We start from the raw sequence: 56,364 nt of genomic DNA, 5'->3' as shown, positions 1-56,364 counted from the left end.
ATTCGCGCCCTGGAGCAGGAGCTGGGGTTCGATCTGTTCAAGCGCCACCCCAAGGGCGTGGACCTGACGGCCGGCGGCCGGGTGTTCCTTGAAGAAGCCCAAGCCATTCTGGCCCGCGTCGAGCATGGCGCAGTCAAGGCCTCCCGCGTGGCCCAGGGCATCGAGGGCACCCTGGCCATCGGGTTCACCAGTTCGGCCGCCGCTCACGCGCTGATCCCACGCATCATCCGCGCCTACCGCGAGCGCTACCCGGCCGTAGAGCTTTCAATCAATGAAGGCAGCGCCCGGGAATTGACCGAAGACGCCATCGAAAAACGCATCGACGTCGGCATCCTGCGTGCCCCGGTCAGCACCCATCAAAGCCTGAGCTTCCACCGCCTGCTCAACGAAGAAATGCTGCTGGTCCTGCCCACCGGCCATCCGTTGCTGGACGCCGCCGGCAGCGCCATCCCACTCATTGCCCTCAAGGACGAACGTTTTATCCTGGTACGCCGCCCCGGCGCACCGGGCATGTACGCCAACCTGATCACCGCCTGCCAGAACGCCGGCTTCGAACCCAGGATCGCCTTTGAGGTGGAACGCATGCTGACCAACGTCAGCCTGGTGGCGGCCGGTGAAGGCATCTCCGTGGTGCCGGCGTCGATGCGCGATGTGCACCGTGACAGCGTGGTGTATTGCCGAATCAAAGACGCCAGGCCCAAGCTGTTGGCGCCGATTACCCTGGTGCGGCGCACGTTTAATCCGTCGGCGCCGTTGCAGAATTTTATTGGGCTGGCACGCGAGTTGGGGGCGGTGTATCGCAAAGGCTGAGACCCTTCACCCTCGGTTGCGTCATCAAATGAAACCCCTCGCTGAGCAATTCGACCGTGGCACGGATGCTTTCGGTCTGGCGCGGCACCGCGAACAACCCGTAGTTGACGCTCAATGTGGCGTTGCCAGCGGGCGCCAGCGCAATCACGCGCATGGTGTGCGGGTTGATATTGTCGGCGGGCAACAGCGCAACGCCCAGACCGTTTTCGACAGCCGCGCTGATTACGCCGACGTTCGGGCTGGTGACTGTCACACGAAAGTCGCGACCCGCCGCCAGTAATGCGTCGAACATCAAGCGCCGCCATGCGCAAGGCTCGGCGTACACAATCACGTCCAGAGGCAGCGCCGGATCGACTTCATCGTCAATCGCGCACACCCAATAAAGCGGCACATTCCAGGTGCGCACCGGGTCGGCGGCGAATACCGAGCTGACGCCGATGGCCACATCCAGCAGGCCGTCGTGCCAGCGCTGCGCTAAAGCATCGCCGTGATCCACGGTGATATCCATGTGCATATGCGGGCAGGTGCGGCGCAAACGGCCCAACGCCGCCGGCAAGGTAGTGACCGCCACGTCTTCGGACAAGCCCACGCGCACAGTGCCGATCACCGTACGCTCCTTCAGGCGTGTGGCGACCGTTTCACCCAGGGCCAGGATGCGTGTGGCGTAGCTGAGCAACAACTCGCCCTCAGTGGTTGGCACCACGCCACGCCCCGTTCGGCGCAGCAGGCGTTGCCCAAGCACCTCCTCCAGACGGCGAATCTGCGCACTCAGGGCCGATTGCGCCCTGCCCGCTTGCTGGGCGGCGCCACTGAGGCTGCCGTGGTGGCACACCGCGACGAAAGTGCGCAGCAAATACGGTTCGAAGGCATCGGATATCATGTTTGGCATAACTCTGAATCAACTGCTATGAGCCTACCTTGATAGCTTGCCGATGGCTACGCTGCTCAGCCTGTTCAATCAGTGAGTGATACGCCATGAACCCCACCGATAACACACGCATCGTTTTGGCCGCACGCCCCGACGGGCGCCCGAAAACCAGCGACTTCCACCTGGAACACTCACCGGTCCCCGAGCCCGCCGACGGCGAAGTGTTGCTGGAAAATCTCTACCTGTCCCTCGACCCCTATATGCGCTGGCGCATGAGCGCGGCCAAATCCTATGCCGAGCCGGTGGGCATTGGCGAGGTGATGGTGGGTGGCACCGTCGCGCGCATCAAAGAGTCGCGTCACAGCGATTGGCATGAAGGCGATACAGTGCTGGCCTACGCCGGTTGGCAGCGTTTTGCCTTATCCAATGGCCAGGATTTGCGCCGCCTCGACCCCAGCATCGCCCATCCCACCACTGCTCTGGGTGTACTCGGCATGCCGGGGTTTACCGCCTACGCCGGGCTGCTGAATATCGGAAAGCCAAAGCCGGGCGATACCGTCGTGGTGGCAGCGGCCAGTGGCGCAGTCGGCTCGGTGGTCGGCCAGATCGCTCGGCTGCAGGGTGCCCGCGCCGTGGGGATTGCCGGCGGCGCCGACAAGTGTGCTTTCGTGAAGGATGAACTCGGCTTTGATGCGGTCATCGACCACCACGCCCCGGACTTTGCCGAGCAACTGGCCAAGGCCTGCCCGGACGGCATTGATGTGTACTTCGAAAACGTCGCCGGGCCGGTGTGGGACGCGGTGCGCCCACTGCTCAATAACTTCGCGCGGATTCCGGTGTGCGGGCTGATCGCCCACTACAACGACGGCGCGATCCAGCACGCACAGGCCGACCGGCTGCCGGCGACGATGCATGACATCCTCGCCAAGAGCCTGACGGTGCGCGGGTTTATCCAGACCGAATTTGTCGACCAACAACAAGACAGGTTCTTGCAGGAAGCTGCGCAGTGGATCGCCGAGGGCAAACTGAAATATCGCGAGGACATCATCGACGGCTTGGCCCAGGCACCTGAAGCGTTTATCGGGCTGCTGGAGGGACGCAATTTCGGCAAGCTGATCGTGCGCCTCAATCCACAATAAACAGCTTCGCGCCACTGTGGGTGGATGAGCGATGGCCTTCCATGTCATTGCCCACCTGGTAACTCATCCCGGCCGTCAGCGTGAACTGGCGGCCGTCTTCCAATTCGGTGCGCAATTCCCCTTCCAGGCACAGCAGAATATGCCCGCGCCAACACCAGTGATCGGCCAGGTAACCGGGGGTGTACTCGACCATGCGCACGCGGGTGGTGCCGAAGTGGCAGGTACGCCACAGGGCACTGCCGGTAACGCCTGGGTGAAGTTCGGGTTCGACAGTGGACCAGTCGGTGGTGCCAAACGGGACAGCGGTCAGTTCCATGGTGGGCTCGGTCGTCAGTTAACGTGGCACGACACTATCCGCCTGGCACCCTCAGCGACAGACACAGATCGCCAGATTTTATGAGATACAGGCGCCCACGCTTGTTATCCTGCCCACCCTGCCCTCATGGACGTGTGCTTATGCAGATCGACCCCGCTTTTATCCTTCATGAAACCGAGCACTGGCGGCTCAACCATCATCTGACCTCAAAGCTGCCGGGCTACCTCATGCTGGGCGCCAAAGCCCCGATCGACTCCCTGGCTGCTATGCCCGAGGCCGCGCTGGCCGAGTTGGGTGGCCTGCTCGCCAAAACCCAACGGGTGATGGAGACGCAACTGCGACCGAAGTGGCTGTATATCAGCCGCTACGGACACATGCCGGGCTTCGCGCTGCACTTTCACTTCATCCCGGTGCATGACTGGGTGGAGCAGGCGTTTTGGCGGGATGAGCGCTATCGGGTGCTGCAAGGTTTTGGCTCAAAGGAACAAGGGCTGACCGATGGGGCTGAGCTGACGCTGTTCGTATGGCGCGAACTTGGCGAGAGCCTCACGCCGCCGTCCATCCAAGGTCCCACCGTGGAACAGGTTATTCAAACACTGCGCACAGCCTTCGGCGCCGAATGAAATCAACGGTGGGAGCTGTCGAGCCCCAGCGAGGCTGCGAAGGCGGCGGCACTGGCGATACATAAGTTGCCTGACCCACCGCTTTCGCAGCCTCGCTAAAGCTCGACAGCTCCCACAGGGGATCGGCTGTGTTGGTCAGGCCTCGGTTCGCAGAGGCCATCGAGGCAAGCGCAAATTCCCCCAGCGACAACGCTCAAATGTGGGAGCTGTCGAGCCCCAGCGAGGCTGCGAAGGCGGCGGCACTGGCGAAACATAAGCTGCCTGACCCACCGCTTTCGCAGCCTCGCTAAAGCTCGACAGCTCCCACAGGGGATCGGCTGTGTTGGTTAGATCTCAGTCCGCAGGGCCATCGCGCCATACACAAATCCCCCCAGCAACAAAGATCCAATGTGGGAGCTGTCGAGCCCCAGCGAGGCTGCGAAGGCGGCGGCACTGGCGATACATAAGTTGCCTGACCCACCGCTTTCGCAGCCTCGCTAAAGCTCGACAGCTCCCACAGGGGATCGGCTGTGTTGGTTAGATCTCAGTCCGCAGGGCCATCGCGCCATACACAAATCCCCCCAGCAACAAAGATCCAATGTGGGAGCTGTCGAGCCCCAGCGAGGCTGCGAAGGCGGCGGCACAGGCGAAACATAAGCTGCCTGACCCACCGCTTTCGCAGCCTCGCTAAAGCTCGACAGCTCCCACAGGGGATCGGCTGTGTTGGTCAGGCCTCGGTTCGCAGAGGCCATCGAGGCAAGCGCAAATTCCCCCAGCGACAACGCTCAAATGTGGGAGCTGTCGAGCCCCGGCGAGGCTGCGAAGGCGGCGGCACAGGCGAAACATAAGCTGCCTGACCCAACGCTTTCGCAGCCTCGCTAAAGCTCGACAGCTCCCACAGGGGATCGGCTGTGTTAGTTAGATCTCAGTCCGCAGGGCCATCGCGCCATACACAAATCCCCCCAGCAACAAAGCTCAACTGTGGGAGCTGTAGATCCCCAGCGAGGCTGCGAAGGCGGCGGCACTGGCGAAACATAAGCTGCCTAACCCACCGCTTTCGCAGCCTCGCTAAAGCTCGACAGCTCCCACAGGGGATCGGCTGTGTTGGCTAGATCTCAGTCCGCAGGGCTATCGCGGCATGCGCAAATCCCCCCAGCAACAAAGATCCAATGTGGGAGCTGTCGAGCCCCAGCGAGGCTGCGAAGGCGGCGGCACTGGCGAAACATAAGCTGCCTGACCCACCGCTTTCGCAGCCTCGCTAAAGCTCGACAGCTCCCACAGGGGATGGCTGTGTTGGCTAGATCTCAGTTCGCAGGGCTATCGCGGCATGCGCAAATCCCCCAGCAACAAAGATCCAATGTGGGAGCTGTCGAGCCCCAGCGAGGCTGCGAAGGCGGCGGCACTGGCGAAACATAAGCTGCCTGACCCACCGCTTTCGCAGCCTCGCTAAAGCTCGACAGCTCCCACAGGGGATCGGCTGTGTTGGTTAGATCTCAGTCCGCAGGGCCATCGCGACATACACAAATCCCCCAGCGACAAAGCTCAAAGGTGGCAAGGGTCAAAGCCGTTTTACCATTGGGATACACGCCAACTCCAACCCCGACGGCGAGTGATACACCGCCTGCTCCTCGCCTACATACCCGCAGGCCCGGTAGAAGCTCGCCGCATTCAACGTCGAGTCCAGCACGACCTCTTCAATCGCCAGTTGCCGCGCGAGTTTTTCCAGGTGATCAAGCATCGCCTTGCCATACCCACGCCCGGCGAACTCCGGCAGCACAAACAACGCACCCATTTCATTGTTGTCGAGGTCGAGCATTCCGGTCACAACGGGCTCACCGTTCACCCAGCCCAGGTAAAACGGCTTGTCCATCAGTGTGTCGTAACCGTCTTCAGCTTTGCCGCGTGTCCACAGTGCCATTTGCTCGGCGGTGTAGGCGCCGATGCATTGGCTGCGGATGGCCAACAGGCGAATGGCGAACGCCGCCTGGGCGTCCGCTGGGGTGGCGCGTTTTATCTCTAGCATTGCTGTCTCCGTCCATGACCTCATCGTGCCATTAGCACACTTGTGCTAATCGACCCCTTTACCCAGCGGCGCTATATTCCCCGGCACTTCCAACGTTCCCCCGGCACCGCACACCTGTTGCGCGAGGGTGCGTTGCGCGTTGGAAAAACCCTAACAACCCCAAGGAAGAAGCATCATGAACCTGCATGCCCCCGTTACCCGTCTCACCCTGCTCGGCGCCCTGATCATCGGCGTCGCCGGTTGCAGCAACGTCAAACCCAGCGAAGACCATCTCAAGACGCTGTCGGAAACCAACCTCGGTGAACCGGTCAAGCGTATTTCCAATGTACGCAGCGACTCCATGACCACCTACTACATCGCCAGCGCCGCGTCCGGTGATTACAACTGCTCCGTGCCCAGCGGTGCCAGCGGTGGCATGTTTGCCGTGGCCAGCTTTGGCCTGATGAAGCCTGCCGCCTACTGCCAGCCCAAGGGCGCGCGGGGCAATGGCTTGACGCCGTTTAACCAGTAACCCCCGATTGGCTGAGGTCACGCAGCGTGCCGCGCAGCTCTGCAGGCCGCACCGGTTTGGAGAGAATCGCGATCTGGCGGTCGTGCAAGGCCGCCTGGATTTTCTCCACGTCGTGGCCGGTGAGGATCAGTGCCGGCACCGCCCAGCCGCGTTGCTGGCGCAGGGCGTCGATGCATTCGATGCCGGTGGCGTGGTTGCCCAGGTCGTAGTCGGCGACGATGATGTCGCAGTCGCTGGCCAGGCCCTGCCCGCTGGACTCGGCCTGCACCTCGCAGCCCCAACGCTCCAGCAAGGCCTGGGTGGCCAGCAGCACGTTGTGGTCATCTTCCACCAGGCAGACTTTCAAACCCGTCAGCAGGCCGGCCTGGCGCGCGTCGTCGCGCGCAGCCGGTTGGCGTGGCGCTGTCGCCAATGCCAGGCCATGCAGGCTCACGGAGGTGCCATGGCCCACCCGTGATCGCAGGCTCACCTGCACCCCCATCAATTGCCCCAGGCGCTTGACGATGGACAGCCCCAGGCCCACGCCTTCGACGTCCTTGTCGCGCAGTTGGCGGACCCGATAAAACTCTTCAAAGACCTTCACCTGATGCTCCTCGGCAATACCGCGCCCCTGGTCATGCACCTCCACCGACAAGCCGCCGTCGCGCACGCGCACGCCGATCAGCACGGGCCGCTGTGCGCCGTATTTAAAGCAATTGGAGAGCAGGTTCTGCACCATCGTCGCCAGCATCGCGGGGTCGACCTGCACCCAATGCGCACACGGGCGCAGGCGCAGTTCCACCCCGGCCCAATGCGCCGCCTCGGCGTGTTGGCGCACCAGGTCGGCGAGGAATTCGCCCAAGTGAACCACCTGGTACTTGGGCAACAGCCTGCCGTTGTCGAGGGTGTAAAGGTCAAGAATCGAACGGAACAGCTGCGACACGTTGAGCAGCGAGCGGTCGATATTGTCCACCAAACGCTGCTCAGCCTCGCCCAACTGCGCTTCACGCAAACAGGCGGTGAACAGGCCGATGGAGTGAATTGGCTGGCGCAGGTCGTGGCTGGCCTGAGCCAGGAAGCGCGATTTTTCCAGGTTGGCGGCGATGGCTTCTTCGGACGCCTTGCGCGTGCGCTCAAGCAAAATATGCGCGTACACCGGGATCACCGTGCTGGTGATCATCAGCATCAGCACCATAAAAGGCTGCGCCTGCCACAGTGGCGTCAGCCGGTACACGATCAGCAGTGCAAGCAAGGCCAGGCCGGTGGCAATCGCCAGGTAGCGCGAACCGTAGCGCATGCCGTTGCCCAGGTTGACCCACACCATCACCGCATACAGTGGCAACGCCGGTTCGCCGCCCACCACCAACCCGAAGGAGGTGCCGGTGTAGTCGTGGAGCATGCCGAAAATCCGCCGCACCGGGTAATGCCCGGGCCAGCGCGCGATCACCTGGCGCAACGCAATGGAGACCAGCAGGAACGCGACGATATACAGGATCACCGGCAAGTAGGTGTCGACCGACTGGCCCGGCAAAAAGCCCAGCGCGCCGATGTAGACAATGGCGATGGCGGCCACCACGATGCGCAGGTTGGCCTGGTCGAGTTCGGAATTGGTCTCATGACTCATGGGTGACGTCCTTGTGCGGCATTCGGTCTATCCTTTACGCGCCAGAGGCTAAAGTAGCATGCCAACGCACACCCATGCCCCAGGAAGGAGCACGCCATGACCGGACGAATCATCATAGCCGACGACCACCCGATGTTTCGCGAAGGCATGCTGCGCACCGTGCAGCGCCTGTTACCCGAGGCCGTGGTACATGAGGCCGGCGACCTCGACGCGGTGCAGGCGCTGATCCGCGAAGGGGGCGACATCGACACGCTGATCCTCGACCTGCGCTTCCCGGGCCTTACCTGCATGAGCCAACTGGCCGACCTGCGCCAGCAACTGCGGCGCACCACCTTGATCGTGGTGTCGATGGTCGATGACCCGGCGCTGATCGATCAGGTCATGGCCCTGGGCGCCGATGGTTTTATCGGCAAGAACATCAGCCCCGATGAAATCGGCCAGGCCCTGTTGGCGATCCGCGAAGGCGAAGTGCTGGTCAAGTTTTCTCCCTCCGGCCTGCTGCCACTGGGCACCCACACCCTCACCGCGCGCCAGCAGGAAGTGCTGCGCCTGATCGCCCAAGGCAAGACCAACAAGGAAATCGCCAAGGCCCTGGCGATCTCGCCGTTCACCGTGCGCATCCATGTGTCGTCGCTGCTGCGCAGTTTGAAAGTGCCCTCGCGCGCGGCGGCAGCGGTCAAGTATTCCGGGGAGTTCTAGGCGTTTTCATGGCGTGGGCGATGCCCTGGCGGCGCGAGTCCGGCAGTACCAGCAGATGTTGCAGGTAAGCGTGCCGGCCGTGCACCCATGAATACACAACCGGATGACCGTTTTGGCTATCGCAGCGCAAACCAGGTGGTTTTCAGCTGCGTGTACTTATCGAATGAGTGCAGCGACAGGTCACGCCCGAACCCGGATTGCTTGCCACCGCCGAACGGCACCGCCACATCCAGGGCATCGACGGTGTTGACCGAAACGGTGCCGACATTCAACGCACGGGCCACCCGATGCGCGCGATTGAGGTTATCACTCCAGACCGAGGCCGCCAGCCCGTAGAGGCTGTCATTGGCTTGCTGTATCGCTTGCTCCTCAGTGTCAAAGGCGCTGATCGCCAGCACTGGACCGAACACTTCATCGCGCGCGATGCGCATGTCACCGGTCACCTCGCCAAAAATCGTCGGCTGGATGAAGTTGGAGCAACCATTCACCATCACCTGCTCACCACCCGCCAGCAGCCTGGCGCCCTCGCCCTGGGCCTGATGGATCGCCTTCATGATGCGGGCGGTTTGCTCACTGTCGACAATGGCGCCGGCAGCGCTGCCAGGGTCGAGCGGATCCCCCGGCATCCAGGCACGCGCCTTGGCAATCACACGCTCGACAAATTCATCATGGATGGAGCGTTGCACATACAGCCGCGAGTTGGCCGAGCACACTTCACCCTGGTTGAAGAAAATCCCGAAGGCGGCTTTCTCGGCCGCCAGGTCCAGGTCCTGGCAGTCGTCAAACACCAGGTTCGCGCTCTTGCCGCCACACTCCAGCCACACCTGCTTCAAGTTGGACTGCGCCGAGTACTGCATAAAATACTTGCCGACCTGGGTGGAGCCGGTGAACACCAGGCAATCCACGTCTGGGTGCAGCCCCAGCGCCTTGCCGGCACTTTCGCCAAGGCCCGGCACCACGTTCAGAACCCCTTCCGGGATACCCGCTTCCAGGGCCAGCTGGGCCAGGCGCAGGGCCGAAAAGGGTGATTGCTCGGCGGGTTTGAGCACCACGCTGTTACCGGCCGCCAACGCTGGTGCGAGCTTCCAGGCCGCCATGTCGAGTGGGAAATTCCACGGCACCACCGCCGCAACGACGCCCAGTGCTTCACGGGTGATGGTCGCCAGTGCGTTGTGCGCGGTGGGCGCAACTTGATCGTAGAGCTTGTCCAGCGCCTCGCCGTACCAGGCGAATACATTAGCGGCGCCGGGCACATCAATGGTGTAGGCGTCCATCACCGGCTTGCCCATGTTCAGCGAATCCAGGAGGGCCAACTCTTCGCGATGGGTCATCAGCAACTCAGAGAGCCTGATCAGGATTTTCTTGCGTTCCACCGGCGGCATACGCCGCCAAGGGCCGGTGTCGAAGGCCTGGCGTGCGCTGCGCACGGCGAGGTCCACCTCTGCGTCGCCACAGGCGGCCACACGCGCCAGCAGTTGGTGGGTGGCGGGGTTGATTGCATCAAAAGTCGCCCCGCTGGCTGCGCTCACGGGCCGACCACCGATCAAAGCGGTGTCGATGAAGGTCTGGCGGGCAACGCGTTGTTGCCAGTAATGAAGGTCGAACACGGTGTACTCCCAATAAAAGTCGATGGACAGGCGAAGGTTTTATTCCGCGATCTGCAGTTCAGGCATCTTCACGCGCAAGCCGCGCGTGATGCCCAGCAAACAAATAAGGCCAACCCCCATCCAGCACAGGCCGATGGTGAAGGACAGGCTCGACAGGCTGGTCCACAGCCAGACCGTGCCAAGAAACCCCAGCGCCGGCAGCGCGGCATACAACAGGTAGTTCCGGGTGCCGCGCAGTTGCTGGTCGACCACGTAATGCTTGATCACCGCCAGGTTCACCGCCGAGAACGCGAACAACGCGCCGAAGCTGATCATGTTGGCCACCGTGTCCAGGGTGATGAACAGCGCAATCAGCGAGAACAGGCTGACCAGCACAATCGCGGTGGCCGGCACGCGTTTTTTAGTCACCAGCTTGCCCAGCACGCGAGGCAGCGCGCCGTCGCGGCCCATGGCAAACAACACCCGCGACACGCTGGCCTGGGAGACCATCGCCGAGGCGAAACAGCCGGCCACATAAGTGGCGGTAAAAGCCGTCACCAGCAGCTCGCCGCCGACACGGCGCATTACATCCACCGAGGCCGAATCCGGGTCGGCGAACGTGTTCCATTCCGGGAAGACCATTTGCGCGAAATACGACACCAGCAAAAACAGCAAGCCGCCAAACAGCGACACCACCATGATCGCCAGCGGAATGGTGCGGCGCGGGTTGGGGGTTTCCTCGGCCATGGTCGACACGGCGTCAAAGCCCAGGAACGACAAGCACAACACTGCCGCCCCGGCCATGATCAAGGGTGCGCTGAAGCCTTCATGATGGAACGGCGCCAGCAATGAAACGGGCGCCGCCTGCCCACTGAGGTTGTGCACCGACAGCGCCACGAACACCACGATGAACACCAACTGGGCCACGATCAGGATCCAGTTGACCCGTGTGATGGACTCGATGCCCACCAGGTTGAGCGCCGTGACCAGCGCAATCGAGCCCAGCACCCACACAAATGTCGGCACCGCCGGGAAGTACTCGGACATGTAGATGCCGATCAGCAAATAACTGAGCAGCGGCAAAAAGATGTAGTCGAGCAGCAAGGTCCAGCCGGCGATAAAGCCGAAATACGCACCGAACGCCTTGCGTGTATAGGAGTAGACCGAGCCGGAAAACGGATGCGCCTGGACCATGCGCCCATAGCTGTAGGCCGTCAGCAACATCGCAGCCAGGGTCAGCATATAAGCGGTCGGCAAGTGCCCCTTGGTCATCTGCGTGACCAACCCATAGGTGGTAAACACCGCCAGCGGCACCATGTAGGCCAGGCCGAACAGCACCAGCCCGACCAGCCCCAGCGGCTGGCGAAAGCGGCGCGTTGAAGCGGTTTTGGGTAACGTGTGATGGGAGGGAGTTTCGGCCACGCTTGTTATTGTATTCATGGGTGACTCCTGGAAAGAGGGATGCGGGCCATCGCGGCAGTCGATGACCTCGCTGCCGTTCAAGCCGTGTCTGATGGAGGTTGCCCGCCACCCCGCACCTGGGGTGGTGGGCAGGTCACTTCAGAGTTTTCCCGCGATCCGTGCGGTGCGGTCTACCGCAATCCGGGTCTTGTCGACCAGTTCATCCAGCTCTGCGCGCGTGGCCACCAGGGCTGGCGCCATGATCATGCGGCCCAGGGTCGAGCGGATGATCACGCCCTCTTCGAAGCCAAAAGTGCGGCACTGCCAGGCCAGGTCGTTTTCGTTGGCGAAGCGTTTGCGCGTGGCCTTGTCTTCGACCAATTGCAACGCGCCGAGCAGGCCCGTGCCCTGGATCTCGCCGACCATTGGGTGGTTGCCGAACACGTCGTGCAGCAGTTGCTGCAAGTACGGCCCGGTGTCGTGTTTGACCTGGCGCACGATGCCTTCATCGCGCAGCGCCTTGAGATTGGCCAGCGCCACTGCCGCCGCCACCGGGTGGCCGGAATAGGTGAGCCCGTGGGCGAACACACCGCCCTGCTCCACCAGTGCCTCGGCGATACGCTTGCTCAGCACCAGGCCGCCCATCGGCAGATAGCCCGAGGTCAGGCCCTTGGCGATCGACAGGGTGTCAGGCTCGAAGCCAAAGTGCTGATGGGCGAACCATTCGCCGGTACGGCCAAACCCACCAATCACCTCATCGGCGCACAGCAGCACATCGTATTGACGGCAAATGCGCTGGATCTCGGGCCAGTAGCTTTGCGGCGGGAAGATCATGCCGCCCGCGCCCTGGAACGGCTCAGCGATAAAACCGGCGACGTTCTCGGCGCCCAGCTCCAGAATCTTTTCTTCCAGTTGCAGCGCGCAACGACGGCCAAATTCGGCCGGTGTCAGCTCGCCGCCATGGGCAAACCAATACGGCTCGTCAATGTGTGCGACGTCGGGAATCATGCCGCCCATGTCGTGCATGAATTTCATGCCGCCCAGCGCCGAGGCTGCCAGGGTTGAGCCGTGATAGCCGTTCCAGCGGCCGATCATGATTTTCTTCTGCGGCTGGCCGACCACCTGCCAGTAGCGGCGCACGGTACGGATCAACACCTCATTGGCCTCGGAACCGGAGTTGGTGTAGATCACGTGGCTGTAGTGCCCCGGCAACAGGCTGAAAAGCAGCTCCGACAGCTCGATCACCGCCGGGTGGGTGGTGTGGAAGAACATGTTGTAGTACGCCAACTGGTCCATCTGCGCGGCGGCGGCGGCGGTCAGATCCCGACGGCCATAACCCAGCTGGGTACACCACAGGCCGGACATGCCGTCCAGGTAACGCTTGCCTTCGCTGTCCCACAGGTACAGGCCCTCGCCGCGCACCATCACACGTGGGCCTTCGGCATTCAGCGCCTTCTGGTCGACAAACCCATGGATGTGGTGGGCCGCATCAGACTGCTGGTAATCCTCGGTGCGGCGTTGCAATTGGGCGGGTAGATTCATGGTTTTTTCTCTCTTATTAGTCGTGACGCAAGGGCTAGCAAGGCCGCTCAGCGCAGCTTGCTCATGTAACTTTCAAGCGGGTCTTTGCTCAGCACGCCCTGGGCTGCGGCGAGCGAGTCGATAAACAGCGCAAACAGTTCCGACTGCGCGCCAATATCGAGCTTGGTGTAGATGTGTTTGCGGTGAGACTTGATGGTGTCTTCGGACACCTCCAGGCGCTCGGCCAGCGAGCGGGTGGAATGCCCGCGCAAAATGAGTTGGGCGATGCGGCATTCACGCTCGGTCAGGATCGACGAGCCGAAGTTGTTCAATGCTGCGTGAATACGTTGCTCCAGCAGGTTTTCGAAGCGCGCACCCTGGGCATCCAGGCCGACAAAATGTTTGCCCAGCACGGCCAGTACCCAAGGGGTTATGCGCTTGAATTGCGCGGTGGTGGCGGCGTCGAGCTTTTGCGTAAAGGCCAGGGACACCGCCAGGCTGGAGCCTTTGCTCGATTGCAGGAGGTAATTGAGCTCGTCTTCGAGCTGAGAGTGGCGGTAGAACGACTGGAAGTATTCGCTGAGCTCGAAGTGGTCAGGCGCAACGTCCGCCAAGGCATAACAGCCTGAACCGAGGCCTTCCACACAGGCGTCGTAAAACGGGTCCAGCAGGTAAAAACCCGACAGGTACTGGCGCACATTGCCTTGCGGCAACCACGGCCCGTCCAGCTCGAACAGCGCACTGGGCATGCCGCCGCGCGGGTAAAAATACAGCGTCGTGGCCTGTATCGGCTGCACGAACCCGAGGGCATCGAACAAGGCGGCAGCGAACCCCGATTGCCCGATGTTATCGGTCACCAGGGCCATCTGTTCAAACCATTGCGCAGAAGAAAGCCGGTCGTTGTTCACTTCGAAGCCTCGCTCAAAGAACTGCAAGGATGGTCACACACCCGCCCCGTCCTCGAAATCACCCGATAGGGTGAGCTTGCATCCGATATTTATGCTCACTCCGAAGCTTAATAATATTTTATTAAAAATCGCCCTCCCCCTAGCCTTGAAGCCATGCCCAAGCTGAATCCAACTGCATTACGCAAGGACAGACACATGACTCAAGCCATAACAAAAACAGACACGCTGGTAGTGGGAGCCGGTCAGGCCGGTGTGGCCATGAGCGAGCACCTGAGCAAGCAAGGCGTGCCGCACCTGGTGCTGGAGCGCAGCCGTATTGCCGAGCGCTGGCGCACCGGGCGCTGGGATTCGCTGGTCGCCAACGGCCCGGCCTGGCATGACCGCTTCCCTGGCCTGGAATTTAATGATGTCGCCGCCGACGGTTTTGCGCCAAAAGAACGCGTGGCCGATTACTTCGAAGCCTATGCCCGCAAATTCAACGCGCCGATCCGCACCGGCGTGGACGTGACCTCTGTGGTGCGCAACGTGGGCCGCCCAGGCTTTACCGTGCACACCAGCGAAGGCGTGATCGAAGCCAACCGTGTGGTCGCCGCCACCGGGCCGTTCCAGAAGCCGGTGATTCCGGCCATCGCGCCTAAAGACAGCGCGCTGCACCAGATCCACTCCGCCGACTATCGCAACCCCGCACAACTGCCCGCCGGCGCCGTACTGGTGGTGGGCGCCGGTTCATCCGGCGTGCAAATTGCCGATGAGCTGCAGCGTTCCGGGCGCCAGGTGTACCTGTCGGTCGGCGCCCACGACCGCCCGCCGCGTGCCTATCGCAATCGTGATTTCTGCTGGTGGCTGGGCGTGTTGGGCGAGTGGGACCAGGCGGCGATGAAGCCCGGCCGTGAGCACGTGACCATTGCCGTGAGCGGCGCCCACGGCGGCAAGACCATCGATTTTCGTGAGCTGGCTCAGCAAGGCATGACCCTGGTCGGCCTCACCCAAGCCTTCGACGGCAACGTCGCGCGCTTCCAAGCCAACCTGGTTGAAAACCTGGCCCGTGGCGACGAGAACTACCTGGCCTTGCTGGATGCGGCAGACGCCTACATCGAGCGCAACGGCCTCGACCTGCCGTTGGAACCCGAAGCGCGGCGCGTATTCCCGGATGCCGAGTGCATCAAAAACCCGATCCTGGAACTGGACCTGGCCAAGGCCGGTATCACCTCCATCATCTGGGCCACCGGTTTTGCCGTGGATTACAGCTGGCTGAAAGTCGATGCGTTTGACGCCGCCGGCAAGCCGCAGCACCAGCGCGGTGTGGCCAGCGAGTCGGGCATCTACTTCCTGGGTTTGCCGTGGCAGTCGCGCCGGGGCTCGTCGTTTATCTGGGGCGTTTGGCATGACGCCAAATACGTGGCCGACCACATCGCCATCCAGCGCCAATACCTTGAATACCGTGAGCCCGCACCGGTTGCGCACACGTCGCCTGTCATTGCCTGAGCACTTTTTTCGGAGTTTTTTGATGCCTACTCACACTCGCATCCGCATGTTCAACACCAAGGAAACCTACCCTAACCAGAGCCTGGACAACGACCTGTGCCAGGCCGTGCGTGCCGGCAACACCGTGTATGTGCGCGGCCAGGTGGGCACCGATTTCGACGGCAACCTGATTGGCCTTGGCGACCCGCGTGCCCAGGCTGAGCAAGCGATGAAAAACGTCAAGCAACTGCTCGAAGAGGCCGGTTCGGACCTGAGCCATATTGTAAAAACCACCACTTACCTGATCGACCCGCGCTACCGTGAGCCGGTGTACCAGGAAGTCGGCAAGTGGCTCAAAGGCGTGTTCCCGATCTCCACCGGGCTGGTGGTGTCGGCCCTGGGCCAGCCACAGTGGCTGATGGAAATTGATGTGATTGCCGTGATCCCCGAATAAGGAGCTGCCCATGACCTTTTCAATCGTCGCCCGATGCGCAGACACCGGCCAGCTCGGCATCGCCATCAGCTCCTCGAGCATCGCCGTGGGCGCCCGCTGCCCATGGCTGCGGCCCGGCGTGGGCGCAGTGTCGACCCAGAACATCACATTGCCGGCCCTCGGCCCCGACGTGCTCGATTTACTGGAGCAAGGCCTGGACCCTGCGGCCGCCGTCGACAAAGCCCTGACCAGCAACGGCTACAGCCAATACCGGCAACTGACGGCGATTGATCACCTGGGCCGCAGCGTGCATTTCAGCGGCAGCGAAACCCTTGGCACCCACCATGCCGTGTCGGGCGAACAATGTGTGGCGGCAGGCAATATGCTTGCCGACCGCGCGGTGATCGAAGCCATGGTGCACGCCTTCGAACACGGCGAAGGCCAACTTGCCGATCGATTGCTGGCGGCGATGCACGCCGCCATCAACGCCGGTGGCGAAGCCGGGCCGGTGCATTCCGCCGCGCTGGTGGTGGTGGGCGAACTGACTTGGCCGATCATCAACCTGCGCGTGGACTGGGCCGATGAACAGCCCATTGCCGAGCTGCAAAAGCTCTGGGACGCCTACCGCCCGCAAGTGCAGGACTACATCGACCGCGCCCTCGCCCCCGACCGCTCACCGGGCTACGGCGTGGCCGGAGACGAGCGATGAGCTGCAGCCGAGCGATGAGCCGCAGCCGCGAACTACTGCACACGCTGGTGGGGTTCGATACCACCAGTCGCGCGTCCAACTTGCAGTTGATCGAATTCGTGCGCGATTACCTCGCAGGCTTCGGCCTGGCTTGCGAGTTGGTCTATAACGAAGAACGCAGCAAGGCCAACCTGTTCGCCAGTATCGGCCCGGCGCAATTGCCGGGCATTGTGCTGTCGGGCCACACCGACGTGGTGCCGGTGGACGGCCAGCCGTGGACGGTGCCGCCGTTTGAATTGACCGAGCGCGACGGCAAGCTGTTTGGCCGCGGTACGGCGGATATGAAGGGTTATATCGCGTGTGTGCTGGCGTTGGTGCCTGCTTTAGTGAAAGCCAACTTGCGTATCCCGGTGCATATCGCCCTGTCATACGACGAAGAAGTCGGCTGCCTGGGTGTGCGCTCGCTGCTCGCGGTGCTGGAGCAGCGGCCGGTGAAACCGATGCTGTGCATTATCGGTGAGCCAACCGAGCTGAAACCGGTGCTCGGCCATAAGGGCAAGCTGGCGATGCGTTGCGATGTGCATGGCGAGGCCTGCCATTCGGCGTATGCGCCCTATGGCGTGAATGCGATTGAGCATGCCGCCGAGTTGATTGGCGAGCTGGGGCGCATTGGCCAGCGCCTGCGCGAGCAACAGGACCCGCGGTTTGATCCACCGTTCAGCACGGTGCAGACCGGCGTGATTACAGGCGGCAAGGCGTTGAATATCGTGCCGGCCGACTGCTGCTTTGATTTTGAAGTGCGCGCATTGCCGTCGATGGACCCGGGTGAAGTGGCTGAGGCGCTGCAGGCTTATGCCATGCAACAGGTGTTGCCGCGTATGCAGGCCGTGAGTAAACAGAGCGCGATTCGGTTTACCAAGCTGTCGGCGTATCCGGGGTTGGTGACGGATGAACGCAGCCAGGCGGCGGAGTTGATTGCCGCGTTCAGTGGCTCGCGGGATTTCGGTACTGTGGCGTTTGGCACCGAAGGCGGGTTGTTTGATGCGGTGGGCATTCCCACGGTGGTGTGCGGGCCGGGGAGCATGGACCAGGGGCATAAGCCGGATGAGTTTGTGAGTATTGAACAGTTGGCCGGCTGTGATGCCATGCTGGAGCGCATGCTCGATTCGATTCGCGCCTGAATCGCCTCTGCACCAAACACCACAAATCAACTGTGGGAGCGGGCTTGCCCGCGATGGCGGTGTATCAGGTGGCACATTTGCAGCTGACCCACCGCTATCGCAGGCAAGCCAGCTCCCACATTTTTTTGCCCTGTGTTCCAGTCCAAACACTGCAAAACCTGTGGGAGCCGGGCTTGCCCGCGATGGCGGTGTATCAGGTGGCACATTTGCAGCTGACCCACCGCCATCGCAGGCAAGCCAGCTCCCACATTTTTTTGCCCTGTGTTCCAGTCCAAACATTGCAAACCCTGTGGGAGCCGGGCTTGCCCGCGATGGCGGTGTATCAGGTGGCACATTTGCGGCTCACCCACCGCTATCGCAGGCAAGCCAGCTCCCACAGTTGCGTTTCGTTGCTGCGCATACTCGACGTGGTTCGCCTCCAGGCCAAACCCACTCGATCTGCTCCCACCTATTCTGCGAATGCTTAGGGGAACTCATTGGGTATTGAGCGCCACACAGGTGTCAACTTTTCGCGTTTGTACGAAACGGCCAGGCCTCGAGTAGTCAAGTACTACTCGCTCTTTACGATGAAGGTAAACCTCATGCGAGCAGAACCCGCCCATATACCTTACATCAGCTCAGGCATCAGATATGGGCTGCAGCACTTGGGAAATCCTTTCGATACCGGCGGCTTGGAGAACATGAGTCAGGCAGATGTCGCGCAACACGCCAATGTTCGCTTCAAACCGAACCATGGCGCGCCGACCTATGAGGTAGCCCAGCAGTCCAACGGTGAAATCTTCGAGGGGTGGCGTGTCAAAAACCACGCGCCTGTATCGAAGAAGTACCCATTTATCAAGTTCGTACGCACACCCGCCAAAGAAGAAGGAAAATCTGTGGGCGACAAGTTTCACATCAGCGTCGCACCAAAGGATATGCCGAAGGCCTTCGACGTCATCAGCAAACTGATCAGTTCAGAAGACAGCCCGATCAATAGCTGGAAAGCCACAGATGTTAACCGTGTCGACCCAAGAGACACACGAATATCCCAGGGCGCACAGTTCACGCTCTACGCCAAACCAGATCGCACTGATGGCACCTATAGCCCCGAGTACATGGGGAAAATACAGGCGTTGGTAAAGACCATCGAGCAGGCGCTGCAGCAAGCGGGTATCGGTAAAAGCGACAATAAACCCGACTCCGACGTATCGGTGCCACAGTGGGGGTATGTGTCCTATCGTAATGAAATCAGGAGTGACCGGCAGGGCTCCGAGAGCCAAAGTGCCTCGTTGAAGCGAGAGCCTTTTTTCAAGCTCGCAGTCGGTGTGGAGTAAACCTCACGATCCGTGCAACTCAGCCAGCAGCCACGGGCTCAGTTGCGTGTTGAACCCTAGGCATATGGCTGTGCATGCTCGGCTTGATGCGCATCTAAGCCAAACACATTCGCACGAGCCACACAGCTCCCACAGTTGATTTTCAGTGTTTATCAAATGGTATTTCAAGTTTAGCCAAGGAGTCTTGCGAGTTCTTCGCGGCAGTAATCCACAAACAACTGCACCGGCTTGGTCAACGGCGCCCGCCGTAACCAGACGGCGGATAATCCTGAACCGGTGACCGTTTCCGCCAACGGCACACACACCACTTTCTGCCCGTCGTAGGTGTACTCGGTAAACGGCTTGGTCACCAGAATCGAAAAGCCAAACCCACGCCCGACCATGCCGCGCACCATCTCGATGGACGGCGAGCTGAACACGATATTCGGCGTCAACCCGCGCTCTTCAAAGATGCTCACGAAGTACGTCCGGCTCGGCAGCACATCCAGCAAAATCATCGGCTCCAGCACCAGGTCCGCCAGCGATACCTTGGCCTGTTGCGCAAAACGATGATCGGCCGGCAGCAGCGCATACGGCTGCTGCGGCGGCATCAGCGGCGTGGTTTCGATGGTGCCGCCCAGGTCGTGCTCAAACAGCATCGCCACATCAATGCTGCCCGCCGTCAGCGCCTGCACCAGCTCTTGCTGCTCGCCGTCGCGAATGCGGATTTCCACCCCCGGCCACAGCGCCTTGAACCCCGCGATCAAGCGCGGCAAATACAAGGGCGCCACCGTCTCAAAGCAGCCGATATCGATCTGCCCCGCCACCACGTCATTGTCGGCCAGGGCGTTTTGCTCGAACTCATGGGCCACCCGCAGCAACTCCAGCGCCTTGCGATAAAAGCGCGCGCCGCTGGGGGTGAGTGAAACGCCTTGGGCGTGATGGCGGATAAACAGCTGCACGCCAAAACTGTCTTCGAGCTGTTTGATCGCGGTAGACACCGACGGCTGGGCGATATACAGCTTGCGCGATGCCTCGGCGACGCTGCCGCACTCGGCCGTGGTGACAAAATATCTGAGCTGGCGCAGGTTATAGGCAGCCATCGGGACCTCCAGAAACGTGGGACTTCGCCCCAAACAAGTGCGTAAAAATCGGCTTTTTCACACTAATTCAAGACCATGCAACATACCGGAGCAAAAAAACCGGTGAGCTATATTTTTTAAGGTCTATAGCAACAAACTTACTAATTTACCTCCCTGCGCCCATTGCTGATGATCACTCCAACAACAAAGCGCCGCCTTGGCTGCGCACAGCGAAGTACGTCAACGTACTCACCTTGCCTTGGAGCTCGTCATGGTCACCACTGCAACATCCTCCGCCCCGCTTATCGAAAAACACACGATCGGATACGTGCCCCCCGAAGACCGCCATGGAAAGGTAAGAGACCTGTTCACCCTGTGGTTCGGCGGCAACATCGCGCCGTTGCCGATCGTGACCGGCGCATTGGGTGTGCAATTGTTCCACTTGAACCTGGTATGGGGCATCGTCGCCATCCTGGTGGGCCACCTGGTCGGCGGCGTGCTGATGGCGCTGCACTCGGCCCAGGGCCCGCAAATGGGCATCCCGCAAATGATCCAGAGCCGGGCGCAGTTCGGCTCCCTCGGCGCCCTGTTGGTGGTGGTGATCGCCGGCGTCATGTACATCGGCTTTTTCGCCTCCAACATCGTGCTGGCGGGTAAATCCCTTCACGGTGTGGTCGACAGCGTGCCCGTGCCCGTGGGCATCGTGATCGGCGCCATCGGCTCCGGCATCATCGGCATCATCGGTTACCGCTTTATCCACGTGCTCAACCGCATCGGCACCTGGGTGCTCGGCGCCGGTATCGTGCTGGGCTTCGGCTACATCTTCACTCACGTGCAGACCACTGATTTTCTGACCCGTGGCAGCTTCAATATCTCTGGCTGGCTGGCAACTGTATCCCTGGCTGCGCTGTGGCAGATCGCGTTCGCGCCCTACGTGTCGGACTACTCCCGCTACCTGCCGGCCGACGTGCCGGTGGCGTCGACCTTCTGGACCACCTACCTGGGCTCGGCCCTCGGCTCCAGCCTGGCCTTTATCTTCGGCGCCGTCGCCGTGCTCGCCACCCCGGTCGGCATGGACACCATGGAGGCGGTCAAACTCGCCACCGGTGCCATCGGCCCGTTGATGCTGGTGCTGTTTTTGCTCAGCGTGATCAGCCACAACGCCCTCAACCTCTACGGCGCCGTGCTGTCGATCATCACTCTGATCCAGACCTTCGCCTACCGCTGGATCCCCACCGCCAAAAGCCGTGCGGTGATCTCCACGCTGGTACTGGCCGCCTGCGCCATTGCTGCCGTGTTCGCCTCCAAAGACTTTATCGGCCACTTCGTCGACATGGTGCTGGTGCTGCTGGTGGTGCTGGTGCCGTGGACGGCAATCAACCTGATCGACTTCTACGCGATTCACAAAGGCAAGTACGACATTGCCTCGATCTTCCGCGTGGATGGTGGCATCTACGGCAAATACAACCCACAGGCGCTGCTGGCGTATGCGATCGGGATTGCAGTGCAGATTCCGTTTATGAACACGCCGCTGTATGTGGGGCCGATTTCCGAGCACATCAACGGGGCGGATTTGTCCTGGGTGGTGGGGCTGGTGGTGACGTCGCCGTTGTACTTCTGGCTGGCGAGCAGGGACAGCGCTTACAAGCGCCGGATGGACGGTGGCAAGTTGGTAAGTGGGATTTGAGCTAACTGACTGAAACGGGCTGGCCCCGTTCAACAGGGGTTCGATTGTGAACCCCTGTCACCAGTGCCCCGCCATACACTGGTTCCGCCCCGCCGCCTTGGCGCTGTACAACGCCTGATCCGCCACCTCGACCAACCCTTGCAAATCCTCGAGCTGAACACCTGTTGCAGTCGCAATGCCGATGCTCGCTGTCAGCCGCTCGAACGGGCTGGTGCTGTGCACGATGTGCTCTTGCTTCAACCGATCGAGAATCAGCTGGGCCACCACGGCGGCGCCGTCACTGTCGGTGTCCGGCATGATGATGCCCATCTCCTCGCCACCATAGCGCGCCACCAGGTCTGACGGCCGCCTTACGCACGACTCGAAGATTCTGCCCACCGTCTGCAGGCAGGCGTCCCCTGCCACATGCCCGTAGGCGTCGTTAAAGCGCTTGAAGTAGTCGATATCGATCATCAGCAATGCCAGCGTCGTGCCCTCCCGCTTGGCGCGCAGCGCCTCCCTGGCGAGGCTCTCATCAAAGCAGCGGCGGTTTGCCAGACCCGTGAGGGCATCCTTCATGGCCAGCAACTCAAGCTGCCCGTTGGAGGTGAGCAACTGCTGCTGGGTTTCACGCAACTGATCTTCCGCCTCGGTGCGCCGACGGATATCCAGGATCAAAAACCAACCGATAAAGCCGGTAAGCCCCAGCAACCCCGCCACCACCACCGCCGACAGCAGCGCCTCGGTGCGCCACGCGGCAAGGGCTTCGCGCTTGCCCAGCGCCACCGTGGTGATCAGCGGCAACCGGTCACTCTGGCGGAACGCGTAGAGCCGCTCCACACCGTCCAGGCTGGAGGTAAACGACGCAGTGCCGACCGACTGGTCAACCAGGTACTTGGCATAGATGGGCGACGTGGAAAAGTTGCGCCCCATGTCTTGCTCGCGAAACGGAAAACGCGCCAGCAACGTACCGTCGGTATGCGACAAGCCAATTGCGCCGTCCTGCCCGACATCGATCTTGCCAAACAAGCGCAGGAAGTTTTCGATGCCTAAGGTCACCGCCACCACACCGGCAAAATCACCCTGCGCATCATTGAAACGCCGGCTGATGGTCATCACCCATTCCTGATTCGACCGGCTGACAATCGGCGGGCCGATAAAGATCTCGCGGGAAGGATCGTCACGGTGATGGATGAAATAGGCACGATCAGTGCTGTTGGCGCCCGCAGGAATCGGCCGGTTGGAGGACATCAACCAGTGCCCATGACTATCGTAGATCGTGATACCACTGAGCTGCGGCATCAGCGGCTGCTGGCGGTTGACCAAGCTACTCAGCCGCTGAATCTGCGCCGGCCCGCTGCCTTCGGTTTCCAGACGCTCGACCAGCCCGAGCAACAGCAGCGCACTTTGGCGCACGATGCCTTCGGAATAAGTCGACAGCGCCTGGGTAAGGTTCAGGCCATGGACGTCCACCTCCTGCAGGGCGCGATCTCGAGAGGCAAACACCTTCCAGATCGTCAATGACCCCAGGGAGCAACCGATAACAGCCAGCAAAAGCACAACCAGGTGGGTATCACGCTTCACATTGCTACCTTTGGAACCTACGGTTTTCCGTAACAGCGGACAGTGGACCTGGGCACCGGCGGCAGCCATTCGCCCTTATTCGCGGGCAAGGATACAAGCAGTTACAAGCCACCGCAGCAACAGATTATGCGCACGAGAACGGTTCATATTGCCGCGCCTCACGGTGGCCCCACGCAGGCGCTTACAACTGATGATGTTCGAGCAAAAAGTCCACAAACAAGCGCACCCGCGCCGGCATCGCCGCGCCGCCGACGAACACCGCGTGAATCGGCTCAACGTCGCCGGGGTTCCAGGCTTGCAGCAGCGGTATCAGCTCGCCGCGCCGCAGGTCTTCACTGACGGTGAACTCACCGATACGCGCAATACCGGCGCCCACACGCGCAAGCTGTGCCAGCGCTTCACCACTGCTGCATTCGATGTTGCCGCCGACCTTGAGGGAAAACCCCTGGCCGTCGCGCATAAACGGCCAGTTGGGTTCGGCACGCCGAAAGTTGAAGCGCAGGCAATTGTGCCGCAGCAGGTCTTCGGGTTGCTGCGGGGTGCCGTGGCGTTGCAGGTACTCGGGCGAGGCCACCACCACCTGGCCGGTTTCGCCGAGCCTGCGCGCGGTCAGCGGGCTGTCGGGCAGAAGGCCAAAACGTATCGCCACATCGGCCTGGCCGCCGAGGATATCGACTACTTCGTCGCCCAGGGTCAGGTCGACCACGATGTTCGGGTAGCGCGCACTGAAGGCAGCCACCAAGGGCACGATCGTCATGCGCCCGTGGCCCAGGGCGGCGCTGACCCGCAACCGACCCCTCGGCACGCCCTGGTCGGCAATCGCCTCTTCCACCTCGTCCATGTCGGCCAGGATACGCCGTGCCCCGCGCAGGAACGCCTCGCCCTCGGCGGTAAAGGTGATCGCGCGGGTAGTGCGCAACAGCAGCCGCGTGCCAAGGCGCTGTTCGGCGCGCGCGATGATCCGGCTGACCGCCGACGGCGTGAGCGCCAACGCCCGCGCCGCCGCCGATAAGCTGCCTTCCTGCGCCACGCTGGCGAATACCAGCATCTCACCCGACCTGCCGTTGAAGTCCATTTGTGCCCCTTACGCAAAGGTGATTGCCAAAAACGCCATCTACCGCCTTAAAACGTTGGATCGTAGCATTGGCGGCATAGATAAGGAGCTTTCCATGCGTATCAATCCACCTTTAGTTGCACTCGCCATGGGTGCCTTTGGCATCGGCGTCACCGAATTCGCCCCCATGGGCATGTTGCCGGGCATCGCCGCCGACCTCGGCGTCTCGATTCCCGCCGCCGGCTTGTTGGTCAGTGCTTACGCCATGGGCGTACTGCTCGGCGCGCCACTGATGACCCTGACCACCGGCAAGATCCCCAGGCGCTACCTGCTGATCGGGCTGATGGCGATTTTCACCCTGGGCAACCTGATGTCCGCCCTGGCCACCGACTACTACAGCCTGATGATCGCCAGAGTCGTCACCTCACTGAACCACGGCGCGTTCTTTGGCGTGGGCTCCGTGGTCGCCGCCAGTGTGGTCGCCCCGGAGAAACGCGCCGGCGCGGTGGCCGCCATGTTCATGGGCCTCACCCTCGCGACCATCGGCGGCGTACCACTGGCCGCCTGGTTCGGCGAACTGTTCGGCTGGCGCACCGCCTTCTGGGGCATTACCGGCCTCGGCGTCATCGCCATGGCCGCGCTGTGGTTCGCCCTGCCCAACCTCAAGGCGCCGCCACACGTGAGCGTAATGGCCGAAATCCGCGTACTGGGCCGCGGCCCGGTGCTGGGCGCATTGGCCCTTACCGTCATCGGCTCGGGCGCCATGTTCACCGTCTTCACCTACATCGCGCCCATCCTCAGCAGCGAAACCCACGCCTCCACCACCTACATCACCGCCATGCTCGTGCTGTTCGGTGTGGGCCTGACACTCGGCAACCTGTGGGGGGGCAAGGCGGCCGACCGCTCGATAGATCGCACCTTGATCGTGTCGCTGAGCGTGCTGATTGTGGTGTTGCTGGCGTTTACCGTACTGATGCGCTGGCCGCTGCCGGCGGCGGTGGCCATTTTGATATGGGGCGTGGCCAGTTTTGCCCTGGTGCCGCCGTTGCAGATGCGGGTGATGGAGGCGGCCAAGGACGCGCCTAACCTGGCGTCGGCGGTGAATATTGGGGCGTTTAACTTTGGCAATGCGATTGGGGCGGCGCTGGGCGGTGTGGTGATTAATGCGGGCTGGGGCTATCCGGCGATTTCGCTGGCGGGCGCGGGGATGGCGGGGTTGGGGTTGTTGATGGTGGTGGGGTTTGCTTGGCGGTCAAAGGTTAAGGGACTGTTAGCCGTCAATTAGGCGTGAAGGCCAGCGCTCCAGAGTGTGCCAAAACGGACGCCGAGGAGCATCCTGTCCAACTAGAGCGCATCGGGGTCAGCCCCTTGGGAGTCCTCAGGGTTTGCCCCCGATTTCTGACCCCGATTTCCCAGCAAGATAAAAGCTGAAAGATCAATAATAGTTGTTTTCGTACATGTATTTTATAATTTTATTTTTAGAACTTATATTACGAGCAACGTCACAATACGATGGATTTCTATTTGCGTCAAAGTCAAAGCATGTCGCTTCTTCATTTGCAGAACTGCCACCCATGTGAACAGAGATTATAATCCCCGTTGTGGTATTTTTACTTTTTAGATACTCTAACTTCTGCACATATTCATAGGGTGCATATTGAGTGACTTCAATGAGCTCATTTTTAGAGTTAAATTTAAAGCTTTTTACAATCTCTCCATTTTTCCTCACCTCGGATATCAAATTACTTTCATAGATATACTCTTCATTGGTTTTTATATTTTTCACTATCTTGCAATCAGCATCAAGATCATAATATTCCTCTTCAGCCTTCCCGTGAAACGAGGTCATTTTGTTTTTTATTTTTTTTAAGTTTACAGAAGCCTCTCCAGCATATGTATTTTGCAATTTCATGGACTCAATGCATCCATTGGCACCAAAAGAAACAAAGTATTCTTTCGTGACTTCTCAATCCTCAACATATCTAATAAATTGAAGGCTATCTTTAACATTCCCATGCATAGGTTCAAATCCAATCAAGGCTGCATAGGATGCTATTGCATCGGAATATTCTTTTTCAGTCGGTGCACCCTGGCTACCAGCAGCTGCAGTAGTTGCAAAAACACTCAATAGAATTAAAAGAAAACTCCCGATATGGTTAAAGGTCTTGAAAGGCTGCCTTGGATTGCTATTGGGATCGTTCACTTTCATCAGGTTGGATTCAGTTCTACTATCGATCATTTGCAAAGTCCTTTTTTATTCCGGCTAGAGCACTCGATTATTATTTGTAACGACCTGCACCAGGTTCCGAAATAGACAGAGTCATGGATGCGCCTCGATTTACGGAAATAATTTCTTCTGGCATATCGATTTCCTTTTTCAAACTGAGAACAAAAACAAGAGCCAGAACAAGCTTATTTGAATGAAAGTCTTCTGACTAGTCAATGATCGCCCTCCTGTATCTACGACGCGTTAGAGGACACAAGCCAACACACAGAAAAACTGTTTATAAACACAGCCTTCGCAACGAGAAAACACCCGCCAACGCAAAACACGCCGACAGGTGGCGATGAATTCTATTGGCCATCATTGGAAGTAGTCAGCCAATTTGGGAATGCTTCTGCTGCGATAGGCGAAAAAGGCGCCATATCGGCGCCTTAACGTCATTAAGCGATTTTGATCACAACCTTTCCAAATGCCCCCCTCGCCAGATGCTCATAAGCTTCCCGCGCTTTCTCGAACGGGTATACCTGATCGATTACGGGATGGATCTTGTGTTCGTTGAGGAATGCGTTCATGCGGTCGAATGATGAGCGTGGCGCCACGGCGATGCCGCGAAGGGTGGTCTGGCGGAAAATCAGCGGCATCAGATTGAGTTCAACGGTTTGGCCTGTCAGAAAGCCGATCTGCGCAATACGCCCTGACGCTTTGGTCGCTGCGACCGATTGATTGATGCCGCTGCCGCCTGCTACATCGAGCAGCAGATCCACGCCCTTGCCTTCGGTCAGTTTCAGCACTTCGTCCGCCCAGTTCGGGGTCGTTTTGTAGTTGATACCCGCCACGGCCCTCAGCGCCTTCACGGCTTGCAAATTCTGGTCGCTGCTCGACGTCGCAATGACCTTTGCGCCAAGCGCAGTTGCGATCTGCACGGCAAATATGGACACGCCTCCGGTGCCCTGAACCAACACGGTCTGGCCCGGCTGGATGTGTCCAAAGTCCACCAGCGAATACCAGGCCGTGAGCGCAGCAATCGGAAGCGTTGCCGCCTCTTCGTCGCTCATGTTGTCAGGTGCGCCGACGGCGCTGTCTTCATGGATGATCATGTATTCGGCTAAACCGCCGGGCAATGGCGAACCGAAGCAGTAATCGGGTTCGTTCGGCCCTGGCTCGCCATCCAGCCAACGTGAATAGAGGTGCGAGTTGACGCGATCACCGACTTTGAAACGTGTGACGTTATCACCGACCGCTACCACGGTGCCGGAGGCATCGCTCACTGGGATAAGTGGTTTGGGCACCTTGTGCGGCTCATAAATGCCGTCGACGATAGCCTTGTCGCGAAAGTTGAGCGAGACGGCACCGACCTTGACCAGCAACTCGCCAGCCTTGGGGTGCGGGGTCGCTACCTCTCCCAATTGCAGGTTGTCGAGTCCGAAATCTTTCAATAACCAAGCTTTCATTGCGAATCTCCCAATACACGTCAATGGCCACCGACCAGGATCGATTCGGCCTTGCGTGCATTTTTTGCTTTTGAGGGCGAGCAATAAATGCGTGGAAAAAGACATGATTGTTCTATCCTTGGACAACAATCATATTCAACTGGGTTATTCAGCCGCGGCTCATGGGAAAGCGTCATGGAATTGCTTCAATCGATGCGGCTGTTCGCCAGGCTTGCCGAACTTGGCAGCTTTACCAAAGCCGCCGAATCGCTGGACATCGGGCGACCTCAGGTCACTCGGTATATCCAGGAGTTGGAGACGTCATTGGGCGTGCGCCTGTTCCAGCGCACCACCAGAAAGGTGGCACTCAACGCCGAGGGTGAGCGGTTTTATGAGCGGGTACAGGAAATTCTGGCGGGTATTTCTGCTGCGACGTCGATGTTCTACCGATCGGGGGCAACGCTTGCAGGCCGACTTCGCGTCGATATACCGACCGCTTTCGCGCAAATGGAATTCATCAAGAGCCTTAAAGAATTCACTGGTTCCTACCCTGGTATCAACATGATTCTTGGCGTGACGGACCGGGCTGTCGACTTGGTTGGTGAAGGCATTGACTGTGCGTTGCGTATCGGCGATCTACCGGATTCGACCTTGATCGCTCGCCCTATCGCGATGGCGACCATGATCACCTGTGCTGCACCCGAGTATCTGCGCGAACACGGCGAACCAGAGACACTCGACGATCTGGCCACTCATCGAGGCGTCAACTTCTTGTCCGGTCAGAGCAACAGGCCATTACCTTGGCATTTCTCGGTAAAGGGTCAGGATCGAGCGTTTGTCAGTAATGCCGGCATCACCGTCACCGAGTCGAATGCGTACGTTCAGTGCGGCGTGTCGGGTTTCGGAATAATCCAGGCGCCGGGGATCACCGTGGCAGAGCATTTGGACAGTCGCGGTTTAGTCGAAATTCTAAAGCCCTATCGGCCAGCCCCTCGCCCGGTGTCGTTGCTGTACCCCAGCCGGACGCATCTGGCGCCACAGGTTCAAGTGTTTATTGAGTGGCTGCAAGAGCGTTTTCCGCAGCTTCATTCTGACTGGCTGGAACCATAGCGATCATTGGACCGGTTGCGCATAAAACGGGGTCACATAAAACGGGGTCAGACCCTCAGGGATTCTGACAAGCTGGATTATGCTGAGGCTGGCCGGGTCAGTCGGTCTGGTCTTCCTCAAGTCTATTGCGCAGGTGGTTTAGAACCTGATGGGTAGTCTGGATAGCATCGATGTCCAAGCCCTCCGCCAGCTCATTAATCCAGGGCGTCTGAAGCTTCATCGCCAGATCGAATGCTTCTCTTCCAGCGTCAGTCAGGACAACTAACTGCGCCCTACGGTGGTGTGGGTTCGGCTGAAACTCCAGCAGTCCATCCTTCACCAGATCGTTAACGATCCGCTGAACGTTTTGCCGATTTGCCCCCATGTCGCGAGCAATCCATGAAACCGGTTGTGCTCGTTCGGCGTACACAATAGTGCCCAGCAGTTGCCAGCGGGCGCTTGTCAGACCTAGCTCTGCGACGAGTCGATCGCCTGCAGTAAGCAGACGCGCACTTGCTCGAAAGATCTCAAGAACCAGATCGCTCATGGCGCGTCCTGCGGGGGTGTAGTTTGTCTTTTTCATGGCGCGAATCCTTCCACGTTGACACCATGATGTCAATCGCAGTAGGTTTGGAACTTGAAACCCAAATTGTCATCATGATTACAATGTAGAGGTCGCCATGCTTTCTATTCGCCCCCTTGATCCGATCGTGCCCATCACTCAACAGCTGCATTGCAGCGAAGCTCCAGTGGTATTGATCAACCTCTTCACTGTCGACGCAGACGATATACCTGACCTCCTTTGCGCATGGGAGCTGGATGCCAACTGGATGAAACAACGTGCCGGTTTCATCTCCACGCAGCTCCATCAGGCCATCGGTGGCAGCAACATGTTCTTGAATTACGCCGTATGGGAATCGGTAGAGCGGTTTCGCGATGCTTTCAATCATCCAGAATTCACCAATGCCTTGGCGCGGTATCCCTCAAGTGCCTTGGCCATGCCGCATCTGTTCACCAAGGTAGCTGTGTCGAATATCTGCACGGCCTGAGTATTAACCAACTGTCTGACGGTATTAGATAAATGCTTAGACGATTACATTTGATCTCCAGCACGCTGGCACTGATGTGCATCGCCACCTTCTTTCTGTCGACTATTTTTGTCGAGCTCATCGGATCCGGACACTCGATAGCCTCACTCAAGCACCTGATCGTGAGTCCCGGGCTTTGGATACTGGTACCGACAATGATTGCGACCGGTGCAAGTGGAGTGCTAATGAGTCGGAAACGACAAGGACGACTGGTCGCTTTGAAGAAGAAACGCATGCCATTCATTGCCGCTAACGGCCTGCTGGTTCTGATGCCGTGCGCCATTGTGCTTAACCAATGGGCGTCGGCGGGAAGCTTCGATACGCGTTTTTACTTCGTACAGGTAATCGAACTGATCGCAGGGGCCACCAATCTCGCATTAATGGGGCTGAATATGCGTGACGGCCTGCGCCTCAGCGGCCGACTGCTGCGGGTTGCACGTCACAGACAGTAAGCTGAATACTTGTTTGCGCTTGTCTTAAAAAGCTGGGCCGAAATCCGCCATTTGTGACCGACAGCTATCGGTCAAAAGTGGCCATTGCGCCTAGCTAATAAACCAGGGGCAATTCATCTTTATTTCAAACCTGGTCAGACGCCTATTCTTCGCAGTTATTGCTTGACTCATTCTCAGTGATCAGGCCTGTTAACGCCGCCTCTACCGCCATTAAGGATTTCTCAGGGTCTGACCCCGATTTTCCTGTTCAGTGTTCTATAAGGAACCAGCTGATAGCCATTCCTATGATGGATCCAACCGCGACGAGCGGCGGCATTACCATCCAGAACTTGAGACGTTGTGGGATTTTTTCAACGTCCTCAACCTGTACCAAATGCCGCCACTGAAACACTTTGGGGATAAGTATGATGAGCGCCATGGCGACTACACGCACGTGCCGCCCCTCAAAATGAGCATTACGGAAAATATGCCTGCACCCGACTACATAGTCGCTGTGTTGCACGTAGTGCTCTGCGGCATCGAGTCTTTTGAACATCACGTAAAAAGTGAGCGGAATGCTGAGCATCATTAGGATGAGGGAGCACATGCCCAGATATAGCCAAGCCATTTAATTACTCACAGTCCTGTAGATAAACTTGCCTGCGCTTTCCGCCAGTCCGCTTCCGAGCGCCCCTGTAGCCAACCCACCTGCTGCACCGCCTACGATTGCACATGCCAAGGCTCCAGCACCCGCTGTAGGTATGCCAAAAACCACTACACAGGCGCTGATACCAATACCAGCCCCAATGCTCCCGCCAACTGCTGCGCCCGTAACTCCGGCTACCAATTTACCCCCTTCAACATACTTCGCCTGCGTACACTCTTGCTCACGCCCTGTGGAACACGCCTCCGTTATCTCCAGCGCCGTCGCCCCAACATCCAGCGCTATGCCAATGTAAGTCCCCTTCTTCAATATTTGCGAGGCCTTGGCCAAACGCTTGACCCTTTCCTCATACCCCCGAATTTCTCCGTGTTGCCAGTAGCTTTTACTGGAAATCCCCAACATCTTTTTAATCGAACCTTCGTTTCGTAACCCCGTACCAAAGCGCGCCATGCCCGAGATTTGGCTGTCCAACTTGGCAAACAGCGCCCTTCGCTTAACCAAAAACTCCTCCCTTGCCCCAGTGGTGCCTTTGCTCAAGTACTGCTTATGCAAACTCTCGATTTCGATAAGGGTCTTCTCAACTTGCGCCAGATGCTTGCTCCATGCACTGCTGGCACTGCCGATGCCAAGGGACGAATAGGTCAAGATGGCCTGCACCTGATCATAGTTTTTGATCAGGAACTGGTCAGTTGCGGAATACGCCAACAGGGCGAGCTTTATATTTTGTGCCGAGCGCATAAGCTGTGCCTCTTCAGCGGTGCAAGCGGCGGTTCGGCCATCTTCAATGATCACCAATTGCCCAGGCAACACCACCGTGTTGCGGATGTGCTGGTTGAGGATGTCGAATTTGGTCTGCGTACGCGGATCAAGCGCCAAGCTTAGTTTAAGCAATGGATAGGGCTGGGGTCGTTCATTGATAAATGCGTAGGGTCCCTGCATGCGTGCACCTCCTAGTGACTGAGGCGCACGACTATAAGAAGGCGCCACAGCGGAGGTAAGACGTGTATAGGGGTGGTTTTAACGTTTCAGAAACGGACTACTTCACTCTGAGTGCATGCCTACGCACTGGACGCGCTTATGAATGACTGCTATCGGCTATCGCCCAATTTCTGCCGTTCGGATTTTGGCGTCTTCATCAGTTCAAAAGCTGACTCTGCAGGATCTGACGCCCTGCGAAAAATCAGCGACTTGACGATTTGGGCCTTCTCGCATCCCAACGTTTGGGCGGCGTCGTCGGCGGTGCGGGTCGAGTCCGGCAACTCCTGAACGGACAGGCCGAGGCCTCGCGCGTAAAGCGCCCTTTTGCGCGGGCTTTGTTGGCGTCCTTGATTGCAGCTAATGTTATACAGGGCAGCTAAATAACCAATAAAATCATAATTATTAGTTTTTTATGCTGTAAATAATGATTTTTTTGAGATGCTTTGCAATTGGTTTTTGTCTGTTTCGTTTAGTGTTTGATCCAGCGAGCGAGCGTTAACGGCAGCTTCGGCTGCGCACTGTCGTAACTGTCGAAAAAGGAGAAAACGTCATGATGCTCAAGGATCCGCCCAGCCCATATCGCCATTTTAATACCGTGGACTTGCCTGACCGCGGTACCTTCCTGAGATGATCGCGCACACCGCATTGGCGGCGCTCGCCGGTGACTATGGTCATGGCGACATAGTGGCTTCGCATCGGCATGAAGAAGGTCAACTGGTATATGCCATTAACGGTGTGATGCTGGTATCGGTCGTCGGGACCACTTGGGTGGTGCCTTCCGGGCATGCGCTTTGGGTTCCTTCGGGGGTGGAGCACCAGATCCGCATGACCGGCGAGGTGCGTATGCGCACCCTGTTGATCTCGCCGGGCGCACACCGGGCGTTGACGGAGGAATGCCACGTTCTCAAGGTTTCGCCGTTGCTGCGGGAGTTGATCATCGCCGCGGCCGATGAACATGACACTGAACCCGCTCTGTTGCGCCATGTGCAGATTGTCGACCTGATTTTTTCGGAGCTCGACATTGCGCAGCGGGTACTGGCGCATGTGCCGATCCCCGATGAGCCAAGGCTCAAGTCGCTGTGTGCCGAGTTTATCGACAACCCTTCACAGGAGTCGAAACTGGAGAGTTGGGCGGTGCAGCTCAATATGAGTTCGCGCACCCTGGCGCGGCTGTTCCAGAAAGAGTTGGGCATGAGTTACGGGGAGTGGCGCAAGCGCACTCGGCTGCTACTCAGCATGCAACGGCTGGCCTGCGGCGTATCGATCCTGGAAGTGGCATTGGAGCACGGTTACCAGAGCCCGAGCGCGTTTACTGCGATGTTCAAGCGCACCATGGGCTACACCCCGAGCACCTGCCGCCTGGTCTGACACCCCGGCGAGCGCGCAACCCCAAGCGTCCATGGCCCCGCCTCCAGGCAGGGCCATGTCTTTGCGCGTGCCTGGCCCGTGAGCGCCTGCGATAAGGCGGTCTACAGGCACATTGTCCAAATCGAAACGATGGTTGTCTGGAACTCGGGAGATGCGCGGCCCGGTGCTCTCTTAACCTGTGCGTCTTCTTGGCATTCTGGGTTTTTTCGATGGGTCCGCCTTTTTTCTGTGCATGGCATGGTCGTCTTTCACTCCTGGGTGTGGCGGTCGTTTTGTTGGCGGGTTGTTCCTCTTGGGTCACCCATATACCCGTGCAGCCGCAGCCGGAGCGCTTTAATGCCCTGAGCCGCCTGCCGCAGGGTGTTTCGGCCCAAGCGTTACCCGACCATTGGTGGCAGTTGTATAACGATCGGAAACTTGACGCGCTGGTGCAGCAGGCATTGATGCATAACCGCGACCTGGCTGCAGCTCAGTCCCATGTGCAGGCGATGTTGGCCGGGATCATGCAGGCCGATGCCGGGCGCTGGCCGTCGACCCAGGCCTCACTGGGCGCCGAGTACGGCAAGACAGCCGATGATCAGACCCTGGCCAAAGCCACGGATAGCCATGCTCCGTCACAGTGGGCGTTCAATCCAGGCTTCGAGCTGGCTTATCAGGTGGATATCTGGGGCTAGGTTCAGCGCAGTATCGAGCGGGCTCAGGTCCAGGCGGCTGCGGCGCAGGACGCCGAAGACTTGTTGCGCATCACGGTGGTGGCGCAAACCACTCGCGCTTATGTCAATGCCTGCGCCATGGGGGCACGCGCCAGGATTCAGCGCCATTCGATGGATGTGGTCGGGCACAGCTTGGCGTTGACCGACCGGCAGCGTCAGGCCGGTGTGGTGACAGATCTCGAATACACCCGGATGCAGGCGCTACAGGGTGAAACCCTGGCGCTGCTACCGATGTTGGAAGCACGCCGACAAGCTGCCCTGTACGAGCTGGCGATGCTGACCGGCGTGGCGGACCTGGAACAAGGCATTGGCGCGGCGACCTGTGAGGTCGTGCCGCAACTCAATGCCGAGCTGCCGGTGGGTGATGGCTGGCAATTACTCGCGCGCCGCCCCGATATCCGTCGGGCCGAGCGAGCGCTGCAAGCGGCCACGCTGCAAGTGGATATCGTCCAGTCTGACCTGTATCCGAAGGTGACCTTTGGCGCTTCAGTGTCCTCATCCGCCAACACACCCCATGAGTTGGGAGACAGTAGCGCGGTGGTGTTTGGCGTCGGGCCGCTGATTACCTGGCAATTCCCCAACTGGCGGGTCAATCGCGCGCGGGTCAACCAGGCCAGGGCGTTGGAGCGCATGCAAGTGGCGCAATTCGAGGCCAGTGTTCTCAAGGCCCTCAAGGAGGTACGCCAGGCTCTTGCGCTCTACGACGGCGAGCGCCGGCGCCACGCCGCGTTGAACCAGGCCCTTGCCAGCAGTCGCCAAGCCTACACATTGGCCCAGTTCAATTACGACGCCGGGTCTATCGACTTTCTCGACGTGCTGGACAGCGAGCGTGAGCTGATCCGCCTGCAGGCCACGCTCGCCGATGCCGATGGCCAGCTGTTGCAGCGCCAGATCGGCCTGTTTCGCGCGCTTGGCGGCGGTTGGCAGTCTTCTGCCTCTGCAACCGCTGCCCTGAGCCGCACTTCCGTCAATTTTTCCGGTACCCAGCCATGAATATTGCTGTCGATGAAAAAACCGCTGTCCAGGACGAGCAGCTCATGCATGCGCGCAAGCAACGCCGCAAACGTAACCTGATCCTGCTGGGATGCGTTGTGCTGTCGATCGCGGCGGTAGGGTTCGGGGTGTACTGGATGACGGTTGGACGTTACCTGGAACAGACCGATGATGCCTATGTGCATACCGACTGGATCCCCATCAGCCCGAAGGTCTCCGGGTATGTGGCCCAGGTGCTGGTGGAGGATGACCAGCCCGTCAAGGCCGGGGATGTGCTGGTGCGCATCGAGGCCCGCGATTACCAGGCGCGGTTGGCGCAGGCGCGTGCGCAATTGGCGCAAACCCAGGCCTCGGTCGCGGCCCAACAGGCCAACCTGCAAGTGACCGACAGCCTGATCGCCCAGCAAAAGGCCGGGGTAAACCAGGCTGAGGCCCACACCCGCAGCGTGGCGGCCGAGTTGCGCCGCGCGAGCCTTGACCAGCGCCGCTACCAGGGCCTGGTGCGCGAACACGCTGCCAGTGCCCAGCGTCTGGAAACGGCGGCTGCCAGCTACACCCAGGCCAACGCCGCGGTGGAAATCGCCAAGGCCATGCAGCGTCAACAGGAAACCAGGTTGACCGTCGCCATTGCCCGGCGCCAGCTGGCCGAAGCCTCGCTCCAACAACAGATTGCCCGGCGCAGCCAGGCCGAGGCGCAGTTGAGCCTGGCGTCTCATGCGCTGGAGGACACTTTGATCCGCTCGCCCATCGACGGGGTCGTGGGGCAGCGCAAAGTGCGTATTCGCCAATACGTCGCGCCGGGCTTGCCGTTGCTGGCGGTGGTGCCCCTGCAGCAGGCCTATGTGGTGGCCAACTACAAGGAAACCCAGTTGCGCGACATGCGCGCCGGTCAACCGGTGGATATCAGCGTCGACAGCTATTCGGGACGCAAGCTCAAGGGCCATGTGGTGAGCTTTTCGCCAGGTTCCGGGGCCGTGTTCGCGCTGTTGCCGTCGGATAATGCCACCGGCAACTTCACCAAGATCGTGCAGCGCTTCCCGGTGAAGATCGTCATCGATGAACATGACGAGGGCGGGCCTATTCTGCCTGGCATGTCGGTGATCACCACCGTTGACACCCGGTCCGGCACACAGGGCGCGACCCATGACTGAGTCCGTTGAAAAAACCGTCTCCTTTCGCGCCTGGGTGGCGGTGATCGGCGGGCTTTTCGGCTGTTTCATGGCCGGTATGAACGTGCATGTGACCAGCGCCGCGCTGCCGGAAATCGAGGGTTCCCTGGGGGCGACCTTCGAGGAGGGCTCGTGGATTTCCACGGCTTACCTGGTCGCGGAAATCGTGATGATTCCTCTGACGGCCTGGCTGGTCCAGGTGTTCTCGCTGCGGCGGGTGATGCTGGCGGGCTCGTTTGTGTTCCTGGTGGCGTCCATTGCTTGCTCCTGGGCGCCCAACCTGGAAGTGATGATCATCATTCGGGTGATCCAGGGTGCTGCCGGCGCGGTGCTGATCCCTTTGTCATTCCAGCTGATCATCACCGAGCTCCCGCCCAGCAAGATCGCGATGGGCATGGCCTTGTTCGCCTTGTCCAACAGCGTTGCCCAGGCCGCCGGGCCATCCATTGGTGGCTGGTTGACCGATGCTTATTCGTGGCGCTGGATTTTTTACCTGCAACTGGCGCCGGGCATTCTCTTGTTGCTGGCGGTGGCATGGTCCATCGATGCCAAGCCCATGCAGTTGAGCCTGCTCAAGAGCGGTGACTGGGGCGGCATCCTGGCCATGATCGTCGGCCTGGGGGGTTTGCAGATCGTGCTGGAGGAAGGTGGTCGCAAGGACTGGTTCGGCTCCGATTTCATTGTGTGGGTGTCGCTGATCGCCGGCGTCGCCCTGGTGTACTTCGTGCTGTCGCAGTTGTACGGCAGCCGTTCCTTCATCAACCTGCGCCTGCTCAAGCGCTACAACTTCGGAGTGGCCAGTGCGGCGATGTTCATTTTCGGCGGAGCTACCTTCGGCCTGGTGTTCCTGGTGCCCAATTACCTTTCCCAACTGCAGGGGTACAACGCCCGGGAAATCGGCATCAGCCTGATCGCCTACGGCATGGTGCAATTGGTGCTGGCACCGTTCATGCCGCGCTTGATGAAGTGCCTCAGCCCGAAACTGATGGTCGCCAGCGGCTTTTTCATCATGGCGCTGGGCTGCTACCTCGGCGCGCACCTGGACGTCGATAGTGCCGCCAACGTGATCATCCCTTCCACCGTGGTACGGGGTATCGGACAGCCGCTGATCATGGTGGCGCTTTCTGTTCTGGCGGTTTCCGGGCTGGCCAAAGATGAAGCCGGTTCCGCATCCGCGTTGTTTTCCATGCTGCGCAACCTTGGCGGGGCCGTGGGTACTGCAGGGTTGACGCAAATCGTCGCCATGCGCGAGCGCTTTCACTCAGAGCGGGTGGGAGAGTCGATCACGCTGTTTTCCTTTCCCTTGCAGGAGCGCCTGCGCGCCAGCATGGCAGACAGCGAAGACTTCATATTCAACCAACTGTTACCCGCCCAACAGCAGGTCCTTGAAAGCTTGGCCCATACCGTGCGTCGTGAGGCGTACCTGATGGCCTACAGCGATGCGTTCTATGTGTCCTGTATCGCACTGATCTTGTGTGGTGTAGCGGCCTTGGCATTACGCCAACAATCTGGACGAGCATAGGTTCAGATACCGATGGCCACCTTTACTTCAAACCTGGCCAGCCGCCCAGCCTTCCCACTTATTGCTTGACTCACTGTGATTGATCAGGCCAGTTAGTGCCGCCTCTACCGCCATTAATAAGGACATTATGAAGCCTCTTTACCTGTGTACCGTTCTGCTGCTTGCAGGCTGCGCCCCAGCGCCGAAATACCTGGTGCCTGCCGGGGCGCCCCAGGCAATGATCCGCAGCGAATTGGTGTCGATGGAAAATTATCGAAACGGCGTGACGCTGGTCCAGGCGCCTGCCATCGGCTGCAAATACGGCAGAACCGTGGCGATTGAGTCGGGGATAGGGAAGCAGTTGGTTTCCGTTTATAAGAACGTCTCGACGCCGGAGGGTTTTTTCCCGATTGAAGCCGGCAAGCCTATGCACTTGGAAATGCGCGGCGTGGCCAATGCCAATCGCTCGTGCAGCGTATCGTTTATCAGCGAATTTGCGCCGGGCGCACGTTATGTGATCAAGGGAGGGATTGCCGACGTCCCGGGCTCGTTGAGCCGTTGTTACATCGACATATTCAATGTCGACTCGGGCGAGCGCGTGCCCACGGCAGATGAACCGAAAATAGAACGTACTTGTGCGTTGGATCGGCTGCCGACGTTCTAGCGTAAAAGCGAGGTCATATGTGCCTGTGATCTGACCCCGGTTTTATAAAATACATAAAACGGGGTCAGACCCTCAGGGATTCCTCAGGGTCTGAGCCCGATGTCCTCAAGCACTCAGGCGTGCCGTCACTTCATTCAACTGCCCTGATAACCCGTGAAGGTTGCGGCTTGCGGCTTCGGTACGCTGCATGTTGTCCAGGTTGGTACTGGCAATCGTGGTGATTTCGGTGAGGTTGCGCGAGATGTCTTCCGCTACCGAGGTTTGCTCTTCGGCGGCGGTGGCAATCTGGCGGTTCATGTCGCGAATGGCTTCCACGGCATGGGTGATGCGCTCCAGCATGGCGCCGGCCTCATTCACTTGCGCGACACTTTCCTCACTGCGCGACTGGCCACTTTCAATAGCATGAGCCGCGTCCACCGCGCCGGTTTGCACCGTTTGGATGATCTGGTTGATTTCGATGATCGACGCTGCCGTGCGCTGGGCCAAGCTACGCACTTCGTCAGCCACGACCGCAAAACCGCGTCCGGCTTCACCAGCACGTGCCGCTTCGATCGCCGCGTTCAGCGCCAGCAAATTAGTCTGCTCGGCGATGCCGCGAATCACTTCCAGCACCTTGCCGATACGGCCACTGTCGGTTTCAAGGCGACGGATGACCGTGGCGGTGTTGGCGATCTCGCTACGCATCTGGGTGATCGTGTGAATGGTGCCCTGCATGACTTTTTCGCCCTGCTGCGCGGATTGGTCGGCATCATCGGCGGCGCGTGCGGCATCGGCTGCGTGACGAGCAACTTCCTGGGCGGTGGCGGACATTTCGTTCATCGCCGTAGCCACCTGATCGGTACGGTTGAACTGCTCGTTGGTGCCGCTGGCCATGAGAACGGCGATGGCGTTTAACTCACCACTTGCGCTGTCCAGATCCTTGGCGCTGCGCTGCAAACGGTTGAAGGTTTCAGCGAGAAAGTCGCGCAACGTGTTGGCGGCCATGGCCAGTTTGCCCAACTCGTCTTCTCGGCTGCTGGCCACGCGTTCGGCAAACTTGCCTTGGCTCAGTTGCGCCACGTAGTCGATCAGCTTGCGGATGGGGTCAACCAGGTTGCGGTTGATCAGCCAAAGGCTCAACAAGCCGATCAACAACCCCGAGGCGAGCATAACGATAATCCCCAGCATCACCGTGCGCTTGGCAGCGGCGCTGATCAGCGTGGATTGCTCGGTGCCCTGCTTGCGCAAGTCGCCGACAAGCTCGCTCATCTGATCGCTGGTGGCACGGTCCACTCCTTTGACGGCGGCGTCGCCTGCGGTGGGGTCTGCACCCGCGGCGATATAGGCATCGCGACCTTTCTGGTAAGCGCTGTCCAACTGACGGTGTTCGTCACGCAGGCGTTCGATGCGGGTCTTGAGTTGGCCGTCCAGGCCTTTCTGGTTAGCCAGTTCGCCAAGGATGCCCTGTACGTCGCGCTGACGGTCTTCGAATTGCTTCCAATATTTATCCAGGTCCGCCGGCTGCTTACCCCGCAGCAACACGTTTTTCCATTCCTGAACCTGCACCTTGAATTGCAGGTTGGCCTCGTCGATCAATTGCGAAGTGTGCAACGGACCTTCGATCAGGTTGGCGTAGTTTTGCACGCCGCTGGACAGGAAATGAAAGCATGACAAAGCAATCAGCAACATCGCCAACAGGCTGCCGCTCAACAACGCGAGGATTTGGGCTCTTAGGGATTTTTGCAGCATCGGATGATACTCATGACAGGAATGAGGTGCGCCTGGTTGGGCGCGAAAAACGTCCAAACATCCCTGTCTGCGGTTCCGGTTCGTGGCCGGAGCCGCGCAAGCTAACACCTGCGTCATCGGCGTGCCAGAGCGGTTCTTGAGATGAGTCCGACAGCCGGTGCCTGCAGTCGTCGAGACCTGGCACATCGAAGCGGTGTTGAAGGCTGTGCGCGAGAGGCTGTATTCCTCAGGGCAACCCCCAATTCACTTTGAATAACCTCAAAGCCTAGTTGCCCCGCCCTCCCCCAAACGACCACTCATCACCGGCCGTGGTGGTGATCACCACCATCACGTCTTCCGCGTTCAGCCCCGTCGCCCGCCCCAGTTTCTCGACCAGATCACGGTAAAAATGCTGTTTAGTCGTAACACTTCGAGCACGACCGGCGGTAATCGCGATCAGCACAAAGTCATGGCTACGCGGCCCACCCAGGTAGTGGGGATCGAATATCAGCTCGCCGACCTCATGCTGGTGAATGACCTGGAAGCGATCTGCCTTCGGTACTTCGAAGCTCTCGACCAAGGCGTCGTGCAAGCCCTGAGACAACGCCTGTAAATACTCGGCCGACTTGCCTCGGTGCAGTGAAATTCGTGCAAACGGCATCAGCGGTTACTCCGGGCGTGCTGAAAGGCAAAGCTGTAGTTCGCTCAGCACATTCAGCGCCGAAGCGGCCGTCGGCCAACCAGAATAAAACGCCAGATGGGTGATGACTTCGGCCAGTTCGTCGGCACACACGCCGTTATCCAGCGCACGTTGCAAATGAAACGGCAGTTGCTCAAGACGGTACATCGCCACCAGCGCAGCCACCGTCACCAAACTGCGTTCACGGGGCTTAAGTTGCGTACGCGTCCACATGTCGCCGAACAATACGTTGTCGGTCAACTCGGCAAACTTCTGCGGATAGTTGCCCTCGGGCTCTCCCCCAGTGGCCATAGCTGTATTCATGATGTTTCCCCTCCAATGTCCCGATCTGAAGGACGAAAATTATCAAGTCGCAACCCTTCCGAATATCAGATTTAATAGCGTTGACCATCCGGAATTAGTGGACTATTGAATGCGCCGCCCCACCTTCGACCTTGATGTATTGCGCACCTTCGTCACGGGTGTGGAGTGCAACAGCTTTGCCAAAGCCGCAGATCGTCTCGGTCGGTCGACGTCTGCCGTGAGTGCTCAGTTGAAGAAACTTGAGGAGCAGATAGGCACGCCGGTACTGGCTAAATCCGGTCGCGGGCTGGTCTTGACCCCCACGGGGGAATCACTGCTCAGCCATGCCCGCCGGTTACTGGAGTTGAACGACAGCATTTTTCACAGCGTGCATCAAAGCCAGACCGCCGGGACCCTGCGCCTGGGGCTTCAAGAGGACTTTGGGGAACATTTCCTGAGCGATATCCTGCGACGCTTCGTACAGACTTACCCGAGGGTGAGCCTCGAAGTCAGGATCGCCCGTAATGCCGAACTGCTGACCCTGGTCGAAAGTGCAGCCCTGGACTTGGCCCTGACCTGGGACACCGGGCACCTGTCGCCCTATGCCACGCGCCTGGGCGAAACACCGATGCACTGGATCGGGCCGCGCGATACGCCCTTGCTGACGGCCGCTGACGACTCACCACTGCCCTTGATAATGTTCGACGCGCCCTGCGTACTTCGCAGCGCCGCCACCCAGGCGCTGGACGCCGCGCAAATACCCTGGCGCATCGCCCTCACCAGCCCCAGCGTCGCGGGTATCTGGGCAGCCGTCGCTGCCGGCCTGGGCGTGACGCTGCGTACGCGCATTGGGTTGCCGAGCCATCTCAGTGTTGTTTCTGGTTTACCCGCCGTGCCTAGCCTTGGTTATGTGCTGCACAGCGGTGGCGGCGAGCCCACTGCGGCGGCCCAGCAATTGGCTGGTTTGATCAAAGCAGGCCTGCAGGAACAGGCGTTTCGTTTCACGGTTGCGACATAATTGAAAATGCGTAAGGGGTCAGTTCGAGTGATGGATGGGGAGCGTAATTGAGCAGAATCGGCCAAAAGCAGACATTTAGCCTTATGCCCCAGTCATTCATAATGATTGTTCCAGTAAGAGCGAGAATTAAGCGCTGATGTTTGATCAATACTTGAAACGATGGGAGTTGACGATCGACGGTGACGCTTTCGGCTCGCTGAATGGCAAACTACTGCCTGTTCGTCACCATGGCATGCCAGCCATGCTCAAAATCTCGCAAGAGCCGGAGGAGCAAGCAGGCAATCTACTCATGGCTTGGTGGGACGGTGAAGGGGCGGCGCCCGTGCTGGCACATGATGGCGAGGCCTTACTGATGGAGCGCGCGATCAGCCCTGTCTCACTTACGCAGATGGTGAACTGCGGCGAGGACGACGAGGCTACTCGCATACTCTGTGCTGTGGCTGGCCGCCTACACACACACCTTGCAAAACCGGTTCCTGCTTTAGTCCCACTGGAACTACGGTTCGAAGCCTTATGGAGCGCGGCGGCAACGCACCGGGGGGTCTTTGAACAATGCGCCAAAACCGCTCGCGAACTTCTGGATGCCCCGCGTGACGTCAGGGTATTGCATGGTGATATCCACCACGGCAATGTGTTGGACTTCGGAGCTAAGGGGTGGCTCGCCATCGACCCTAAGGGACTCTACGGTGAGCGCGGCTTCGATTATGCGAATATTTTCTGCAATCCCGATAGCAAAAGCGCTTTGGCGCCCAGTTGTTTCGCACGCCGGATCGGTATCGTGACACAAGCCTCCAGCATTGATCGCCACCGATTATTGCAATGGGTGCTTGCCTGGGCCGGATTGTCAGCAGCCTGGATGCTTGAGGACAACATGGAGCTGGATACCCCCATCGGCGTGGCAAAGCTTGCAGCGTTGGCCCTAGACTTGTGACTTTTACGGCAGGGCAAGGCCAGCATCATTTTTTGTCAGCGCTGGGTTGGTTGTGCCCGTTCTCCGTTTCAAACAAAAGGACTTCCATGCACATTCGTGGGCTCAAAGCGCTATTACCGTTACCACTGCTCTTCATCATGTTTTGTGCCGAGGCTGCCTCAGTAGTGGCGAGCGACAAGGTAGTAAGCCTTTTCGAGACGGAACAATACCAGGCGACCATTGAGGAAGCGGACCGCTTGCTTGAAACGGACCCCGCCAACTCCGAGGTATTGAATATCAAGGCGCTGGCAGTCTACGTGCTGGGCGATGACCGCACCGCGATCCACCTGGTCACCCAGGCACTCGAGGCGGCTAAACAAAACGGGCAGGCATCCATCGCGCAACAGGCGACCTACTGGAACAACCTCGGCTTTTTCCACGAACGACAACGCAATCTCGAAATTGCTCTTGGCTACTATGAAAAAGCCTTGAAAATGCGCCTCGCGGTACTTGATGCAGATGACCTGCAGATTGCCGACAGCTACAACAACATCGGTACCGCGCAGAGCAAACTGGGCAGGTATGAAGAGGGTTTCGAAAACCTGCGCAAAAATATCGCGTTGAGAAAGCGGCTGGGAGAACACGACGCTTCGGTAGCCACCGCCCTAAACAATCTGGGAAATGCCTATAACGTCCAGGGCAACCACAAGGCCGCGTTGCCGCTTTTTCAACAAGCACTGGATATCGACATGGCCCTGCGTGGCCCCAACCATCCAACGGTCGCCATCCGCTGGAACAACCTCGGCGACGCCTATCGAGGCCTGGGCCAGTACGACAAAGCTGAAGCCTTCTTGACTAAGGCCCTGAACAGTGACCGCGCAACGTTCGGAGAGAACCACCCCAAAGTGATTTTGCGCTACTTCAACCTTGCAAGAGTTTATGAGGCTCAAGGCGACACTGCCAAGGCGCGCGACGCTTATACAAAAGCGCTTCAGCTACTCAGGCAGGTCGACCCCGATGATGTTGCGCAAATTCGCTACTTCGAGGAAAAACTGCGAACACTGGAAGGCTAGTGCATGAGCGACTGCGGGAGGTCTTCGGCAACGCCAGTTCACTCGCGAATGTCGGCAGCCTCCAACAATCGGTGCTTACGCGTCGGTCGGTTACGGCCGATTGTGACGGGCAGAAAACGGCAAGGAGCAGCCATTAGAGGCGAACTGCGTTTTTGTTCATCCAGCACTGATACGCAGGAGTTCCCCTTGAAATACCGTCCGGGGTTTCTCTACGTATGCTTCAAACTTGTTAGTCTCCTGTTCTTCCTGTTTTCACAGTGGCGTGAAAAACTGCGCGCTCTTTGCCGCTCACTTTTTGTCTGTTTTGATGGAACTGCCGATGGACATCATGGATACCCAGCAAGAAAATAACCTCGAAAAATCACTCAGGCTGGCGGCGGATGAACCGGCCCATCGTCCAGACTTTTTCAAGACTCTGTTGAATTCCACTGTCTACGTCCTCGGCACTGCCGGCACTGGCGAAGGTCAAGTCAACATCGAGTCTGGTAGCAACATCAGCATCGCGCATTGGCAAAAACCTGACGGCAGCGCTGTCATCCCGTTTTTTTCTTCGTTGCAAACCCTCCAAAGATCCATAGATAGCCAAGAGTCCTACATAGAGATCCCGGCCAGATCGCTGTTTGAAATCACACTAGGCACCCCTCTTTTCCTCAATCCAAAGTCGCCTTACGGCAAAGAGTTTTTCCCAGAGGAAGTGCGCCATCTGCTTTCTGACGGAATCGGCCAACAGCCGGTGCAGCGCACAGTGGAAAAAGACACCAACGTGCTGCTCGGGCAGCCGTCGCACTATCCGTCGAAGATGGTCAACTCGCTCACGCAATTACTCGCCAAACACCGCAACGTAAAGCGTGCATTTCTGGCGTTGATGCATGACGCATCGTCTGATCAGAAGCCTCATCTGATCATCGGTATTGAAGCGGATGGAGATATTGAACGGGTCATGCGCGAAGCCGGTAACGTAGCCGGGGATAGCGCTCCGGATGGCGAACCCGTTGACCTCTATCGCGTTCACGAAGGGGAATCAGGCCTTAGCGATTACTTCCTCAAACAAACCGCACCCTTCTATGAACGGAAGTCGGCAGGCTGGCTGCGATCGTTGCTTGGCTTGGGCAAAGCGTGACTGAGATCAACGCTTTGATAACCGCAGAGCAGGCCTGTGAAATCGTGCTTGGCCTGTTTGACGGCGTCATGAGAGGTGGCAAACCTGAGCGTTTTGTCATTCAGTCATGTGAGCTTTCCGCCAACGGTGATTTCTGGGTTATTCGCAGTAACAGTGAGGATTACGTCGTCCACGGCATGACGCAGTTCTGCTACGTAGGTGTTAACGCGCACTTGATCAACGTCATGACGGGCGACCATGAGACGGTCGTCAGCTGGAGCGTCGATGAATATCTGCAAGACAAATACGACATGGAAGCAGCGTCGGGCAACACGTATGTACTGACCCCGGCAAGTGACCGAAGCGACAAAGCGGCACTGGTCAATTTGCGCCGAAAACTGCAGTGCACCTACCCGCAAACCCTTGCGTTGCTGACGGGCAAACAACGACATTGGCTCACAGGTAAACGCAGGCTTCTTGAAGACGCGCAGCGATTGCTTTTCGAGCAAGGCATAGCCACTCAAATCGAGCTGGTGTTTGATGCCGGCGAAGCAGTCGCCATCGGCGTCGAAACCTGGCACATCGAAGCGGTGTTGAGGGCTGTGCGCGAGAGGTTGTGCTGAGCCGACGCCAAGGAGCAGTCATGTAACCTGCCGTAAGCCACCAAAGCGAATACGGGACAGATTTATTTTCCAGATAAATAAATGCGTCCCCTTTCCCGCTGACCGAACATTTTTCCCTGTTCCGAGGCTGATAGCTGCTGGTAGTAATGGTGTTCATGGTTTGTTCTCCGTGTGTGGGAAGACAAAGATGGTCAGGCCGACCCAGAGGCGCTAATGGACCCACAGCTACCCGTCACTTTTTGTGTAGCAATCGACCAAGAACAGATCAGAAATCGTAATGTAAAGGCAATTCGGGTTTGAGGTAAAACATCTATACCAAAGCTGTCTACCTCACTCGCGGCGTGATCTAATATGCTCCACACCGAAGAACACTTAACAAGTACGAAATCATGAACGAAAAAAAAGAGAGTGTATACTTTGAAAATATCCAATATCACATTCTTCGCAATCTGAACAAAGCCAAAGCGTCAATTAAAATTTGCGTAGCTTGGATTACGTGGGACGTCTATGCCCCTCACCTTAAAAAGCTGGCAGAAAGAGGGGTAAGGGTAGAAATTATTTACAACAACGACAGCAAGAACATTAGAGCTAACGTACTGGAGGACATCGGGGGAATTAGGCTGATTCCAATAAACGCTAGAAAATACAGTTCCCTTATGCACAACAAATTCTGCATAATCGACGATAGCTTACTAATAACCGGAAGCTTTAACTGGTCAAGAACTGCAGAGTCTCACTTTGAGAATATAGTGATATTGCAGAATCACTTCACATTGATAAATGATTTTAACCATGAATTTGAAGACCTTTTGCATTATTTTGAGAGCTATAAAAACAAGATAAAAATACTTTGCAACTCCACTGAGGACGGAAACAAACACCCTTGCCGAAGCCATGCCTACCACGTGGGCGTTATTGGTGCACCGTCCGGAATTCACGAAACTTCCACAGTTTACGTATGGAAAATATGCAATGTCTACAAGCACGCTGAAAAGCTATCTACCAGCCACGAGGTATTTTTAAACTCCAATTTGCTTGGTATTGGTGATGACCTCGAAGAAGAAGAAATATATGACAAAAACTCAATGCATGAAACTTTTAAGAGAGAGAGGAACAAAATACAAAAAATTCGGCGACATTTTAAAAACAGGCACAATATAAACATACACGCCGTTGGTTTCGCCGGAATGACAAATCAAAATGAATACCATAAGGGTTATGAAAGCGCAGAGTACGCCTTACAGATGATGTGGATAGACATGTACTATAGGAAGACTATTCCTTACGAGATCCATGAGTGGGATTCTGACGACATAGAAGAAGTCATTCAAGAAGCCCTTAGCTCCGCATACTAACTAGATTGCCAATACTGCCTTCTTACGAGTAGGCGAAGGTGAATTCCCCCTTGCTTTGGAAAACAGCCTAGAGCAGGAAGAAAATTTTCCACTCAATGGAACGTTCAGCTATAAATATAACGATTTTTGGATAGAAGTTTCCGCTTTGGGACAATAGCAGGCATCTGTGAAGGGCCGCTATGGGCTGCTTGATGCCGCTCATATTCGACGGATCTCAGCGATTTGCGCCCGGGTTCGCTAGTAATAGATCGGCATATTTCTGCCAGCTATGCTCGCAGACCTACTGAGGTTCCCGCCGCAAACGACTGAGCAGGTCGAACGCGCATGGCTGCCCCGACCTGTAAAACTAGCCAAATCTTCCGGACCTAGGGGTGGGAAAGCCAATGACTGAGGTTGATACATCCTCTCAGTTGCACCCTGACTAACCACACCTTATAGTTCGCCCCGTCGCCAGCCTTGGCCAGCGACAGGGTTTCGCAGCCCTAAAAACTATTACCAGTACCGTCAAACCCGACGCAGCCGATTCACAGCTGTGTCTCGTTTTATGGCGGTTGTGCGTGGGAGACCTTCGGGTCTGCCGGGTCTGGTAATAGTCCTCCGGTCTGCGAACCCGCGCACAGCTGCCACCCGTTTGTTTCGCAGCAAAAGGTGGCAATTTTTCTTTTTTAAGGACTATTACCATGACTACTCAACACCCGCCCCGCCGCTTCACCCCCATGTCCCAAACCGCAACTGAATACCCTGTCCTGCTCATCGACAGCGACGCCCCGCTCAGCGAGCTGCACGCCTGCGCCAGCGAGCGTCTCAACGCTGCCCTCGCCTACCTGCACCTGATGGCCTGTTCCAATGTGTCGGACTACGCCGAGCATGATGTTAATACCGTCGCCAATACCGCGCGGATCATGATCCAGGATGTGTCGGATGTGTTTACGGTGATGGAGCGACGCGGGTTTGATTTGCCTGCTGTGAGTTGATGTGATGTGAGCTGTGAGGAAACCCGCTTTGGCGGGTTTTCTGGTTTTTGTGGGGTTGGAAATAGGGGGTTGATCCAGTGTTGATGGCGGCTGTTCCGCCGCCTTCGCTGCCTCGCTGGGGCTCGAGAGCTCCCACAGTTTGGTGTGTGCTCGTCACCGGTTTGGCGTAATGTTGGGGGCTCAGCTTCGCCATCCGATGCGTGCCGATGATTGTATGTCGCGAGAGGCCGTTTTCGGCCTAGAGCGGGCAGTGCCCGAATCATCGCGAGCAGCCCATCAACTGCCCAAGGTCGCGCGCTCTCTGGCGGACCTTGAACAAGCCGACGGGATCAGACGCGAACACTTCGACCGACAATGCTCCAGCCGATGTCACTCCTTGGTCAGATCAACCAACGGCGTCTGCCGCACTTCAGTCTCCCGCCCATCCTGAATCTCGCTCACCTGCTTCAAGGCCTTATCCACCGCTGCCTTATCCGCTAACAAGCTGTAGCTGATGCGGAATTGCTTGTGTTCCTTGGGCCCAATTGTCGGTACCAGGTTAAGTGGCCGCTGGTAACGGCGGTTGTAGGAAAAACTTGTCCCTGGCTCCAGCCCCGTGACATAGCCCTGGCCTTGGGTATCGGTGTTTTTCCACAGGGAAAACACCGGCAGTGTCTGGGTATTGAAGCCGACCGAAACGCCCAGGCTGCCGGCCTTGTTATGCAACACGGTCAACGTATCGCCTTTGGCATCGGCATACGGCACCACGTTGTAAACCGTTTCGTCGTAGTCCTTGGTCGGTGCGCGGTAGGTTTGCCAGTCGGGCAGATCGCCCTTGGCCTTGTCGTTGAACGGCGACACCTGTTTCACCGGCGCGGCGAAACGAGCGCCCTGCTCCAGGAACGGGGTGCTGAAGTTGCTGTGATACAGCGCCTGGTATTCCTTCGGGTAGTCGCCGTTGTTGGTCAGGGTGTCGTTGAGGGCGAACACGACGCTGCCAGGTTCGGTGACCAGTTCGGTCGCGACCGAGAAGTCGACCTTCTTGAACGCCTGCTCTTTCAATTCGCCGCGCAGGGTGATGGCGTACGGTGGTTTTTCATCGATATGCAGGGTGACTTTGTTCGCAGGAATGTTGGCGGCCCGACCGTGCAGGGTCAGCAGTTCGCCGTTATCGACGCCGGGGTGGCCGACCCATTCGTAGCCGCAGCGGGCGACCAGTTCATTGAAACCTTCCAGCCAGCCCAGACCACCGCGGCCATTGAGTTCGATGAAGGACGGATTGACCACTTCCTTGACCGGAGAATCCCAGCCCATGCGCACATCGCCGACCGAGGCCTGCAAGACGTTCATGCCGCGAGTCGGCACTACCGAGAGTTTCATGGTGCCGTTATCGATGTCGACGATGCTGACGCCCTCCTGGCGACCGCCATGCAAGGTGCGCAGGCTAACGCTGAAGGGCTTGTCGGTTTTTATTCCGAGTTGCTGGCTGGTGATCTGCCAGCTCTGGGCGGCTTTGTCGGTGTCGAGCAGAACGTAATCCCAGGCCATGGCGTGGGAGGCAGCGGACAGCGCGCTGAGGGCAACGAAGAGTTTAAGCGGGGTCATGGCGACAGCCTTTCTTGGAGTTGTGCCATTTTTATAAACTTGATGAAACGTTTCAGCAAGCTAAAAATAGGCTTAACGCCGATGAGGTAGGCAGGGTGCAGTGAGCGTAAGGCAAAAAACGGTAATGTCGCTGATAGCCGCTTGCTGCCCTTCGTTACAGTCAGCAATCGGCCAAAAGCCCGTCATTCGCGGCCCATCGTTTTGGACTCAAATTAACTTTCTGCTCCGAGCATAATCATCGCACTTCTACTGAAGCTACTCTTTGAGTGAGCGCCGTCACTACACCGGCTCCACCGCATCGACCGGCAATGAAGCAACCATTTCTGCCCGGCACACTTCAAGTATTTCATCAGCAAGTGCGGAGTCATCCGGGCAGGCGCGCGACAAAATAATCGCGCCGACGGCACGTGAAAGCAGGTCGATCATTTTCTTTCTGCCCTCACCCGACTCAGGATCCGTTGCTGTCGGGTATTTCTCTTCCAGCGTCTGCAAGGTGTGCTCTATGCCTTCGGCGAACGTCGCTTTCACATCGTCCGCCTGACGCGCCGCGTCGCCACACAGCGCGGCCATCGTGCAACCACTGCCGCGTCCGTCGCGATGTTCTCTATTCACGTAGACGTTGATGAAGCCCGGAACATCCAGAGCTTGGGCGGCTGTCAGCGATTTGGCCAGACTGCACGCCGAGGCTTCGGCCATCAGGTCTGCCTTCGACCCGAAATGTTTATAGAAACCACCATGAGTGAAACCAGCGGCCTCCATGAGATCAGCAACGCCGACGCCGTCAAAGCCCCGCTCACGGAACAGCTCAGAGGCGGTTTCAACGATGTGCTCTCGATTTGCCTGCGCCTGGGCCTTGGTTACTCTCATTTGCAATACCTCGTGTTTCCCGGGAAATCCTCAGTCCGATGATACATAGATGTCACTCATAATCAAAATTGTTGACAGTTTAGATTTCGATCATCATCCTAATTGCAAGCACCACTGATCTTCATCAACGGGCACGGAAGATTCATCAGATGACCAAGCAGACTCTGTTCACTCCTTACCTACTAGGCAGCCTCACGCTATCAAACCGCGTCGTTCTCGCGCCGCTGACACGCAACCACGCCGGTCAAGGCTTCGTCCCTAGCGAATTCGCGGCGACCTATTACAGCCAGCGCGCCAGCGCCGGCTTGCTGATCAGCGAAGCCACGCAGATTTCCCGGCAGGGACAGGGTTATCAAGACACCCCGGGAATCTACACGCCGGCACAGATCGACGCCTGGCGCGCCGTGACTGATGCCGTGCATGCCAAGGGAGGAAAAATCTTTCTGCAACTGTGGCATGTCGGCCGCGTCTCGCACGTCGACCTGCAGGAAAACGGCGCTGCCCCCGTGGCCCCTTCTGCGCTTCGCGCCGCCACCAAAGTGTTCGTCAACAACCGCTTCGAAGACGTCTCCGAGCCTCGCGCACTGGACATCAGCGAACTGCCGGGAGTCGTCAGCGACTTTCGTCAGGCGGCGGCCAATGCGATCGCCGCTGGCTTCGATGGCGTGGAAATTCACGGTGCCAACGGCTACCTGCTCGATCAATTCCTCAAGGACAACGCCAATCTGCGCACCGATGCTTACGGCGGCTCGATTGAAAATCGTGCTCGTCTGTTGCTCGAAGTGACGCAGGCTGTGGTTAGTGAGATCGGTGCCGACCGCACCGGTGTACGCCTGTCACCCGTGTCGCCGGCCAATGACGTATCCAGCAGCGATCCGCAGGCGCAATTCGATTACGTCGTAGAACAACTCGACGCCCTCGGCGTGGTTTACCTGCACGTGGTCGAAGGAGCGACCGGCGGCCCGCGTGACGTGGCGCCCTTCGATTTCGCCGCCCTGCGCCAGCGCTTCAAAAACACCTACATCGCCAACAACGGCTATGACCTCGGTCTGGCCACCTCGCGGCTCGCTGAGGACCAGGCAGACCTGATCGCCTTCGGTCGCCCCTTCATTGGCAACCCGGACCTGGTGGAACGCCTGAAACGTGGCGCGCCGTTGTCCGCGTTCAATCCCGCCACCCTCTATGGCGGCGGCGCGGCAGGCTACATCGATTACCCGACACTGGCTGAATCGAGCGTCAGCGCACGCTGAGCTCGTTCTGTTTCCCATATCCTGAATGAGAGATACCCCATGAGCACTCGCCCCACTGTTTTGATCACTGGCGCCTCCACCGGGATTGGCGCCGTCTACGCCGAACGCTTTGCACAACGCGGCCACGATCTGGTGTTAGTTGCCCGCGATCAGGCGCGCCTGGATGCACTGGCCGCGCGCTTGCGCAGCGAACACAACGTCACCGTCGAGGTGATCCCGGCGGACCTGACTCAACCCGGCGACCTGAGCAACGTTGAAAACCGTCTGCGCGACGACACCCACATCGGGATCCTCGTCAATAACGCCGGCGCTGCACTGTCCGGTCATTTCGTCGAGCAAAGCACCGATAAAGTAGCGCAACTGGTCGCCCTCAACACCACGGCGCTGGTTCGGCTCGCCAGCGCCATCGCTCCACGCCTGGCCAAGGCCGGTGAAGGTTCGATCATCAACATCGGTTCGGTTGTAGGCCTTGCACCGGAATTCGGCATGACGGTCTACGGTGCGACCAAGGCCTTTGTGCTTTTCCTGTCCCAAGGTTTGAGCCTGGAACTGTCGCCTCAAGGCGTCTACGTGCAGGCCGTGCTGCCGGCCGCCACGCGTACGGAAATATGGGATCGCTCCGGCGTCGACATCAACACCCTGAGTGAAATCATGGAAGTGGGCGATCTGGTGGATGCCGCTCTCGTCGGCTTCGATCGTCGCGAACCCGTGACCATTCCGCCGCTGCACGAAGCGCAGCGTTGGGATGCCCTGCAGGACGCACGACTGGGCCTGATCGGGCAAATCCGTCAGTCCGCGGTTGCTCAGCGTTACCAGACTCCAGAGTGATCTTCAGGTAGTGAGCATTTGGGGCGGATTCGATGCAAGCGCAAGGCGCTGCATCGAATCCGTCCAGAAATCGGGAGTGGTAATGAATTCAGCCCAGACAAATCCCCCTTCGGGTTCGCCAACGTCGTTCATCAACGCTGCGAACCAATCGATCACGGTCAACGGTATTCCAATCGCCTACCGCGATATGGGCCCCACTACCGGTGTGCCCCTTGTAATGTTCAACCATTGGGGCGCGGTGCTCGATAACTTCGATCCCGCAATCATCGATGGCCTGGCGCAAACCCGACGCGTCATTACCACCGACTATCGTGGCATCGGCGGCTCGGGTGGAACCGCGCCACTGACCGTTGGCGAGATGGCCGACGATGCGATTCAGTTGATCCGTGCGCTGGGGCTGGAAACCGTTGATGTGCTTGGATTCTCCCTCGGCGGCTTCGTCGCTCAGGACATCGCTCTGAAGGCGCCTGATCGGGTGCGGCGGTTGATTCTGACCGGCACCGGGCCGGCCGGCGGCAGCGGTATTGGCAAAGTTGGCGCGGTGTCGTGGCCATTGATTCTCAAAGGCCTGCTGACCCTGCGCGATCCGAAGTTCTACCTGTTCTTCACTTCTACGGCCAACGGCCGTCGATCTGCCGCGCAGTATTTGCAGCGCCTGCAAGCCCGCAAGAACAATCGTGACCAAGGCCCGACGCCCCGTGCGTTCCTGCGCCAGTTGAAAGCGATCACCGCGTGGGGCAAACAGCCGCCGCAAGACCTCGAACGCTTGCAGGCACCCGCGCTGGTCGTCAACGGCGACACCGATATCATGGTGCCCAGCATCAATTCGTTTGAACTGGCCAAGCGTATCCCCAACGCAGAGCTGGTGATTTATCAGGATGCCGGTCACGGCGGGATTTTCCAGCACCACGTTGATTTTGTGGCCAAGGCGCAGGCGTTCCTCGATGCCTGACCACACACCAGCTACCCTCCCCGCAACCGACAAGAGCCGCACCTCGATGAAAGCATTTCTTATTGATCGCTACGGCAAGCAACCCGGACGCCTCGGCGAAGCGTCAGCCCCTGAAGTGGGTGCCCACGACGTCTTGATCGAGGTCCATGCCAGCAGTGTCAACGTGCTGGACTCGAAGATCAGCACAGGCGAGTTCAAGCTGATCCTGGCCTACTCGTTTCCGCTGATTCTGGGCAACGACCTGGCAGGGGTAGTGGTGACGGTCGGCTCGCATGTGACACGTTTCAAACCAGGTGACGAAGTGTACGCTCGCCCGCCGCAAACACGGATCGGCACGTTCGCCGAAAGGATCGCCGTGGACGAGAACGCGATCGCCCTGAAACCAGCCAATACCAGCATGGCGCAAGCCGCGTCCCTGCCCTTGGTGGCACTGACTGCCTGGCAAGTGCTGGTCGACACCGCCCGGCTACAAAAAGGCCAGAAGGTGTTGATTCACGCAGGCTCCGGCGGCGTCGGCACCATTGCCATCCAGCTTGCCAAACACCTGGGTGCCTTTGTCGCCACAACCACCAGCACCGCGAATGTCGAATGGGTCAAGGCGCTGGGGGCTGACGTGGTCATCGACTACAAAAAGCAGAATTTCGAAAATGTCTTACACGGCTACGACGTGGTGTTGAATAGCCTCGGCACCGATGTCTTGGACAAGTCACTGAAGGTCCTCAAACCCGGCGGCCAACTGATTTCCATCTCAGGGCCGCCCACTGCGCTGTTCGCACAGGAGCAAGGGTTATCATGGCCATTGCAGCAGGTTATGCGTCTGCTGAGCCTCGGCATTCGGCGCAGGGCACGCAAGCAGGGCATCACGTACACGTTCGTGTTCATGCGCGCCAACGGTACCCAATTGCAACAAATCAGCGCATTGGTTGAGGCGGGCATCATCAATCCGGTGATTGATCGAACGTTTTCCTTTGAATCAACGGCAGAGGCTCTTGAATACGTCGAACAGGGACGAGCCAAAGGTAAGGTCGTCGTTACGATCAAATGACTACCCGCCTATCAATGCCGACTGCGCCGCCGCCTTCGCTGCCTCGCTGGGGCTCGAGAGCTCCCACCGTTTGAGGTGTGTTTGTCAGCGGGTTAGCGTGAGATGGCGAGGGGTTGGGCGCACCGCTATGATGTGGCCTTTCGCTCAATGCCCCAGGACACGCCCATGCCCGCCCTCACCTTCCGCAACGCCCTGCCCGCCGACGCCGCGCGTTGCTTTGAAATCGAAACCAGCGCCTACGAAGGCGATGAAGCGGCGACGCTGGAGAAGATCGCCACGCGTATTGCGCAGTACCCCGAGGGCTTTTTGATTTTGGAGGCGGATGGCGCGGTGGTGGGATTTATCAATTGTGGCTGCGCCCATCAGGTGGTGATGTCGGATGAGGCGTTCAAGGAGTTGGTGGGCCATGCGGCCGAGGCGCCGAATGTGGTGATCATGTCGGTGGTGGTCGACCCGGCGCAACAAGGTAAGGGTTATTCCCGGCTGTTGATGACTGAGTTTGTGCAGCGCATGCAGGCGATGGGCAAGCAGACGATTCATTTGATGTGCAAGGAGCAGCATGTGCCGTTGTATACGCGCATGGGTTACGGCTATGTGCAGCCGTCGCCGTCGGAGCATGGCGGGATGGCGTGGCATGAGATGGTGATGGCATTATAATGGCGCCTCATTAAGCTAACCCTGCGTCTTACCAGGCTTGCCGAATTGACTCGGCCAGCCACGCTTCGCACCCCGCACTTTTGAACCATGGAAGGAACTTCCCCTCGTGACCAGCGCGACACCGCTCACCTTTCAACAAGCCTTGAAAAAAAACCTTAAACGCCTGCTGACCTTCTGGGCACCGCTCAGCGTTATCTTGACCGGCCTAGGGGCGCTGCTGGGGTTTTATACGCTGTCGACCTATGCCACTGCGATTGGGCGCCCGGACTTGATCGCGGCCGCGCTGGAGGCAAAGTCAGCCCTGCTTCCCTGGCTCGCCACCGTGATCGGGCTGCTCGCCGCGTACATTCTCATCCTGTTAGCCACAACGGTGTTATTCGGGCTTACGGTGTCTATGTTCAATGACGCTGCGCCCCTGCAGTCCACGCTCACAGCCATCATTTTAGTGCCTGTGGTGGTCGGCATTCTCGGTTTGCTATGGCTGATTTTTCAAGAGCCGTCACTGAGTAACTGCTGTAAAGGCGGCTGGACCGGGATATGGCTCGCCTTCACAGTCTGCTGGACGCTGTTGATGTCCCCGTTCAGGCGTGCGGTTTGCACCTGCGCAGACGATGCCGGGCCGCCCCGCACAGCGAGCTGGCCGCTAAGGTGCTGGTTCATGCTGGGGGTGGTTCTGCTGCTGATCAGTACGGTGATA

At 58.7% G+C, this 56,364-nt stretch carries 54 protein-coding genes and 3 pseudogenes (2 of these 57 running past the window's edge); 34 read left to right on the top strand and 23 right to left on the bottom strand.

The annotated features are described in order from the left end of the window. Window positions 1–810, top strand: partial view of a LysR substrate-binding domain-containing protein gene (locus PSH96_RS11900; RefSeq protein WP_305459430.1) — the 3' portion only. The gene continues 105 nt to the left of window position 1, outside the view; only the last 810 of its 915 coding nucleotides appear in the window; its start codon lies off the left edge, out of view; it ends in the stop codon at window positions 808–810. Here the strand turns inward: PSH96_RS11900 and PSH96_RS11895 are convergent. After that, the gene (locus tag PSH96_RS11895; protein ID WP_305459429.1) at window positions 764–1,699 is read right to left on the bottom strand and encodes a LysR family transcriptional regulator; all 936 of its coding nucleotides are present in this window, start codon (window positions 1,697–1,699) and stop codon (window positions 764–766) included. The genes PSH96_RS11900 and PSH96_RS11895 overlap by 47 nt on opposite strands. Before the next feature lie 86 nt (window positions 1,700–1,785). On the opposite strand from PSH96_RS11895, the gene PSH96_RS11890 reads away from it, so the two are divergent. After that, window positions 1,786–2,817, top strand: a complete 1,032-nt coding sequence (locus tag PSH96_RS11890; protein ID WP_305459428.1) for an NADP-dependent oxidoreductase — start codon at window positions 1,786–1,788, stop codon at window positions 2,815–2,817. Here PSH96_RS11890 and PSH96_RS11885 read toward each other — a convergent pair. Continuing rightward, a complete protein-coding gene (locus PSH96_RS11885; protein WP_305459427.1) occupies window positions 2,804–3,133 on the bottom strand; it encodes a DHCW motif cupin fold protein in 330 nt (109 codons plus the stop codon). The two genes, PSH96_RS11890 and PSH96_RS11885, sit on opposite strands and share 14 nt — an antisense overlap. Window positions 3,134–3,273: 140 nt before the next feature. On the opposite strand from PSH96_RS11885, the gene PSH96_RS11880 reads away from it, so the two are divergent. Further along, window positions 3,274–3,756, top strand: coding sequence for an HIT family protein (locus PSH96_RS11880; RefSeq protein WP_305459426.1), 483 nt, complete (start codon window positions 3,274–3,276; stop codon window positions 3,754–3,756). Window positions 3,757–5,293: 1,537 nt separating this feature from the next. Here the strand turns inward: PSH96_RS11880 and PSH96_RS11875 are convergent. After that, window positions 5,294–5,758, bottom strand: a complete 465-nt coding sequence (locus PSH96_RS11875; protein ID WP_305459425.1) for a GNAT family N-acetyltransferase — start codon at window positions 5,756–5,758, stop codon at window positions 5,294–5,296. Window positions 5,759–5,933: 175 nt separating this feature from the next. Here PSH96_RS11875 and PSH96_RS11870 point away from each other — a divergent pair, with 175 nt between their 5' ends. Next, window positions 5,934–6,269, top strand: a complete 336-nt coding sequence (locus PSH96_RS11870) for a hypothetical protein (RefSeq protein WP_017134555.1) — start codon at window positions 5,934–5,936, stop codon at window positions 6,267–6,269. Here the strand turns inward: PSH96_RS11870 and PSH96_RS11865 are convergent. Continuing rightward, window positions 6,259–7,872, bottom strand: coding sequence for a hybrid sensor histidine kinase/response regulator (locus tag PSH96_RS11865; protein WP_305459424.1), 1,614 nt, complete (start codon window positions 7,870–7,872; stop codon window positions 6,259–6,261). The genes PSH96_RS11870 and PSH96_RS11865 overlap by 11 nt on opposite strands. A 96-nt stretch (window positions 7,873–7,968) precedes the next feature. On the opposite strand from PSH96_RS11865, the gene PSH96_RS11860 reads away from it, so the two are divergent. Continuing rightward, window positions 7,969–8,571 carry a response regulator transcription factor gene (locus tag PSH96_RS11860; RefSeq protein WP_177023839.1) on the top strand — a complete coding sequence of 201 codons (603 nt, stop codon included), beginning with the start codon at window positions 7,969–7,971 and terminating at the stop codon, window positions 8,569–8,571. A gap of 116 nt (window positions 8,572–8,687) precedes the next feature. Here PSH96_RS11860 and PSH96_RS11855 read toward each other — a convergent pair whose 3' ends face one another. The 4 genes from PSH96_RS11855 to PSH96_RS11840 all read right to left on the bottom strand — a co-directional run bounded on the left by PSH96_RS11855 (window position 8,688) and on the right by PSH96_RS11840 (window position 13,987). Further along, window positions 8,688–10,178: an aldehyde dehydrogenase gene (locus tag PSH96_RS11855; RefSeq protein ID WP_305459423.1), complete on the bottom strand. Its 1,491-nt coding sequence runs from the start codon at window positions 10,176–10,178 to the stop codon at window positions 8,688–8,690. 39 nt (window positions 10,179–10,217) lie between these two features. Beyond that, entirely contained in the window at window positions 10,218–11,597 is a 1,380-nt protein-coding gene (locus tag PSH96_RS11850) for an APC family permease (protein ID WP_305459422.1), read from the bottom strand. A 120-nt stretch (window positions 11,598–11,717) separates the two neighbouring features. Further along, entirely contained in the window at window positions 11,718–13,100 is a 1,383-nt protein-coding gene (locus PSH96_RS11845) for an aspartate aminotransferase family protein (protein ID WP_305459421.1), read from the bottom strand. Between the two features lie 47 nt (window positions 13,101–13,147). Continuing rightward, window positions 13,148–13,987 (bottom strand): helix-turn-helix transcriptional regulator, encoded by an 840-nt coding sequence (locus tag PSH96_RS11840; protein ID WP_305459420.1) that lies wholly within the window; start codon window positions 13,985–13,987, stop codon window positions 13,148–13,150. A gap of 153 nt (window positions 13,988–14,140) precedes the next feature. On the opposite strand from PSH96_RS11840, the gene PSH96_RS11835 reads away from it, so the two are divergent. The 5 genes from PSH96_RS11835 (at window position 14,141) to PSH96_RS11815 (ending at window position 19,066) form a co-directional block, all read left to right on the top strand. Next, the gene (locus PSH96_RS11835) at window positions 14,141–15,472 is read left to right on the top strand and encodes a flavin-containing monooxygenase (protein ID WP_370694336.1); all 1,332 of its coding nucleotides are present in this window, start codon (window positions 14,141–14,143) and stop codon (window positions 15,470–15,472) included. Window positions 15,473–15,494: 22 nt separating this feature from the next. Then, window positions 15,495–15,905, top strand: a complete 411-nt coding sequence (locus tag PSH96_RS11830) for a RidA family protein (RefSeq protein ID WP_003207327.1) — start codon at window positions 15,495–15,497, stop codon at window positions 15,903–15,905. Window positions 15,906–15,915: 10 nt separating this feature from the next. Then, a complete protein-coding gene (locus PSH96_RS11825; RefSeq protein ID WP_058421955.1) occupies window positions 15,916–16,593 on the top strand; it encodes a DUF1028 domain-containing protein in 678 nt (225 codons plus the stop codon). A 14-nt stretch (window positions 16,594–16,607) separates the two neighbouring features. Then, window positions 16,608–17,753, top strand: a complete 1,146-nt coding sequence (gene argE / locus PSH96_RS11820; protein WP_305460047.1) for an acetylornithine deacetylase — start codon at window positions 16,608–16,610, stop codon at window positions 17,751–17,753. A 581-nt stretch (window positions 17,754–18,334) separates the two neighbouring features. Further along, window positions 18,335–19,066, top strand: coding sequence for a type III effector (locus tag PSH96_RS11815; RefSeq protein ID WP_305459418.1), 732 nt, complete (start codon window positions 18,335–18,337; stop codon window positions 19,064–19,066). A gap of 170 nt (window positions 19,067–19,236) precedes the next feature. On the opposite strand, the gene PSH96_RS11810 is transcribed toward PSH96_RS11815, so the two are convergent. Next, window positions 19,237–20,148 (bottom strand): LysR substrate-binding domain-containing protein, encoded by a 912-nt coding sequence (locus tag PSH96_RS11810; RefSeq protein ID WP_010171799.1) that lies wholly within the window; start codon window positions 20,146–20,148, stop codon window positions 19,237–19,239. 250 nt (window positions 20,149–20,398) lie between these two features. On the opposite strand from PSH96_RS11810, the gene PSH96_RS11805 reads away from it, so the two are divergent. Further along, window positions 20,399–21,814 carry a cytosine permease gene (locus PSH96_RS11805; RefSeq protein ID WP_305459417.1) on the top strand — a complete coding sequence of 472 codons (1,416 nt, stop codon included), beginning with the start codon at window positions 20,399–20,401 and terminating at the stop codon, window positions 21,812–21,814. Window positions 21,815–21,871: 57 nt separating this feature from the next. Here the strand turns inward: PSH96_RS11805 and PSH96_RS11800 are convergent, their stop codons facing one another. Next, window positions 21,872–23,377 (bottom strand): diguanylate cyclase, encoded by a 1,506-nt coding sequence (locus PSH96_RS11800; RefSeq protein ID WP_305459415.1) that lies wholly within the window; start codon window positions 23,375–23,377, stop codon window positions 21,872–21,874. 181 nt (window positions 23,378–23,558) lie between these two features. Next, complete coding sequence (locus PSH96_RS11795; RefSeq protein ID WP_305459414.1) at window positions 23,559–24,452, bottom strand: LysR substrate-binding domain-containing protein; 894 nt, start codon at window positions 24,450–24,452, stop codon at window positions 23,559–23,561. A 94-nt stretch (window positions 24,453–24,546) separates the two neighbouring features. Here PSH96_RS11795 and PSH96_RS11790 point away from each other — a divergent pair, with 94 nt between their 5' ends. Then, on the top strand, window positions 24,547–25,716 hold the full coding sequence (locus PSH96_RS11790; protein WP_305459412.1) for an MFS transporter: 1,170 nt from the start codon (window positions 24,547–24,549) through the stop codon (window positions 25,714–25,716). 150 nt (window positions 25,717–25,866) lie between these two features. On the opposite strand, the gene PSH96_RS11785 is transcribed toward PSH96_RS11790, so the two are convergent. From PSH96_RS11785 to PSH96_RS11775, 3 genes are all read right to left on the bottom strand, one after another. Next, window positions 25,867–26,343, bottom strand: coding sequence for a hypothetical protein (locus PSH96_RS11785; protein WP_305459411.1), 477 nt, complete (start codon window positions 26,341–26,343; stop codon window positions 25,867–25,869). 54 nt (window positions 26,344–26,397) lie between these two features. Beyond that, complete coding sequence (locus PSH96_RS11780) at window positions 26,398–26,670, bottom strand: hypothetical protein (protein WP_305459409.1); 273 nt, start codon at window positions 26,668–26,670, stop codon at window positions 26,398–26,400. A 425-nt stretch (window positions 26,671–27,095) separates the two neighbouring features. Next, window positions 27,096–28,106, bottom strand: coding sequence for an NAD(P)-dependent alcohol dehydrogenase (locus tag PSH96_RS11775; protein ID WP_305459407.1), 1,011 nt, complete (start codon window positions 28,104–28,106; stop codon window positions 27,096–27,098). A 174-nt stretch (window positions 28,107–28,280) separates the two neighbouring features. Between PSH96_RS11775 and PSH96_RS11770 the strand changes: the two genes are divergently transcribed. Continuing rightward, window positions 28,281–29,195 carry a LysR family transcriptional regulator gene (locus tag PSH96_RS11770; protein WP_305459405.1) on the top strand — a complete coding sequence of 305 codons (915 nt, stop codon included), beginning with the start codon at window positions 28,281–28,283 and terminating at the stop codon, window positions 29,193–29,195. A 97-nt stretch (window positions 29,196–29,292) separates the two neighbouring features. Here PSH96_RS11770 and PSH96_RS11765 read toward each other — a convergent pair whose 3' ends face one another. Next, window positions 29,293–29,757 carry a MarR family winged helix-turn-helix transcriptional regulator gene (locus PSH96_RS11765; RefSeq protein WP_305459403.1) on the bottom strand — a complete coding sequence of 155 codons (465 nt, stop codon included), beginning with the start codon at window positions 29,755–29,757 and terminating at the stop codon, window positions 29,293–29,295. 97 nt (window positions 29,758–29,854) lie between these two features. Between PSH96_RS11765 and PSH96_RS11760 the strand changes: the two genes are divergently transcribed. Both PSH96_RS11760 and PSH96_RS11755 read left to right on the top strand, forming a co-directional pair. Beyond that, window positions 29,855–30,223 carry an antibiotic biosynthesis monooxygenase gene (locus tag PSH96_RS11760; protein WP_005789817.1) on the top strand — a complete coding sequence of 123 codons (369 nt, stop codon included), beginning with the start codon at window positions 29,855–29,857 and terminating at the stop codon, window positions 30,221–30,223. 32 nt (window positions 30,224–30,255) lie between these two features. Then, on the top strand, window positions 30,256–30,714 hold the full coding sequence (locus PSH96_RS11755; RefSeq protein ID WP_305459401.1) for a hypothetical protein: 459 nt from the start codon (window positions 30,256–30,258) through the stop codon (window positions 30,712–30,714). A gap of 247 nt (window positions 30,715–30,961) precedes the next feature. Here the strand turns inward: PSH96_RS11755 and PSH96_RS11750 are convergent, their stop codons facing one another. Both PSH96_RS11750 and PSH96_RS11745 read right to left on the bottom strand, forming a co-directional pair. After that, window positions 30,962–31,321, bottom strand: a complete 360-nt coding sequence (locus tag PSH96_RS11750; RefSeq protein ID WP_305459399.1) for a hypothetical protein — start codon at window positions 31,319–31,321, stop codon at window positions 30,962–30,964. Then, the gene (locus tag PSH96_RS11745; RefSeq protein WP_305459397.1) at window positions 31,322–32,296 is read right to left on the bottom strand and encodes a hypothetical protein; all 975 of its coding nucleotides are present in this window, start codon (window positions 32,294–32,296) and stop codon (window positions 31,322–31,324) included. 666 nt (window positions 32,297–32,962) lie between these two features. Here PSH96_RS11745 and PSH96_RS11740 point away from each other — a divergent pair. The 5 genes and pseudogenes from PSH96_RS11740 to PSH96_RS11720 all read left to right on the top strand — a co-directional run bounded on the left by PSH96_RS11740 (window position 32,963) and on the right by PSH96_RS11720 (window position 38,743). Then, window positions 32,963–33,703, top strand: a complete 741-nt coding sequence (locus tag PSH96_RS11740) for a helix-turn-helix domain-containing protein (RefSeq protein WP_305459396.1) — start codon at window positions 32,963–32,965, stop codon at window positions 33,701–33,703. 209 nt (window positions 33,704–33,912) lie between these two features. Next, window positions 33,913–35,409, top strand: a pseudogene (locus PSH96_RS11735) (TolC family protein). Further along, complete coding sequence (locus PSH96_RS11730; RefSeq protein WP_305459394.1) at window positions 35,406–36,560, top strand: HlyD family secretion protein; 1,155 nt, start codon at window positions 35,406–35,408, stop codon at window positions 36,558–36,560. The pseudogene PSH96_RS11735 and the gene PSH96_RS11730 overlap by 4 nt, the downstream one beginning before the upstream one ends. Beyond that, entirely contained in the window at window positions 36,553–38,100 is a 1,548-nt protein-coding gene (locus PSH96_RS11725; protein ID WP_305459392.1) for an MDR family MFS transporter, read from the top strand. Before PSH96_RS11730 ends, PSH96_RS11725 begins: the two co-directional genes overlap by 8 nt. Window positions 38,101–38,317: 217 nt before the next feature. Further along, a complete protein-coding gene (locus tag PSH96_RS11720; protein ID WP_305459390.1) occupies window positions 38,318–38,743 on the top strand; it encodes a hypothetical protein in 426 nt (141 codons plus the stop codon). Window positions 38,744–38,848: 105 nt separating this feature from the next. On the opposite strand, the gene PSH96_RS29575 is transcribed toward PSH96_RS11720, so the two are convergent. The 4 genes and pseudogenes from PSH96_RS29575 to PSH96_RS11705 all read right to left on the bottom strand — a co-directional run bounded on the left by PSH96_RS29575 (window position 38,849) and on the right by PSH96_RS11705 (window position 41,453). Next, complete coding sequence (locus tag PSH96_RS29575; RefSeq protein WP_370694360.1) at window positions 38,849–39,553, bottom strand: methyl-accepting chemotaxis protein; 705 nt, start codon at window positions 39,551–39,553, stop codon at window positions 38,849–38,851. Between the two features lie 228 nt (window positions 39,554–39,781). Next, a pseudogene (locus PSH96_RS29570) lies at window positions 39,782–39,892 on the bottom strand (hypothetical protein); the annotation flags it as partial. A gap of 844 nt (window positions 39,893–40,736) precedes the next feature. Beyond that, window positions 40,737–41,111: a tautomerase family protein gene (locus PSH96_RS11710; RefSeq protein ID WP_056859530.1), complete on the bottom strand. Its 375-nt coding sequence runs from the start codon at window positions 41,109–41,111 to the stop codon at window positions 40,737–40,739. A 6-nt stretch (window positions 41,112–41,117) separates the two neighbouring features. Beyond that, a complete protein-coding gene (locus PSH96_RS11705; RefSeq protein WP_305459387.1) occupies window positions 41,118–41,453 on the bottom strand; it encodes a carboxymuconolactone decarboxylase family protein in 336 nt (111 codons plus the stop codon). 109 nt (window positions 41,454–41,562) lie between these two features. Here PSH96_RS11705 and PSH96_RS11700 point away from each other — a divergent pair, with 109 nt between their 5' ends. The 8 genes and pseudogenes from PSH96_RS11700 to PSH96_RS11665 all read left to right on the top strand — a co-directional run. Next, on the top strand, window positions 41,563–42,450 hold the full coding sequence (locus tag PSH96_RS11700) for a LysR substrate-binding domain-containing protein (RefSeq protein ID WP_305459385.1): 888 nt from the start codon (window positions 41,563–41,565) through the stop codon (window positions 42,448–42,450). Window positions 42,451–42,586: 136 nt separating this feature from the next. Beyond that, on the top strand, window positions 42,587–43,381 hold the full coding sequence (locus PSH96_RS11695; protein ID WP_305459383.1) for an aminoglycoside phosphotransferase family protein: 795 nt from the start codon (window positions 42,587–42,589) through the stop codon (window positions 43,379–43,381). A gap of 86 nt (window positions 43,382–43,467) precedes the next feature. After that, complete coding sequence (locus tag PSH96_RS11690) at window positions 43,468–44,433, top strand: tetratricopeptide repeat protein (RefSeq protein ID WP_305459382.1); 966 nt, start codon at window positions 43,468–43,470, stop codon at window positions 44,431–44,433. Window positions 44,434–44,752: 319 nt separating this feature from the next. Next, the gene (gene sseB, locus PSH96_RS11685) at window positions 44,753–45,553 is read left to right on the top strand and encodes an enhanced serine sensitivity protein SseB (RefSeq protein ID WP_305459381.1); all 801 of its coding nucleotides are present in this window, start codon (window positions 44,753–44,755) and stop codon (window positions 45,551–45,553) included. Continuing rightward, window positions 45,550–46,155 (top strand): hypothetical protein, encoded by a 606-nt coding sequence (locus tag PSH96_RS11680; RefSeq protein ID WP_305459380.1) that lies wholly within the window; start codon window positions 45,550–45,552, stop codon window positions 46,153–46,155. The genes sseB and PSH96_RS11680 overlap by 4 nt, the downstream gene beginning before the upstream one ends. A gap of 389 nt (window positions 46,156–46,544) precedes the next feature. After that, window positions 46,545–47,510 (top strand): phospholipase D-like domain-containing protein, encoded by a 966-nt coding sequence (locus PSH96_RS11675; protein ID WP_305459378.1) that lies wholly within the window; start codon window positions 46,545–46,547, stop codon window positions 47,508–47,510. 680 nt (window positions 47,511–48,190) lie between these two features. Next, a complete protein-coding gene (locus PSH96_RS11670; RefSeq protein WP_058422774.1) occupies window positions 48,191–48,484 on the top strand; it encodes a hypothetical protein in 294 nt (97 codons plus the stop codon). 259 nt (window positions 48,485–48,743) lie between these two features. Continuing rightward, window positions 48,744–48,914, top strand: a pseudogene (locus tag PSH96_RS11665) (hypothetical protein); the annotation flags it as partial. On the opposite strand, the gene PSH96_RS11660 reads toward PSH96_RS11665, so the two are convergent. Both PSH96_RS11660 and PSH96_RS11655 read right to left on the bottom strand, forming a co-directional pair. Beyond that, entirely contained in the window at window positions 48,854–50,068 is a 1,215-nt protein-coding gene (locus PSH96_RS11660) for an aldose 1-epimerase family protein (protein ID WP_305459377.1), read from the bottom strand. The pseudogene PSH96_RS11665 and the gene PSH96_RS11660 sit on opposite strands and share 61 nt — an antisense overlap. Window positions 50,069–50,347: 279 nt before the next feature. Next, window positions 50,348–50,935, bottom strand: a complete 588-nt coding sequence (locus tag PSH96_RS11655) for a TetR/AcrR family transcriptional regulator (protein ID WP_305459375.1) — start codon at window positions 50,933–50,935, stop codon at window positions 50,348–50,350. 149 nt (window positions 50,936–51,084) lie between these two features. Here PSH96_RS11655 and PSH96_RS11650 point away from each other — a divergent pair, with 149 nt between their 5' ends. The 6 genes from PSH96_RS11650 to PSH96_RS11625 all read left to right on the top strand — a co-directional run. Then, window positions 51,085–52,185 (top strand): alkene reductase, encoded by a 1,101-nt coding sequence (locus PSH96_RS11650; RefSeq protein WP_305459374.1) that lies wholly within the window; start codon window positions 51,085–51,087, stop codon window positions 52,183–52,185. Window positions 52,186–52,224: 39 nt separating this feature from the next. After that, complete coding sequence (locus PSH96_RS11645) at window positions 52,225–53,013, top strand: SDR family oxidoreductase (RefSeq protein ID WP_305459372.1); 789 nt, start codon at window positions 52,225–52,227, stop codon at window positions 53,011–53,013. Between the two features lie 82 nt (window positions 53,014–53,095). After that, window positions 53,096–53,965 carry an alpha/beta fold hydrolase gene (locus PSH96_RS11640; protein WP_305459370.1) on the top strand — a complete coding sequence of 290 codons (870 nt, stop codon included), beginning with the start codon at window positions 53,096–53,098 and terminating at the stop codon, window positions 53,963–53,965. A 46-nt stretch (window positions 53,966–54,011) separates the two neighbouring features. Then, on the top strand, window positions 54,012–55,010 hold the full coding sequence (locus tag PSH96_RS11635) for an NADP-dependent oxidoreductase (protein WP_099488754.1): 999 nt from the start codon (window positions 54,012–54,014) through the stop codon (window positions 55,008–55,010). 165 nt (window positions 55,011–55,175) lie between these two features. Beyond that, window positions 55,176–55,667 (top strand): GNAT family N-acetyltransferase, encoded by a 492-nt coding sequence (locus PSH96_RS11630; protein WP_305459367.1) that lies wholly within the window; start codon window positions 55,176–55,178, stop codon window positions 55,665–55,667. 106 nt (window positions 55,668–55,773) lie between these two features. Continuing rightward, a protein-coding gene (locus tag PSH96_RS11625; protein WP_305459365.1) for a hypothetical protein crosses the window boundary here: on the top strand, window positions 55,774–56,364 show its 5' portion. Its footprint extends 639 nt past the window's final position; the window shows 591 of its 1,230 coding nt (coding positions 1–591); its start codon is at window positions 55,774–55,776; its stop codon lies beyond the right edge, outside the window.

Source organism: Pseudomonas sp. FP2338 (assembly GCF_030687515.1).
GTDB classification, from domain to species: Bacteria; Pseudomonadota; Gammaproteobacteria; order Pseudomonadales; family Pseudomonadaceae; genus Aquipseudomonas; species Aquipseudomonas salomonii.
Note: the sequence above shows the minus strand (reverse complement) of the source record. Positions and strands in the feature narration are given on the sequence as shown.

Excerpts from the sequence above, each read along its gene's own strand:
- PSH96_RS11895 (WP_305459429.1), bottom strand. The coding sequence starts at position 1,699 with ATGCCAAACATGATATCCGATGCCTTCGAACCGTATTTGCTGCGCACT.
- PSH96_RS11890 (WP_305459428.1), top strand. The coding sequence starts at position 1,786 with ATGAACCCCACCGATAACACACGCATCGTTTTGGCCGCACGCCCCGAC.
- PSH96_RS11885 (WP_305459427.1), bottom strand. The coding sequence starts at position 3,133 with ATGGAACTGACCGCTGTCCCGTTTGGCACCACCGACTGGTCCACTGTC.
- PSH96_RS11880 (WP_305459426.1), top strand. The coding sequence starts at position 3,274 with ATGCAGATCGACCCCGCTTTTATCCTTCATGAAACCGAGCACTGGCGG.
- PSH96_RS11875 (WP_305459425.1), bottom strand. The coding sequence starts at position 5,758 with ATGCTAGAGATAAAACGCGCCACCCCAGCGGACGCCCAGGCGGCGTTC.
- PSH96_RS11870 (WP_017134555.1), top strand. The coding sequence starts at position 5,934 with ATGAACCTGCATGCCCCCGTTACCCGTCTCACCCTGCTCGGCGCCCTG.
- PSH96_RS11865 (WP_305459424.1), bottom strand. The coding sequence starts at position 7,872 with ATGAGTCATGAGACCAATTCCGAACTCGACCAGGCCAACCTGCGCATC.
- PSH96_RS11860 (WP_177023839.1), top strand. The coding sequence starts at position 7,969 with ATGACCGGACGAATCATCATAGCCGACGACCACCCGATGTTTCGCGAA.
- PSH96_RS11850 (WP_305459422.1), bottom strand. The coding sequence starts at position 11,597 with ATGAATACAATAACAAGCGTGGCCGAAACTCCCTCCCATCACACGTTA.
- PSH96_RS11845 (WP_305459421.1), bottom strand. The coding sequence starts at position 13,100 with ATGAATCTACCCGCCCAATTGCAACGCCGCACCGAGGATTACCAGCAG.
- PSH96_RS11835 (WP_370694336.1), top strand. The coding sequence starts at position 14,141 with ATGCCCAAGCTGAATCCAACTGCATTACGCAAGGACAGACACATGACT.
- PSH96_RS11830 (WP_003207327.1), top strand. The coding sequence starts at position 15,495 with ATGCCTACTCACACTCGCATCCGCATGTTCAACACCAAGGAAACCTAC.
- PSH96_RS11825 (WP_058421955.1), top strand. The coding sequence starts at position 15,916 with ATGACCTTTTCAATCGTCGCCCGATGCGCAGACACCGGCCAGCTCGGC.
- argE (WP_305460047.1), top strand. The coding sequence starts at position 16,608 with ATGAGCCGCAGCCGCGAACTACTGCACACGCTGGTGGGGTTCGATACC.
- PSH96_RS11815 (WP_305459418.1), top strand. The coding sequence starts at position 18,335 with ATGCGAGCAGAACCCGCCCATATACCTTACATCAGCTCAGGCATCAGA.
- PSH96_RS11810 (WP_010171799.1), bottom strand. The coding sequence starts at position 20,148 with ATGGCTGCCTATAACCTGCGCCAGCTCAGATATTTTGTCACCACGGCC.
- PSH96_RS11805 (WP_305459417.1), top strand. The coding sequence starts at position 20,399 with ATGGTCACCACTGCAACATCCTCCGCCCCGCTTATCGAAAAACACACG.
- PSH96_RS11795 (WP_305459414.1), bottom strand. The coding sequence starts at position 24,452 with ATGGACTTCAACGGCAGGTCGGGTGAGATGCTGGTATTCGCCAGCGTG.
- PSH96_RS11790 (WP_305459412.1), top strand. The coding sequence starts at position 24,547 with ATGCGTATCAATCCACCTTTAGTTGCACTCGCCATGGGTGCCTTTGGC.
- PSH96_RS11785 (WP_305459411.1), bottom strand. The coding sequence starts at position 26,343 with ATGAAATTGCAAAATACATATGCTGGAGAGGCTTCTGTAAACTTAAAA.
- PSH96_RS11780 (WP_305459409.1), bottom strand. The coding sequence starts at position 26,670 with ATGATCGATAGTAGAACTGAATCCAACCTGATGAAAGTGAACGATCCC.
- PSH96_RS11775 (WP_305459407.1), bottom strand. The coding sequence starts at position 28,106 with ATGAAAGCTTGGTTATTGAAAGATTTCGGACTCGACAACCTGCAATTG.
- PSH96_RS11770 (WP_305459405.1), top strand. The coding sequence starts at position 28,281 with ATGGAATTGCTTCAATCGATGCGGCTGTTCGCCAGGCTTGCCGAACTT.
- PSH96_RS11765 (WP_305459403.1), bottom strand. The coding sequence starts at position 29,757 with ATGAAAAAGACAAACTACACCCCCGCAGGACGCGCCATGAGCGATCTG.
- PSH96_RS11760 (WP_005789817.1), top strand. The coding sequence starts at position 29,855 with ATGCTTTCTATTCGCCCCCTTGATCCGATCGTGCCCATCACTCAACAG.
- PSH96_RS11755 (WP_305459401.1), top strand. The coding sequence starts at position 30,256 with ATGCTTAGACGATTACATTTGATCTCCAGCACGCTGGCACTGATGTGC.
- PSH96_RS11750 (WP_305459399.1), bottom strand. The coding sequence starts at position 31,321 with ATGGCTTGGCTATATCTGGGCATGTGCTCCCTCATCCTAATGATGCTC.
- PSH96_RS11745 (WP_305459397.1), bottom strand. The coding sequence starts at position 32,296 with ATGCAGGGACCCTACGCATTTATCAATGAACGACCCCAGCCCTATCCA.
- PSH96_RS11740 (WP_305459396.1), top strand. The coding sequence starts at position 32,963 with ATGATCGCGCACACCGCATTGGCGGCGCTCGCCGGTGACTATGGTCAT.
- PSH96_RS11730 (WP_305459394.1), top strand. The coding sequence starts at position 35,406 with ATGAATATTGCTGTCGATGAAAAAACCGCTGTCCAGGACGAGCAGCTC.
- PSH96_RS11725 (WP_305459392.1), top strand. The coding sequence starts at position 36,553 with ATGACTGAGTCCGTTGAAAAAACCGTCTCCTTTCGCGCCTGGGTGGCG.
- PSH96_RS11720 (WP_305459390.1), top strand. The coding sequence starts at position 38,318 with ATGATCCGCAGCGAATTGGTGTCGATGGAAAATTATCGAAACGGCGTG.
- PSH96_RS29575 (WP_370694360.1), bottom strand. The coding sequence starts at position 39,553 with ATGTCCGCCACCGCCCAGGAAGTTGCTCGTCACGCAGCCGATGCCGCA.
- PSH96_RS11710 (WP_056859530.1), bottom strand. The coding sequence starts at position 41,111 with ATGCCGTTTGCACGAATTTCACTGCACCGAGGCAAGTCGGCCGAGTAT.
- PSH96_RS11705 (WP_305459387.1), bottom strand. The coding sequence starts at position 41,453 with ATGAATACAGCTATGGCCACTGGGGGAGAGCCCGAGGGCAACTATCCG.
- PSH96_RS11700 (WP_305459385.1), top strand. The coding sequence starts at position 41,563 with ATGCGCCGCCCCACCTTCGACCTTGATGTATTGCGCACCTTCGTCACG.
- PSH96_RS11695 (WP_305459383.1), top strand. The coding sequence starts at position 42,587 with ATGTTTGATCAATACTTGAAACGATGGGAGTTGACGATCGACGGTGAC.
- PSH96_RS11690 (WP_305459382.1), top strand. The coding sequence starts at position 43,468 with ATGCACATTCGTGGGCTCAAAGCGCTATTACCGTTACCACTGCTCTTC.
- sseB (WP_305459381.1), top strand. The coding sequence starts at position 44,753 with ATGGACATCATGGATACCCAGCAAGAAAATAACCTCGAAAAATCACTC.
- PSH96_RS11675 (WP_305459378.1), top strand. The coding sequence starts at position 46,545 with ATGAACGAAAAAAAAGAGAGTGTATACTTTGAAAATATCCAATATCAC.
- PSH96_RS11670 (WP_058422774.1), top strand. The coding sequence starts at position 48,191 with ATGACTACTCAACACCCGCCCCGCCGCTTCACCCCCATGTCCCAAACC.
- PSH96_RS11660 (WP_305459377.1), bottom strand. The coding sequence starts at position 50,068 with ATGACCCCGCTTAAACTCTTCGTTGCCCTCAGCGCGCTGTCCGCTGCC.
- PSH96_RS11655 (WP_305459375.1), bottom strand. The coding sequence starts at position 50,935 with ATGAGAGTAACCAAGGCCCAGGCGCAGGCAAATCGAGAGCACATCGTT.
- PSH96_RS11650 (WP_305459374.1), top strand. The coding sequence starts at position 51,085 with ATGACCAAGCAGACTCTGTTCACTCCTTACCTACTAGGCAGCCTCACG.
- PSH96_RS11645 (WP_305459372.1), top strand. The coding sequence starts at position 52,225 with ATGAGCACTCGCCCCACTGTTTTGATCACTGGCGCCTCCACCGGGATT.
- PSH96_RS11640 (WP_305459370.1), top strand. The coding sequence starts at position 53,096 with ATGAATTCAGCCCAGACAAATCCCCCTTCGGGTTCGCCAACGTCGTTC.
- PSH96_RS11635 (WP_099488754.1), top strand. The coding sequence starts at position 54,012 with ATGAAAGCATTTCTTATTGATCGCTACGGCAAGCAACCCGGACGCCTC.
- PSH96_RS11630 (WP_305459367.1), top strand. The coding sequence starts at position 55,176 with ATGCCCGCCCTCACCTTCCGCAACGCCCTGCCCGCCGACGCCGCGCGT.